Raw genomic sequence first — 51,295 nt, 5'->3', positions numbered from 1 at the left:
TCTTATGGTTCAATCTTTTTTTGTTTGTTGCAATTAATTATACAATCGGCCATATTAATATAAATATATTAAGTGTTATTCAAAACAAAATATATTATCGATATGCATAAATGTATATCTAAAGAATTTAAGGGGTGAGGATTCATGTTCAAAAAAGTGCTGATTACAATTCTTGTTATTTTACTGGGTTTGAGCAATATTTTCCTTTATACCACAAGAGATAAAATGGATTATGACATTATAATCGGAACACCCGGAACGGAAGGGACGGATTTATCCGTGCCTATATCGGATAAGAATGAAGCCAGTATGCTGATTTTCTCTCTCATGAACAGTGAATCTATAGCCCAGCCTGAGATTACGGAAGATAAGCCTGATTCCATAATATGGATCAATGACAGTAAAGAAGGTTTTTCCTATACAACCGTCAGTTTATGGATTGACGGATCCGGGATTATTCTCGGAACCAATGTAGATACAGATTATCCTCTGTATAAAGAACTGTCAAGTGGGAGAGCAGCTGATATGATACAGATAATCAGAAAATATCAGACCAAATCCTGAACCTGTGCATCGCTTAATTCTATATAATATCATTTGATATGCCAGTACTAGAATAATCTGCGGGAGAGACACCATCAGAATAAATGAGAAAAAATACGATATAAAGAGATTTTCTTATGAAAACCTCTTTGTATCGTAATTTTTTTCTGATGATCATAAAACAGGTTTATGAAAGTTATTTGAGACCAGTGCTTCCATAGCCGCCGCCGCGGTCTGTTCCGATTGAGGAGACATCTTCCGTCTCAATGAATTCCGCATGTATGATTTCATTGATGACGATCTGAGCGATCTTCGTTCCTTTATCAATATACAAGGTTCCGTAAGGATTGTTGTGTTTATCCAGAACAAGAAAAGGTACGAGATTCAGTGTTTCAGCAGTTTCATTTTTCTTGTCTCTGAAAGATGTGAAAACTTCCTTGCTGTTCTGGGGAAATAGAATTTTATAGTCTTTCTGGATCCTGTCTCTAAGCTCATCGTCATACAGTATTTCATAGGGGAGACTGGAAATGTTATAGGTATTCTGCGCGATGACACCTACAGGGTTTCTGTAACCAGCATCGACAGTCCCCGGACTGTTGGGGATGCTCAGCGATGTTTTAAGCGAAAGCCCGCTTCTTGGCCTTACCTGCATTTCGAGATGATCAGGAAGTGCCACTTTAAAGTTCAGCGGAATGATCACCTTTTCCATGGGTCTGATGACAATGTCCTCTGCTGCAAATACATCCGCACCTGCGTCATTAAAGTTTGCGTACACAGGAATCTTACCGCCATCCATAATCTCTATATAGATATTTTCTTTTTTCATTTATTCCCCTCCTAGAGTTATGCCTGCAAAAAATACGATATAATAATGGTAACTTTATTATCATTATAGAACAAATATTTCTTTCGCGAAATAGAAGAAACCGTAAGAGATGTGGTTTAAGGAGAGGAGTGAATCAGATGGATAAGAAACTGCTGCTGTCTCTGCCGCTCTTTGAGAGAGCACTGACACTGGCTTCAGTTAAGCATGCCGGACAGAAGGACAAGGGGAATGATCCGTACGTGATGCATGTCATAAGGGTCATGATGAACGTCGAAACAGAGAGCGATAAAATCGTCGCGCTGCTCCACGATCTGCTGGAAGATACGGATATCACTAAGTCAGATCTCTTGGCGTTCGGTTTTGATGAGGAAACAGTAAAAAAGTTGGATCTTTTAAGCAGAAAGGATACAGAAGACTACATGGACTACATTAAGCGCCTGTCGGCTGATCCTGCTGCAGTGAGGGTGAAACTCAGCGATTTAAGAGATAATCTGAACAGGACAAGACTTAAGGATAAACTCACAGATAAGGACTTTGAAAGGCTCAAAAAATACCACAGGGCTGAAGTGTATCTGCTGGAAGTTCAGAATGAAGAGAATCGGAAACGGTAAGAATTTGGAGGAATGGTTATGAGTAAGATTACTTTTGGAATTATAGGATGTGGAGATGTCACCGAAATCAAAAGCGGACCCGCATTTCAGAAACTGCCTGGGACAAGACTGAAGTGGGTAATGAGAAGAAACAGGGAAAAGCTGGAGGATTATGCCAGAAGGCATCAGGTGGAGCATTTCACGACCGATTATATGGACATCCTGACGGACGCGGAAGTGGACGCAGTTTACATTGCAACCCCGCCGCATATGCACAAGTTCTATACGCTTGAAGCTGCTCGGCACAAAAAAGATGTCTATGTGGAAAAACCCATGGCACTCTCTGTGGAAGATGCGAGAGAAATGATGAAGGTCTGCAAAGAAGAAGGGGTCAGACTCTTTGTTGCCTATTACAGAAGAGGACAGCAGAAATTCAGAAAGATCCAGGAACTTCTGAATAAAAAAGAAATCGGTGAGATCCGTTCTTTCAGTTACCAGTATACAAGTCCTGTTCCTGCACTTAATCCTGACCGCCCATGGCTGTTCAAAAAGGAATTTGCAGGCGGTGGGAAGCTTTATGATGTAGGCTCCCATATGATCGATCTGATTCTCTTTCTATTTGGAGAAGTGCAGTATGCAGCAGGTGTCTCCTCCAATCAGTCTGGGCTCCTTGAAGTGGAGGACAACACCTCAGGGATGATTGTGTTCAGAAATGGGATCAAGGGCACACTGCAGATGACATTCAATGGAAATTATGACGAAGATATGCTCACTGTTGTCGGCAGCAGAGGGACCATAAGATTTGCCATCATGAACACAAAGCCTGTGGAGATGATCAGAGACGGAAAGATGACTGTCTTTGAGTTTCCGGATCTTCAGCATGTGCAGATGCCGCTTATCTCACTGGTTTCCGATACCATAAACGGAAGAGGGGAACTTGATTCCACAGGACTTTATGGGCTAAGGACGCAGCAGGTGCTGGAAGCGTTCAGAGATAATGGTACTATCGGACATTTATAGGAATTTCGGGCAAAAATAAAGACTTCTGCAAATAATTGCAGAAGTCAGTCCATTCTTTTAAAGCAATTTGAGGATTTCCTCTGGATTCCTTTTGTCCCGTATTGTTTCATCAAAAGTTCAGTGAGAAAATACTGAACTTCCTTCTTTAGTATATCAAAGTTTTTGTCAATAGAACAGTAGATTTTATAAAAAACTTTAGTTTCCCTGATAAATCCATAAATCGGGATGGATTTTCAGCTCGTCGATGAGAAAGTAGTTTTTCGATGCGGTTTTGCTGATATGGGTAAATAGCATATCGGACATGATCTGAGACTTTTTCGATTTCTGGTCCATAAAATACCTGGACGCATGAATCTTATCTCCATCATAATGGATATCAATAACATACTGACTTTTTGTCAGATCATATATTACGATAATGATGGAATCATCTCTTTTTGCATCGACATTCTGAATGAATATATCGAAACGTTCACCATTCTCGCTGTTTGTACCATCGAGAACGATATATCCCTGGTTTAGTGCTTCTTCCCGAGAGTAGTATTCTTCCTTTGCTGTACATCCGGTGATCATGAGCAGAAGCAGCAGTATAGCAATGGGGTAACTCATTTTTCTCATGGGACTTCTCCTATTATGATTAAAGTAATTCCAGGATATCCTTTTCTATGGAAAGAGGATTGGTTGTCGGTGCATATCTTCTGATCACGTGACCTTCTTTATCCACAAGAAATTTTGTGAAATTCCATTTGACGGCATCGCCCAGAAGACCTTTTGTTTCTTTCCTCAGGTGGACGAAAAGTTCATGAGCATTTTTTCCGTTGACCTCGACTTTGGAAAACATCGGAAAAGATACACCATAGTTCAGTTCACAGAAATTTTTGATTCCCGCTTCATCTTCCGGTTCCTGACTGCTGAACTGGTTGCAGGGAAATCCAAGAATCAGAAAATTATTGTCTTTATGTTTCTGGTAAAGTTCTTCAAGACCCTGATATTGTGGAGTGAATCCGCATTTGCTGGCTGTGTTCACAATCAGCATCACGTTGCCTTTGTACTGGCTCATGTCCTGATTATTTCCGTCTATATCTGTAGCAGTATATGAAAATATGCTCAATCATTACACCTCTTGTATTTATAATTTGGTTACATTCAGAATATGATAAAAATTAACTATTGTCAAATATTATTGCATGCAAGTTAATTTTTTAAGAACATTTTCTGCTCATTTATATTCTTCACTTATTTTTTTCGCGAAGGAGGAAAAGCAATGGAGTACAAAGAGTTTCTGGAAAGGCTATCAAATCCCGCAAGACGGGCTTTAGATTTCGAAGGTATCGACAGCTTCGAAAAGCTGGCGTCGTTGTCCGCGAAGGAGCTGCTTTCTTTCCATGGTATAGGGCCAAAATCTCTGCCGATCGTTCTGGAATGTCTGAAGAGTCAAGGGAAGAAACTGAGAGACGATTGAGAAGAAGAAACCGAAATCAAAAAAAGGGCCATTTTGGCCCTTTTGATATATATTCGTTATAGAAGTTCTTTGATATCTTTTTCGATATCCATAGGATCTGTCTGAGGTGCATATCTTCTGATGACCTTACCATCTCTCCCTACGAGGAATTTTGTGAAGTTCCATTTCACAGAATCACCAAGGAGACCTTTTGTTTCCTTTCTGAGATACTTAAAGAGATCATGAGCGTTTTCACCGTTGACGTCAATCTTTGAGAACATGGGGAAAGTCACACCGTAGTTCAGTTCGCAGAATTTCCTGATTCCTGCCTCGTCTTCAGGTTCCTGATTCTTGAACTGATTGCTTGGGAACCCAAGAACAGTGAATCCCTGATCTTTCATGTTTTCATAGAGCTTTTCAAGTCCTTGAAACTGAGGAGCAAATCCGCATTTGCTGGCTGTGTTAACGATGAGCAGGACATCACCTTCATACTGTTTGAGTTCCTGTTCCTGTCCATCAATGTCCACTGCTTTGTAATCATATACACTCATTTTACATTTCTCCTTAAGATTATTCGTTTCTTATATTCAGAATACAGAAAAATAAAAGTTTTGTCAAATTAAATTGTGCTAAATTCATTCAGTTTCAGATAAAAAAAGAGCCTCCAATGGAGACTCCCGATTTACAGTATCTATTTATTCAGGAACTGCTTTGTTACCTCTACAATTCTCTTGGCCTGATGTCTTACCGCACCTTCTACATCATTCTTGATTTCTCCGTCTATGATGGAAGCTGATGTTCCATAAGGGTTACCACCTGCAGCATAGATGCTTGGATCGGTATAGCCAGGAGCGACAATTATTGCACCAAAATGCATTGCTGAAGTGTAGATGGATCTGATGGTTTCTTCGACTCCGCCGTTTATGTTCATGGCTGAGGACATGGCTGTTACCATCTTATTGACCAGTAATCCCTGTGACCATACGCCGCCGAGCAGATCAAGGTACTGCTTGAACTGAGAAGATACATTTCCGTAACGGGTAGGCGTAGAGAAAATGACGGCATCTGCATCGACGAAGTCCTGTGGAGTGGCTACAGGAATAAGATCCTTTGTTTCGTCGTAATGCTTTCTCCAGAGCGGATTGGCATCAATAGCCTGATCCGGTGCAAGTTCGTTCACTCTGAATACCTTGACGTCTGCGCCGGCCTTTATGGCCTCGTCCTTTGCCCATTGTACCATCTGGTAGTTTCCGCCAGTTGAGCTGTAGTAGATGATTGCTAATTTAACTTTTTCCATTTTATTATCTTTCCTTTCATTGGTGTAATTAGGTTTTTTTAACTCTGTATTAGTTATAACATTAGATTGTGTACAACGTGTTAAAGAATTGTGTCTTTCGAGTTAAGAATGTACTAATTAGTGTTATTTACATTTTAGACATAAAATGCAGGGGTGATGGAATTTTCTTGACTTGTCATATTTAGAGTGATATTATTTATAAGTCATGTAGATGTGGCCCCTTGGTCAAGCGGTCAAGACGCTAGCCTCTCACGCTGGAATCAGGGGTTCGATTCCCCTAGGGGTCACCATTATAAAGCACACCACTTGCTGGTTTAAGGATAGTCATTATGACTTCCCGCTGAACCTTCCAGGTGGTGTGCTTTTACGTCTGATTTAAAAACTGTATTTAGAAGGCCATGAAACAGATCAATCTGTCTCATGGCCTTTAAAGTTCTTCTAGATTACAATTTCCTGATTATATTGTTCTGTATTTTCGTCTTCATTCATATACCGCAGGTCTTTTGAGAAAATGAGTTTTGCTTCTGTTAGCGCCTGAATCTCGTCCACTGTGTATTCCGGATTGATTTCTGTTACGAGAAGTCCTTCTGCTGTAATTTTGAATACACCCATCTCAGTGATGATGAGATCGACCTGGTTCTTTGCGGTGAGCGGAAGGGTACACTCTTTGAGTATTTTCGGGCAACCTTTAGCAGTGTGTTCCATTGCGACAATCACTTTTTTGGCACCGGATATAAGATCCATCGCACCGCCCATTCCAGGAACCATTTTACCGGGAATCATGTAGTTGGCGATACTGCCGTTTTCATCTACCTGCAGAGCGCCAAGGACTGTGAGATCCACATGACCTCCCCTGATGATTCCGAATGATAGAGAGCTGTCAAAAAATGCGCCGCCTGGAAGAATGGTCACAGGCATTCCACCGGCGTTTGTGATATAGGGATCATATCCCTCATCCGTGGGTGCTGGACCAAGTCCGACAAAGCCGTTTTCAGACTGGAACACGATATTTTTGCCATGAGGTAGAAAGTTTGCAACAAGTGTCGGCAGTCCAATACCCAGATTGATCACATCATTATCCTTCAGTTCCTTGGCCACTCTGCGCGCAATATAATTCTGTATTTCTTTTTTGTCCATCATGATAAAACACCTCCATCTACAATATGGTCAATAAAGATTCCTGGAGTGTGGATGTGATCCGGATCCAGTTCGCCCACTTCTACAAGCTGTGCAGCTTCCACGATGGTGACATCAGCAGCGGTTGCCATGATCTGGTTGAAGTTCCTTGTGGCACCGTGAAAACTCATGTTTCCGAAACGATCCACCGTGTTGGCAAAAAGAATGGCAACATTTGCTCTAAGGGGTTTTTCAAGAAGATATTCCTCGCCGTCCACCAGGACTTTCTGCTTTCCTTTTTCCACTTCAGTACCAAGACCAGTCCTGGTCAAGGCTCCACCAAGACCGAATCCGGCACAGCGGATCTGTTCGATGAGCGTACCCTGAGGTGTCAGAATCACTTCTGTTTCTCCGGACAGCATCTGACGACCTGTTTCCTTGTTGGTACCGATATGCGAAGCGATAATCCTTGAGAACTGCTTATTGACCACAAGTTTTCCAGGTCCTTTATCGACGAAACCCGAATCGTTGCAGATCAGGGTGAGATTTTTTTTGCCTGAACTGCATAATGCGTCGATGATTCTTTCAGGGCATCCGACCCCAAGGAATCCTCCGATCATGATCACATCTCCGTCCTTTATAAGATCTGCAGCTTCTTCCACTGAAATGATTTTACTCATATATACAACCTCCACATTTCTCGTTAACTCCTGAGTATACGTTTACACAATAATTCTAGTGTAACTTCACATGTCTGTCTAATGACAATACTTCATGATTTCTATAACCGAAAGTTATGAATTCTGATATAATCAAGTAAATACTTACTTATCGGAGGTTCAAATGGAAATCAGTCACCTGAAGTATTTCATTGCAATCGTAGAGAATAATCTCAATCTGTCCGATGCCTCAAGAAAACTGCATATTTCTCAGCCTGCACTGAGCAAGTATATCATTAAGTTTGAGGAAGAGGAAAATCTGAAGCTTTTCGAAAGAAGTCACGGAAGACTGACGGGGCTTACTCCGGCAGGTGAAAATTTCTATGCCAACGCCATGGTGGTCATCGAAAAACATGACAATCTCATGAATGAATTCAGGGAACACGGAAGCCTTATTAAAGGTATGATAAGAATAGGGATTCCGCCTCTCATTCTGACTGTTCTTTTCACGGAAATCATGGCAGATATCATCCGTCTCAATCCGAAAATAAAATTTACGATCATTGAAAGAGGAGCATTTGAACTGAGAAAGATGCTTCTCCTTGAGGAACTTGACCTGGCGGTGCTTCTTGATCCGACAAACCTTTCTGATCTTCTTTTTAAAGAAGAGGTCATAAGGGAGGATGAGCTCACTGCATTCATGAGCAGAGACAATCCTCTAGCTGAAGGAGATAAAATCGAATGGTCCGATCTTAAAGGAAAAGACCTGGCCATATTCAATGAAAGCTTTATGATCCATCACCAGCTCTTGGCGAAATTCCGTTCCCTTAAAATGGAACCGAGAATATCCCTTATGTCCGGATCCTGGGATTTTCTTCTTGAAGTGACAAGAACCTCGAATTTCATTACTGTTCTGCCTGCGCCGATAAGGGATCATTTCTATTTCAGAGATGTTAAAGAAATGCCGATTTCGAAACCCATTTCCTGGCAGGTTGTGATGACTTATCCTGTAAAATCCAGATATTCAAGGATTGAGAAATATACCATCGATTCCATCAGAGAATATTTTATTGAGGGGAAGAAAGTTCTGCCCTTATCCCATGACAATGATCATTGATTTGGAAATCAGTGAATCGGAGCGATATAATGAGCAAGAAAAATCTGCTTCGGTGAAAATCACCGAGGCAGATTTTGTTTAACCTGAGAATCCGTTTTTACGTGAAGAAATGAGCATTACTTCAGGCTTTCTTTCATGGAAATCATATCTTCCATGACATGAAGAATGTCATCGTAGACTTCTCTTCTGCTGGTCTCATTGAGCATCTCATGTCGCCCGCTGTCATAGAGCATGAGGGTTACATCCTTCACACCGGCTTCAATGAGTTTTGCAGAAGTTTCCTGAACACCTTTGCCGTAGTTACCTACAGGGTCCTGTTTTCCTGAGAGAAGATGGAAGGGGACCTCCTTCGGCACCCTCTCTGCCCATTTATCACCGGTCACTTCCTTCATCACTGTGAGGAATCCTTTAAATCCGTTCATGGTGAAGATGAAATTGCATTTGGGATCCTTATGATATGCCGCCACGACGTTTTTATCCGTTGAAAGCCAGGAGAACCTGTCATGTTCTTCCTGGAAATTCTTATTGAAGCCGTTAAAAAAGACCTTATTGAACAGAGTGCTGCGATGCTTCTCGCCCCGCACAGCGGAAATGGATTTTGCCAGCTGGATTCCTGAAGCAACTGCAGGATTTTCTCCTCCGGTACCGCTAAGGATGACACCGGAGAGACTTCTTCCGAACTGCATGAGATATTTTCTTAACATGAATGACCCCATACTGTGCCCGAGGATAAAATGGGGAAGATCCGGATAACGGTCTGAGAGAAGGTCCGTCATGGTTTTAAGGTCCTTGACCAGAGTCAGATCATAAGGATCGTCCGAGAAATAACCCAGATCATCAAGGGTGCGTATGCTTCTGCCGTGACCGGCATGATCATGACCTGCAACAAGCACGCCCTGCCTGCTAATGAACTTGATGAATCCCTCGTATCTTTCAATGTATTCGCACATGCCGTGAGTGATCTGTAGAAGGTAACGGACGGGTTTCTTTGGTGTGTAGATGTAGTAGCTTATATTATAGAGGCCGTTACTGCTGGGGAAAGTCTCCATTGTTTTGCTGTAGCTCAAAATAATCACACTCCATTTCTATTCTTGATACCATTATAGAGATATCGGGCAGCTAAAAGCAAATATAGAACCCAATAAAAGCTAGTACTTTAGCATGGTTATGATAAAATCAAATTATGCAAACATATCCTTTGCAGTAAGGGGGAAATATTATGAAGAAAAGTGTCATCATTACATCTGTTCTGGCCTTATCGTTAATACTGTCAGCCTGTAACAAACAGGTGGCAGAGAATCCGGAAGATCCGGGCAGCAATCCGCCTGTTGAAGAACCGGTGGAAACTCCTTACGAGAAACCGCTGCCGGAAGAACCTGCTGTCGAAGAAAAACATCGATACGATGAACCTCTAGAAGGTCTGTCACCACTGACGGGAATGCCCTACGAGGGGGATGGCAAGGTGATCATGGTTCAGATGGAAAACACCGCAAAAGCCCGTCCGCACAGTGGGCTTAAGCAGGCGGAACTGATTTACGAAATGGAAGTCGAAAGCACGATCACAAGATTAACCACATTCTTTCTGGGTAACTACCCTGAAAAAGCGGGACCGGTAAGAAGTGCAAGGAAACAGCATATACAGCTCTGGAAGGAATGGAATTATCTTTATGTTTTCTTTGGCGGTTCAAACTTCAAGCCTGGTCAGGATATCTATGAATGGATAGAGGATCTTGGCATTACAGCCAAAAGAATCGATGGTACAAGGAGTACTACAGGGTTTTCAAGATCTGCCGATCGTGTAGCACCTCATAATGCTTATACCAATCTTAAGGTGGTGATGGAGAAAGCCTATGATTTTCAGCCTGAAGCAAGAACCCTCTACTTTGATGAAAATTTAGAGCTTAGCGGAGAAAGTGCGAAAAAGATTTCACTGTCCTACAGAAGTGACAACAGAATCACCTATGAGTTTTCTGAAGAAAAAGGGACTTACCTTCGTTTCATCAATGATGAGCCTATGATGGACAAAGAAACCGATGAGCAGATCGACGTGAGGAACGTCATCGTTCAGCATGCCAACCACTATGCCGTGACAGATACGGTGTACACCAATATCGATCTCATCGGAACTGGCGCTGCTGAATACTTTACCGACGGCGTCATGAGAAAGGGTACCTGGGAAAGAAAAGATGCCGATTCCTTTACCATCTATTACGATGAGGCGGGTAATGAGATTCCCTTTAAACCGGGTAAGTCGTTTATTCAGATTATGAGAAATGATTCTGAAGTGATATTCGAGTAGACAGAATTAAAAGCGAATAAACTGAAAAACAGAAGGCTCAAACACACATCGCTGTTTGGGTCTTCTGCTATGAAATGTATTATGAAATTAAGATTGTCTTCAAGGCTTCCTAGAGATCGTTCGTGTTGAAAGTGTCCCCATGCTGTAGATCGCCATACTCGAAGCCTCTTCTGAACCATCTCATTCTCTGCTCCGATGTACCGTGGGTAAAGGAATCAGGAACCACGTAGCCCTGAGACTGCTTCTGAAGTCTGTCATCACCGATGGCGTTGGCGGCATTGATCGCTTCTTCCAGATCCCCTTCTTCAAGGTAGCCTTCACCATGAACATAATTCGCGAACACTCCGGCGAGGTAGTCAGCCTGAAGCTCAAGTCTTACAAGATAGGTATTGAATTCAGCTTCGCTGAGCTGTCCGCGCAGGTCCTGCACCTGCTGAGAAATCCCAAGTAGTGTCTGGACATGATGACCGACCTCGTGAGCGACAACATAAGCCATGGCGAAATCTCCAGGTGCGCCGAACCGCTGACCCAGTTCACGATAGAAACTGAGATCGATGTAGATCTTCTGATCTGCAGGGCAGTAGAATGGACCAGTAGATGAACCGGCTACACCGCAGGCGGATTCCACTCGGTCATTGAAGAGTACAAGTTCAGGCTCCTCATAGGTTCTGTTGTTCTCTCTGAAGATCTGCGCCCATACGTCCTCCGTATCGGCAAGCACAACGGAAACGAACTGAGCCAGTTCATCGTCTTCAGCAGTTCTTTCATAGGGTGCTTCCGTACCCGGATTAACGATACCCGGATTGAGCATGGAGCCGATGTCGCCGCCAAGGAAGGCGATGATGAGGAAAATAATAAGGCCGAGACCTCCACCCATCATACCTTTCCCGCCTATACCTCCGATTCCTCCGGAACCGGATCGTCCCATACCTCTTCGGTCTTCAACATTTGAGCTCGTTCTTCTATTTTTCCATTTCATAATTAATCTCTCCTATGCTATGATTTGAACACAGACATTTTTAATGATAACGATTCTTAATACGATTATACCATTTTTTATATCAGGTAGCAGTTTGTACAGGCGGATATAGGTGGTGTTTGTGGTTAAGAATGTATTAACATGCTGTGCCTGTTATTCATGATTGAGCACTTTTAATGTATCTTACCTCTCTGGTAAAGAAACCATATCTAAATTCAGATAGATATATGATAAAGATGGTAATTATTCATTTGTCAGATAGTATAGCAAATTTAATGAACTGTTAAATCGAATCGGCAGTGTTGACATTGAATAAATCTTGGTATTTAAGTTATCCACAGAGAATGTGTATAAGAGTTGAAAAATGTGGATAACTTTATGTTGATTCTGTAGGATTTCGTAGCTCAAGGAACATTATCCACAGTTATGTGGATAAAATGAGCAGGTCAATGTGGATAACATTATTTCGTCAATATTTAAACTGTGCAAAACTTTCAAGGAGAAAATATTATGAAATTCATAAAAGATACGGTTCAGGCGACCTTTATCAAGAGAGAAAACCGCTTCCAGGGATATGTGGAATATGACGGAGAAATCATCATGACCCATGTACCTAATACGGGGCGTGTTTCTGAGATTCTCATTCCCGGCTGCACGGTGATCCTCAGGAAGGAAGACAATCCCCTTAGAAAGACAGCTTTCAGTCTGATTGCAGCTTATAAAGGGGATGCGCTCATCAACATCGATTCGCAGATTCCTAATAAAGTAGTTGAAGAAGCGCTGATCAGTGGCTCCATTCCTTCTCTTAGAAGATTTACACATGTAAGAAGAGAAAAGTTCTACAAGAAAAGCAGATTTGACTTTCTCCTGGAAAGTCCGGAAGGAGAAAAGTATTTTCTGGAAGTCAAGGGCGTAACCCTCGAAGATAACGGACAGGCAAGCTTTCCCGATGCACCTACATTAAGAGGGACAAAACATATAGAAGAACTTATGGAAGCCAAGGAAGAAGGATATGGGGCAGGGGTACTCTTTGTCCTTCAGATGGAGAACATGAAGGAATTCTCACCGGCATATGAGAAAGACCCGCTTTTTTCCTCTACGCTCTACAAAGCGAAAGAATACGGTATAGATGTCATGGCCTATGAATGCAGAGTTACAGAGTCTTCACTTGATCTGACCGATCCGGTACCGGTTGTTTTTGCTGAAGACAGAATGGTCTAGCTTCAGAGAATCTTAAATAGGAAACCTCATTTTTAATGATATAATAAATCAAAAATGTAACGAAAGCATGGTGAATATATTGGAAAAGAAAACAGCACCGGTCATTACGACAAACCTGAGAGATCATCTTGTTGAAGTTCCGGAGGTCATAAGACGGGCAAGCGGACTGATTATCCTCGGAAAGAGGATCAAATCGCTGATCTTCTCAACAGATGTTGCAGTGATCAAGAACACCAATGCAGATGCTGTAATGAGTGTTTATCCCTTTACACCTCAGCCCATCATCACTCAGTCTCTGATCAATGCATCAGATGTTCCGGTTTTCTGCGGAGTGGGAGGCGGAACAACCACCGGAAAAAGGGTGATCAATCTCGCGCTTGATGCGGAATTCAAAGGAGCCATCGGAGTGGTTCTGAACAGTCCGACTAAAAACGATATCCTGAAGGGTGTCCGAGATACCATAGACATTCCCATCGTCATCACAGTCATTTCGGAGATGGACGACTTTAAAGGAAGGATTGATGCCGGAGCGACCATTTTCAATGTATCAGGAGCTAAGGATACGGCAAAGATTGTAAGAAGAATCAGGGCGCTCTATCCGGAGATGCCGATCATTGCAACGGGAGGACCAACTGATGAGAGCATACTGGAAACCATTGAAGCCGGTGCCAATGCAATCACTTATACACCTCCTTCGAACACGGAAATCATGAAGGAACTGATGGATAAATATAGGGGGCAGAATTATTGAGTAATGGTGTACTGGCAGAAAACTGCAAACATTGTCCGGAATATCGAAACAGCTGTGAAGGAAATGATCCCGGGTGTCTATGCTGCCGATGTCCAAGAAATCTGGGTCAATGCATTACAGTTAAGTACTGCAGAGAAACAGAATCTGTTCTGGAACTGGCTGGTGTTATAGACATGGATAGAGAATATATGATAGAAAAGTATTATAAGACAAAAAATATGGAATAGATTGGAGTGAAGGTATTGGAAAACTACAAAGATGGGTTCAAGCGTTTTCTTGAGATTCAGGAAGAAATGAAAAACATCGGTGATGCGCAGGGTGTGCTTTACTGGGATATGGTAACAATCATGCCCCCAAAAGGCGTAGAGAGAAGATCCGATGTCATCGGATATCTCAGCCAGCTTATGTATAAGCTGGAGACCGGTGAAGAGTACAACAGTCTTGTGTACAGTCTTCATGAACACTTTGAGGAAATGAACGACAAAGAAAAGGCTATGATCAAAGCGGCCAAGAAATCTCTGGACTTCATGAAAAAGATTCCTGAAGAGGAATATCTTGAGTACAGTAAGCTTGTAGCATCAGGCGAAACTTACTGGGCACAGGCTAGAGAAAAGAATGACTATGAATCCTTTAAGCCGATTCTTGAAAAGATTGTATTCTTCAACAAAAAGATTGCAGGATACATGGGTTATGAGGAAACACCTTATGACGCTCTGCTTGATCTTTATGAGCCAGGGGCTACAGTGAAGGAGCTGGATAATGTATTCAGTGAACTAAGAGAAGGTCTTCTCAAGCTTCTTAATAAGATCAATGCAAGTGATGTGAAGATCGACAGCAGTATCTTAAAAGGCGAGTATTCCAATGAAGCTCAGAAAAAATACAATACTGAGCTTGCCAAGAGACTGGGCTATGACTTCGAACGTGGTGCAATAGCTGAAAGCGCTCATCCGTTCTCCACAAACTTCGGAAACAAGGATGTCCGAATCACTACTGCCTACAGCAAGGAAGACCCTATTATCGCCATGTATTCAACCATACATGAGACAGGGCATGCCATCTATGAGCAGAACATTCCCGATGATATTACAAAAACCAATATCGGTGGAGGAGTATCCATGGGTATCCATGAATCTCAGTCCAGATACTATGAGAATATTCTTGGACGTGACGAGAAATTCGTCGAAGCCGAGTATCCCAACATGGTGGAAGCTTTTGAAGGTCTTAAGGAATTTGCACCGGTTGATGTATTCAGAGCAATCAACAAAGTTGAACCATCACTCATCAGAATCGATGCGGATGAGCTGACCTACAGCCTGCATATCATCATAAGATACGAGCTGGAAAAAATGATGATCAACGGAGAAGTCAGTTTCGATGAGCTTCCTGAGCTCTGGGCCAATAAATACGAGGAGTATCTTGGGGTAAGACCAGAAACCTTCGCAGCAGGTGTCCTTCAGGATGTCCACTGGTCCGGCGGAATGATCGGATACTTCCCAAGCTATGCACTGGGCAATCTTTATGGTGCACAGATGCTCTATAAGGGTATACTAAGAGATCTTCCAGATTACTATGACCTGATCAAAGAGGGCAAAATCAGTGAAATCACAAAGTGGCTTGCAGAGAATGTGCATAGCCATGGCGGAACCTATGAACCAAAGGTTCTCATTGAAAAGATCACAGGTGAGCCGCTGAATGCCAAGTACTTCCTTCAGTATCTCAATGAGAAGTACAGCAAAATCTATAATCTGAAATAAAGTGAAAGACCCAGAGATGAGAAGATTAAATCTTCTGTCTCTGGGTCTTTAATATCTTCACTGCAAATTTCAAAGCTAGAGTTTTTCGATGATATACAGAATGATGGCTACCGTATTGTCCACAGCAAGATCCTTGAATTTCTCGTAGTCCATGCTGGCTCCAGTGTTTGCGTTATCTGAGATCGCTCTGATGACCGTAAAAGGAATCTGGTTTAGATATGCAACCTGAGCAATGGCTGCACCCTCCATTTCGCAGGCGGATGCATCAAAAACAAGTGAAAGATCTCTGATTTTGTCCTTGCTTGAGATGAACTGATCTCCGCTTACGATGATGCCCTCATAGGTGCCATATGCCTTGTTTCTCTGTGAGCCTTCAATGGCGAGTTTTGTAAGTGTCGCATCTGTTCTGAAGACAGAGTCATCAAATCTCGGAATTTCGCCTCTCTTCAGGCCGAAAGCCGTAACATCCATGTCATGCTGGATCAGTGAGGTTGCGATGACCACATCTAAAGGAACAATATAATCCTTCACTCCACCGGCAACACCGACGTTTATGAGGTGAGAGACCTCATAGTCATCTGCCAGGATCTGTGCACAGACTGCCGCATTCACCTTACCGATTCCCGATACAACCATAACTACAGAAAGTCCGTTGATGTTTCCACTGATGAATTCCATTCTTGCTTTGATTCTGCTCTCGCCTACAGACATGATTTTCTTCAGGGGTGCGAGCTCTTCTTCCATGGCACATATGATGCCCAGTTTTTTATTCATTCTTTTTTCCTCATACCTTCATAATTATTCGCATTTTTATTTCATTATAGTGGAAGATATTTATGCTGTCCATGGAGGAAGTTGACGGCTTATGCCACTTAATGATTATGCTGGGAAATACATGGGGCTTCCCACTTTGTGTTTTTCAGCATAAACATCAGATTTCAGAACAAATTGATGTTGAAAATCATAGCATTCTATATTATATTGAAGAATGTAAAAATGAAAGGAATGAACTTATGCAACATGAATTAAGAAGAACACAGATGCTTATAGGTGAAGAAAATCTCAATAAACTGCATAAAGCGAAGGTTGTTCTTCTGGGTCTTGGCGGAGTGGGAGGAACCTGTTTTGAAACGCTTGTAAGGGGTGGTGTCGGATTCATCAGTGTGGTGGATAACGATATCTTCACCCTATCCAATCTCAACAGACAGCTTTTGTCTTCCTATGATAATCTGGGACAGTACAAGGTGGATGCTGCACTTGAAAGAGCGTCAAAAATCAACAGATACTGTCAGGTTACAGGCTTCAAAGAGTTTATCGGACTGGATAACATAGAGAGAATCATACCCAAGGATACGGACTATGTCATCGATGCCATCGATACAGTCACAAGCAAACTTGAAGTCATCGCTTACTGCAGGGATAACGGCATTCCGATGATCAGTTCCATGGGAACCGGCAACAAGCTGGATCCGACGAAACTGGTTGTGACAGATATCACAAAAACAACAATGTGCCCACTGGCCAAAGTCATGAGAAAAGAGCTGAAAAGAAGAGGGATAGGATCCCTTAAGGTGGTTTATTCAACAGAAAAGCCGCTTGTACCGCTGGATCTTGGTGAGGAAAATCAGGATGGTCCTGTGAGCAGGCTGAAAAAAAGAAGTACTCCTGGAAGTACTTCATTTGTGCCCCCGACAGCGGGCATCATACTTGCTGGTGAAGTGATCAACAGCCTTATAGGTAGTTAGATTACGGCATTCTGAACTGGTTGATTTCTCCGATATACTCATAACCGAATTCACCCAGTTTTGCCATGAGTTCTGACTGGTTGAGATCGTATCTCTCACAAAGTGCTGGGAGAGAGGAAAAATCATTTCTCAATTTTGTGTTGATTGTACTGAGCAGAATGAATGGATCCATTTCCATGATCAGATCCTGATTGAAATTTGTTTCGATTGACATTTGTTTTCCTCCTTATAAAATCAAAAACTCATATGTTATTTATATTGTAAAGGATATCATAGCAGAATTGTAAGATGTTAACAACATTTTTAATATTATTATACCTTTGTTAATTAATTGACTATTTAATTAAGATATCAACAATAAATCGAGGATAATATCAGAGTCCACAGACTGGTTATGGGAATGCCGGCTTGTGGACTTTATGCATGTTTAAAGGTAAAATTGAAAGTAGCATATTTTTGATTAGATGAGGAAGAGGAGTTGAAGGAAGCTGTTTTTACAGCCAGGATATGAAGACATTTAGTGAATACAAAATCGGGAATCTGGTCCTTAAAAATAGGGTGGTTATGCCCCCTATGTGCATGAATATGGCTGAAGACGGTCATCCTACAGACTTTCATTTTATACACTACGGAAATGCCGCACTTGGTGAAATCGGGCTGATCATCGTGGAAGCCACCGGAGTCACGCCAGAGGGGAGAATACTTGAAAGAGATCTCGGAATCTGGAGAGATGATCAGATTGAAGGTCATAGAAAGATCGTCGAGCTTTCAAAAAAATATGGTTCAAGTATCGGTATCCAGCTGGGTCACGCCGGAAGAAAGTGCGGAATAGAATCATTGACACCACTGGCACCAACAGAAGAAAGGTTCAGCGAATCCTATGCTGTGCCGAAGGAAATGACAAGAGAAGATATTGAAGGAATAAAAAGAGCGTTCAAGGATGCTGCAGTGAGAAGTCTTGAAGCAGGCTATGAACTTATTGAGCTTCATGGTGCCCACGGGTATCTTATTCACCAGTTCCTAAGTCCTCTTTCCAATAAGAGAACGGATGAATATGGAGGTTCAAGAGAAAACAGAGTGAGGTTTCTAAGGGAAGTGACAGAAGAAGTCAAATCCGTACTTCCGAAAGACTTTCCACTGATCCTTAGGGTGTCCGCATCCGACTATGTCGAAGGAGGCATCGATATCGAGGAAATGGTGGAAATCATCAATCTTGTAAGAGAAGATTTTGACATGATCCATGTCAGTTCAGGTGGCCTCGATGTACGTCAGGAGATCGGGCTGTATCCCGGTTATCAGGTTAAATTCTCTGAAACCATCAGAAACAGATGCCAGATTCCGACCATCACAGTAGGGCTCATTACAGAAATCAGCCAGGTGGAGGAGATTCTCCAGAATGAACGGGCGGATCTAGTTGCACTGGGCAGAGTCCTTCTGCGGGATCCATTTGTAATCATAAAGCAGGGTCATGGACTGATTTCACCGCTTTTTGCCTATAAGAGAGGATTCGATTCAGGCTGGATGGAAAGAAGACGAAAATAGAGCTTCTTCATTAGAGCATAGGAAGCAGTTTAATCTGAATCAGACTTTAGGAGATGATAATTTGAACAGTTCAGATCAGATCTCTTTTGAAATGATTGCAAAAAATGGAGCGGCCAGGTCTCTTTTTATGGAGGCCGTACAGGCAGCCAAAATCGGAAACACTCCAGAAGCTATTCGTCTTATGGAAGATGGAGAAGCCATGCTCATCGAAGGTCATATGATTCATGCAGAACTGGTTACAGAATATGCACGTGGGGAGAAAATTCCGATGGATCTTCTTCTCGTGCATGCAGAAGATCAGCTCATGGCTGCTGAGATGTTCAAGCTGATGGCCAAGGAACTCATCGAGATTTATGGAAGACTGAATCAGAGTGAAGAATACAGGTAGCGATACCTGACTCATTGTGAGGATAGAAAAACGGTATTTAAGTGAAAAGCAGAAAGGGATTCAAACTTATCAATTTGAATCCCTTTTGTGTTTCATTTCAATATTCAATTGACATCCAGACATGCCAAGAAGTTCCATATGCCTCGTTTCATAAACAGTGTCGGTGGAGGATACCCTTTTTGTGAGTTTAAGATGATATTTTTAAAGGGCAACGAAAAGAAAGATGACTTCCTTTTCACTCACAAGAATACCCAATTTCTCGAAACCGCTTTCCCTTTCGAGTATCCAGTATTTATAGCCTTCGTAGGAATCGATATTCTTTTCTAAACCAGAGCCATCTGAAAAGGTAGTGAAAAACTCTACAGGATAAGGTGGTGAATAATTCTGGTCACCTTGATCTCCTTCGGATACAATGAGATTCTTCTGTTCGTCAATATAGTGTTCAACTTTGTTTATCAGTTTTTCATCGGAAGAGAAGATGATGTAATCCGCATAATCATTTCCGAAAGCGCGCTCAGATATGAATTTAAGAGACTCATCAGCTTCAGGGTAATCAATCTGCCAGTCCGCAAAATGAGTTTTTTCAAAAAAAGTTTCCTTATTCCATCGAATATAAAGGCTCATCAGAGTGATGGCTATAATGGATGCTGCGGCTATACGGAATATTTTCTTATTCATTTCTTCCCTCGGCTTTCATCCTTCTGTATTCCGACAGGAGGTTAGTGAGAAACAGAGCAATGGTAGATCCTAAGATCAGGAATGCCCACATCCCTATTCTGCTGTTTCTGGAATAATAGGAAAGGTAAAGGAGCATGAACATCAGGGCGATGATGAAAGAGAGTGAGAGGATTCTCAGGGATTTCGGTGTTTTCCTGGAGTTCGAGAATATTGCAGTACCATCAATCATAAAAGTCAGAAACAGTTCCACTAAAACTTCCATATAACAGTCTCCTTTTCATAACCGGTTTTTCTCCTGATATATATATCAATTATACGGAATTTTCAGACAGTATACCAGCTCAGCCAAAGAGATTAAGATAAATTTAATGAGATGCTCCTGGTCATCAGCCAGTGCATCTCTTTAAATTTATATTGAATTGCTCATGAAGTCCCGAACATTACCTAATGTAATTTTCTGAGATTCCAGTGAGGCTTTTATTGAAGGTGAAGTGAGAATCACCAGTTCCTTTACCCTATGGATATTGTAGCTGCTTCTCTGATAGATGATGTCATCAAGGTAAGCTGGATGACACATGATTTCCAGAACAGAGTCTTCAGGATAATTGTGGTCTTTTCTGAAATCTGTAAAATACTCGAAAGTGACAGAGTCTTTATAGAAGTCTGTCAGACCGGTAAACATCTTTACTGGAGATTCATCAATAAGCTTCTTTTCCTTATCTGTATGATAGAAGGGCAGATATCTCATGGGCAGCTGATATTTCTCTGCAATCATCAGTGTAGTCTCCAGAAGGTCGGGATGCAGATGCATATGATGATGTCCATCAATATGGGTAGGAGAAACACCATGACCTATGAGCTTGTCGATCTGAGCCGACCATTCTCTGAAGAGTTCATTCTGATCGATCCTGACGGGCTGATCCTCCCTGTATTTCCTGAAGTTCCCTTCTGAATCGACAAGTGACGGGATTTCATCAGGAGGAAGTATAGGGGTTCCACAGTCCATGATGAGATGCACGCCGATGCCCAGATTTTCATAGGGAGCAGCAAGTGCCAGGGCTTCCTCCAGATACTCTCCGTTTGCCATAGCGGTGGTTGAAGTGAGGATTCCTATCTCGTGTGCTTTAATGATCCCCAGATTCTGTCCCGGTGAGTATCCGAAATCATCTCCATTGACGATGAGCTTCATGATCTTTCCCTCAGACCTTTAATCACATCTTCAAATTGTGGAAGATATGCCTCATGGGCAAGAAGCAGCTCATCAAGGACAAGTCTTCCGACTTTCTCGCTCTGTACCAGGGGATTGGAGACCATGGCTACATAAGCATCCTCGTATTTTCCGCTGAGTGCCGCTATGCAGGTCAGTCTTTCAAAGGACTTCAGCTGCTGTACGATTCCTTCTGCAGCAACAGGCAGGTAACCGGTGGAAAGGGGTACCGGACCGTTTTTTGTAATGACTGAAGAGACTTCCACCGCACAGTCATGGGGAAGTGAGGATATTGCGCCTCTGTTTCTGGTGTTGACGACCTGGATATCGCCTTTATTGTTCGCGATGGATGAAATCAGATTACAGGCTGTATCACTGTAATACGCTCCTCCACGCTGCTCGAGTTCCTGAGGCTTTTCATCCAGAGAAAGGTCCCTGTATTTCTCGAAGAGCGAATGCTCCACATCCATGACTTCTGTAGCTCTTGATCTTCCATGTGAAAACTCTTCGAGCATATGAGAGAGCATTTCCTCTTTCTGGAAGTAGTATCTATGATATGCACAGGGAATTGCACCGAGCCCTTTCAGGAACTCAGGGGACCAGGGAAGGTCCATGATGTTCTTCATGCCGATCTCACCTGAACGGGTGACCATTTTCTCAAGCACTTCATCTTTTACAGACTCGCCATCAAGGTATACATCCAGTCCGAAAACCATGTGGTTGAGTCCTGCCATCTGTATTCGGACTCTGTCTTTCTCCACTTCAAGGATTTTTGACACGCCCATCTCCATACCGTAAGGCAGGTTGCAGACACCGATGAATTTCTCCCATCCGCTGTGATTAAGGACCGCTTCAGTGACAAGCCCTGCAGGATTTGTGAAATTGACGATCCAGGCGTTCGGGCAGAGTTCCTTACAGTCTTCTATGATGCCGAAGATGACCGGTATGGTACGCAGTGCTTTAAACATGCCACCGGCACCGTTGGTCTCCTGACCGATGAGGCCGTGGCTGAGGGGGATGGATTCATCAAGAGCTCTTGCGGCAAGTCCTCCGACTCTCAGCTGAGTGGTGACAAAATCAGCATCTTTCAGCGCTTCTCTTCTATTAAGAGTCGAATGGATTTTCATGGGGATACCCGCTTTTGATACCATTCTTTCTGCAAGAGCTGTTATGGTTTCCAGTTTTTCTTTTCCTTCTTCCACATCCACAAGCCAGAGTTCACGAACAGGCAGTTCATCATATCTTTTGATGAAGCCTTCTATCAGTTCGGGGGTATAACTTGAACCCCCACCTATGGTGACAATTTTATAGGTTTTCATTTTTCGTCCTCCATTTGTTCCAGATTTGTTATTGTTTTCATTATACTAAATTATTGGTACAAATTGTAGTGGTACGAACAATTAATTTGCGTTCCAGTCGCTTTATCCCTCATACCAGATTTATTGATAAATTTTTAATAAATGAACTTAAATAAATGATTATTGGGTATATATTGAGCTTCAAGCGTTGTATTATTCAGCATCTGATAATTGTTAATATTTTTGCCGGAAGTTATTTACAATTTGATTTTAGTTGGTTATAATCAAATCAAGAAGTTGTACCAATGAATTTATTGGTATTTATTTTTACAGCAATTCTGTAATCGTTTAATAATTTAGGAGGGAATCATGAAAATATTATTAGTATGTTCTGCAGGAATGTCCACCAGTCTTCTGGTGACAAAAATGAAAAAAGCTGCTGATGAAAAGGGAATCGATGTGGAAATCTTCGCACTTAGTGCTGGAGAAGGAAAGAAGATTCTAAAAGATGTAGATCTTGTACTTCTGGGGCCACAGGTCAGGTTCATGAAAAACGAATTCCTTAAACTGGCGACAGTTCCGGTGGATGTCATTGATATGCTGTCCTATGGAAGGATGGAGGGTGACAAGGTCCTCAATCATGCACTCACACTGCTCGAACAGAAACAGTAATGGTCTTGATCCTGATTCATGAGACGTCAATGGATTAGGGAAGATATATATTTATAGTTTAGAAGGAGGTCAAAATGAATCGTTTTATTAGCTTTCTCGAAGAAAAGTTCGTACCAGTAGCTGCAAAAATCGGTGGACAGAAACATCTGGTTGCCATCAGAGATTCCTTTGCAAGTTTAATGCCGCTGATCCTGGTTGGTGCTTTCGCAGTCCTGTTAAATAACGTATTTTTTGTTCCATGGTCATTACTCGCCAAGTATATCGGTGAGGAAAGCGCATTCATTGTTTGGACAAACACAAATCTTGCTCCACTGTTCTCCCTTATGGAAGGTGGAACCTTTGGTATCATCGCACTAGGCCTTGCATTCTCAATGGGTTACAACAGAGCGGTCAATGAAGATAAGGATGCTCTTTCAACAGGTCTTATTTCAGTAGCATCATTTATACTTCTTGGCGCACTGACAAGAAACAACGAAGCTGTTGCTTCATGGGTCACTAACTTCCTTGGTGCACAAGGTATCTTCATCGCACTTCTTGTAGGACTCGTTACACCGGAAATCTATTTTGCCATCGTAAGGAAAGACTGGGTCATCAAAATGCCTGACACTGTTCCTCCAGCCGTTGCAAAAGGATTCTCAGCTGTTATTCCTGGATTTATCGCAGTATTTTTCTGGGCAATAATCGCATACTTCTTCAATGTCGGTGCAGGAATGAACATTTTCAACTGGTTTGAAACCAACATCGCTGCAGGACTATCTGTCCTTGGACAGAACATTTTCTCCATCCTTGTGATTTCCACACTGATTCCACTCCTCTGGTTCTTCGGACTTCATGGAGCAAATATGCTGGAAGCCATCATGAGCCCAGTTTATGGAACAATGGGAATCGAAAACATCTCCAAGTTCTCCAACGGTATCAGAGCTCTGGGAACTGGAGCGGATGAACTTGCTGTATGGGTTAGAGGTTCATGGGATGCTTATGTATTCATGGGCGGCTCAGGAGCAACACTTCCACTCATCGTTGCAATCCTTGTATTCTCAAAGGTCAAGCAGCAGAAAGAAGTGGCAAAGCTTGGTCTGCCACCTGGAATATTCATGATCAACGAACCTGTACTGTTTGGTATGCCAATCGTTCTGAATCCTGTTTACTTCATACCATTTATCCTGGTACAGCCTGTACTTACACTTGTCGCATTCTATGCAACTAAAATCGGATTTGCCGGTCCTATCGTCAACAGTGTTCCTTGGACCACACCACCGATTCTTAATGCCTTCCTTGCTACAAACGGATCCTTTGGTGCAGTCGTTGTTTCTGTTGTGAATCTTGTTCTCGCATTCCTGATCTATATGCCATTTGTAATGATTGCGAACAGATATGAAGAACAGAGAGTTAAGGAAGAAGACGCAGCTTAAACATTAATTATATTGAAGTTAAATAGTCCCGGGATAAAAACTGGGACTTTTTCTTAAGAAGAGGGGGTGATTTCAGTGGTGAATAAAGAGATTCTGATCCATAAAAATATAGATGAAGTTTATGACGCGGTGGAAAAAACACTGAAACAGACATTTAAAGCAAAAGGACCTCTGCTTGGCGCAGAATTTATCCATAAAATGTCAACCGTAAAAGGTGAAGTCAAAATCAGACAGGTCGTTTCCCAAAACGATAAAAACAAAGTGCTTTCATTCGATTCTTACTGGGGAAGAGATAAAGTCATAACAACCTATTCCTTCCGTGAGGACGGACCGGATTTTACGGTCGTTCAGCTTAAAGAAGAAGCCTACAGCTCATCAACTCTCAGAAATTATAATTATATGTTTATGAGTCTGCCGATATTAAGGTCGGGATCCATGAAAAAACTGGATAAACAGCTGGTTAATCTAAAACACATGTTAGAAGGTGAAAACTAATGATAATCATAAATATGCCATTAAAAAGAGAATACATCAGAGAGCTTCTGGATCAGAAGACTTATGATGGGATAGAGTATCGATTTGTAAAACAGGAAAGTATGAAAATGTATTTTGAGGCTAGTGAAGAGTCAGAAAGAGCCGCTTCTGTCGCTAAAGCCGTCATCAAAAAATCAGAGCTGGGACCAGCCCTGTTTTTCATGGTGGAATATGTCAGATAGATTTAAGGAGAATTTCCTTTTCGGTAGTGCATCCGCGGCATATCAGGTGGAGGGTGCATACCAGGAAGACGGTAAAGGAATTTCCATATGGGATAACTGGGTAAAGATTGATGGAAAGACTTTCCGCGGAACCAATGGTGAGGTGGCAGCTGACCACTATCACAGGTTTAAAGAAGATGTCATGCTCATGAAAGAGATGGGGCTTAAAGCCTACAGATTTTCGGTTTCATGGACAAGAATTCTTCCAGACGGAAAAGGTGGAATCGAAAAGAAAGGACTGGATTTCTATGAGGAGCTCATTGATGAGCTGATCAGAAATGATATTGAACCAGTTCTCACAATATATCACTGGGACTTGCCCCAGAAACTGCAGGATGAATATGAAGGCTGGGAATCAAGACAGATCATAGATGATTTTGCAGCTTATGCCAAAGTGCTGTTCGAAGCATTTTCAGGAAAAGTGAAATACTGGATCATCAACAATGAACCCAACATCTTTACTCAGCTTGGGTATCTGATGGAGCTTCATCCGCCGGGAAAAAAAGATATGGCGACATATCTTAAGACCTATCATCATACTGCCCTTGCTCATGCGAAGGTTGTGAAAATCTTCAAGGAAGGCGGATACAGCGGATTTATCGGATCATCCATCGCTTACACACCAGGATATTCTGCTTCAGATAGCGAAGAGGATAAGGAAGCACTAAGAAGATATTATGAAACCGTCAACTGGTGGATTATGGACATCTACTATAAGGGCGAGTATCCGAAATGGGGATTTAAGGAATTCACGAGAAGAGGCATTGCGCCGGAAGTGACTGAAGAAGATATGGTTCTGCTTAAAGAAGCTGCAAGTCTGGCAGATTTCATCGGCATAAACTATTATCAGAGCGCAACCCTTGCAAATAATCCGGTAGATGGCGTTAGCCTTGGTGAATTCAATGTCACCGGAGAGAAAGGCAACTTCAAGGAATCCGGCGTGCCGGGTCTTTACAGGCAGGTCTATAACCCGAACCTTGAATACACAGACTGGGACTGGGCGATCGATCCTGACGGATTGAGACATGCACTTGTGGAAATCACTGAAAGATACCATAAACCGATACTCATATCGGAGAACGGAATCGGTGCTTTTGATGAGATTGAAGATGAGAAAATCCATGATGACTACAGGATAGAATACATCAGATCTCATATCAGAGCCTGCCATGATGCCATCGAGGAAGGCGTTGATCTGTGGGGATACTGCACATGGTCATTTACAGATCTTCTCAGCTGGCTCAACGGTTATCAGAAGAGGTATGGTTTTGTTTTCATCGATTTTGAAAAGAATGACCTGCCAAGAATAAAGAAGGATTCTTTTGAATTCTACAAGGAAGTCATCAGAACTCGAGGACAAAACTGCATGAATGAGGAGAATTTATAATGGAAGGACTTGAACTGATCTGTTTTGAAATGATTGCTGCAAATGGTTCAGCAAGATCATATTTTATGGAGGCGATCTACGCCGCCAAAGCCGGTGAATTTGAAGAGAGCAGAAGACTCATGGAAGAAGGAGAAAAAATGCTTGCGGAAGGGCATCATGCCCACGGAAACCTTCTGACACAGGAGGCAAGCGGAGACAAGGTGAAGGTTGATCTTCTCCTTATTCATGCTGAAGATCAGATGATGTCGGCAGAAACGTTCAAAATCATGGCGATGGAATTTGTTGAGATCTACAGCCGTATGAATAACCTGTAAAGAGAAGAAGAGTTTTAAAGACAGATACTTGTAACCTCTCTCCAATCAGTTATAATTTAAGAGGGGAATCGTCTGAGAATGAGGAATATAAAGGGGGGATACTTGTTGGAGGTAAAATATAAAGTCATATGCGATGATATCGCGAAAAACATTCAGGAAGGCAGTTATACGGGCAATAAAAAGCTACCTACAGAAGAAGAGCTTATTGAAATATATCAGGTTTCCAGAAATACCATCAGAAAAGCCATTGATCTGCTTACCCGCAAAGGTCTCGTCATTCCCATTCAAGGAAGCGGAGTCTTTCTTCGTAGTGTGTCCACCAACGGAGCAATCAACCTTGAAGATTTTAATGGACTTACCGAAGGGTTCGGCGTAGAGAAGGTAACAACGAAAGTGAACAGCTTTAAGCTGATTGAAGCCGATGAGAAACTCGCTGCCACAATGCAGTGCGAAACGGGCACACCGGTATATTTCATTGAAAGACTGAGAAGCATCGGTGGGAAACCGTATGTTGTAGAATATTCCTATTACAATAAGGATTATATTCCTTATCTGAGTGAAGAGATTGTTCAAGGTTCGATTTATAAATATATCCGAGAAGAGCTGAAAAAACAGATCGGATTCGTTGACCGAGTGATCACGGCAGGGATACTTAATGAGCATGATGCAAGAGAGCTGGGGCTTACACCTGGTGAACCTTCACTCATTTCAACAAACCGTGCGTTTCTGAAAAATGGAGTCATCTTTGACTACTCCATAGACATCCATAACTATAAGGAAACGAAATTCCTGAAACTCTCGAATTATCTTTAAAAAACGAATATCTGATAGAACAAGCAGCCCGGATGATCGCGAATAGTCGCAATCATCCGGGCTGCTTTAATCGTAGACTGTTTGTCTGTAAAGTCAGTTGTCCTCTGAATGATAGTTCTTTGAAATTTCTTTGTATGTTTTCAGGAGCTCATCTGAAGTGGCTGCGGTTTTGCCATCATCATAGGAAAATACAAATGAGTGCATATCTCTGTCTATGAGTATCCAAGGGTCAAACCTAGACGTACCAGGTGATGTGATGGACTGCATAAGAACATCATGATCATCCGACCATTTGAGGAAGCTCACTGGTGTATGTTCCGAAAAGTTTTCCATCTTGAACATTCCGCTGAAACGCTGCCTGGATGACAGCAGATACCTTGAGATTGTACCCTTAATGATCACTGCTGAGTCATAGAGATATTCATCACCTTCATAAATCCTGACGGGTATATTTTCGCTTACCTCAGTTCTGATTGCTGTCTGTGAGAGAAAGGAATATCCGATAACGGTTATGATGATCAGAATAAAGATGTATCCGATTTTCTTACTCATGAAACCTCCTGGTTTTGATGATGTTATCTACAGTGAGAGTGTATTGTAGGTCTCAAACCCTCACGAAAACTCACTTTCTAGCGGGTTATACTCATTCGGGAAAATCAAGTGTTTGAAAAATGTATCAGATCAAGCTCGAAACTGTTTCGCTTAAACCCTTTTTCTTCTATGTGTGTCTGTTTTAACCCGATCTTCCTTAATACCGCTACACTAGCTGGGTTTACTGTTACCGCTTCAGCCTTAATAATTGCATCTGGGAATTTATTCAAGACATAGTGCATTATTGCATTCGCTGCCTCGCTTGCATAACCATAACCCCAGTACGCTCCTGATATCTGATAATAAAGTCCAAAAATCATATTTTCTTTATCCATGCAGATGCAGCCAGCCATACCAATAGCTTTCTGATTTAATATAATAACAAACCGGTCCATAAAATTCTTGTCTGTCCGGTTGATCTGATGCTCAATTAAGTTTATACATTCATCAATTGTGGTCATTAAAGGTGTATATGTATATTTTACTGTTTCAAAATCGCTCCACAATTCAAAAAGATCATTTGCGTATTGAACATCAAAACCGACCAGTTCAAGCCTCTCTGTCTTTAACATACTCCACCACCTTAAAAAATAATTGGTACTACGCAATAAACTACGATTTGAAATAATTCCTTTAATCCACTTTCTTCTCTTTAATCTTTAGTATGTTTGAGCCGCTACTCCTCTTTTTCAAAAACAAGATAAACTTCTTTGATCTGGCCGTAACTGCCAGATTTCAAAGGGATTGCTGCAATGAAGCGCCAGCCTTCCTGACTGTACTGATCGATGACCGTTCTATGCTCAGTCTCTGTAAACAGGCCTCCTGCTTTCACTTTAATATACATGTATTTATAGATCCTCCTCACATCCTTTCATAGACATCTGATTTATGAAACTGATGTCTATATTTCCATATCTCTTCTGCTGTATAAAAGATAGGCAATGCTGCCCAGAATTCCGGTCAGGAGAATGCTGATCAGAAGGTACAAAAGAGACAGTTCATTCTTCTCCACAAGATCCACCAGAGGAAAGTAGCGGAAAGGCGTGAAGATTCTGAGAAGCTGTGGGCTTTCCATCAGATCATAGAAAATGGATAGGAGGAAAGTGGCGAATACTGCAGATAAGGTCACCGCTCCTGAGATCTTCGCCTTTTTAAAGAATGATGCTGATGCCAGCCCAGATGCGAAGAACAGAAGCATAATGAGAAAGAGCGATACGGTTTCCTTAAAGAGCGGACCCGTCAGGCTGAATTCTTCTTCGATGATCATAAAGCTCAGTAGAGAGTAGATATAGGTCAGGATATTGAAGAAGGCGATGAGCGTGATACCTGCGAGGGCTTTTGATGTCAGTATGCTTTTTCTAGTTCTTGGCCTTGTCAGCAGAAATTCGCTGGTCTTCATGATCTCCTCTTTTGAAATCATCCTTGTGCCAAGCATGGCGGAGTAGATGACACCGGCAAGAAGAACATAGAAGAACAGGGTTCCGTGATAGCCAAGAGCGGTACCCATATCCAGATCGCTCATTCCGAAAATGATCATGAGTGTTCTGGGCATGGAATCCATAAAGTTTGTGATGTCCACGCCGGAATCTGTCATCATGGGAAAGGCAATCATGCTGAGTACAAGCATAAGGCCGATACCGGAGGTCCAGTAGAAGATGGATTTTGATTCACTTTGTAATTCTCTCTTATAGATGTTCATGATAAACTCCAATCTCCATCATACATGGATTTCCTTCTTCTTCAGAATGATGTAGGATGATCCCAGCGAAATGACGGTTACGGCTGCAGATACAGCGATATATTTCAGTGCAAAGCCTCGATTCAGAATAATGTAGTTAAAATCAAAGTATCGGAAAGGACTCAGGTAAAAGAGATATTCCTTTTTGACCACCTGACTGACCATGGCTAAAATATAGAAGCTGAAGACAAAACTTAAGGATAATGAAGTGATGTAGCGGATCCTTTTTCTGGAAATACCCACAAGGATTCCCAGGGCATAGAAGATGATCTGTACGATATATCCGCCAAGAATAATAAGGAGCGTAACACCCATGTCGCTGTCTTCAACACCCAGAACAAGGGTCATCGCCCATATGCAAAGACCAAGGATGAGGTTGGTCATAGTGATCAGGGTGATTCCGGCTAAGACTTTTTCGCTCAGAAGCTTTTCTCTTGAAATGGGACGGGTCATGAGAAAATCGGCTGTTTTTCGTGAGACCTCTTTTCCTAATGCGGAAAGGCCAAGATTCATGGCCAGCACACCAAGGGCAATGAGCATATAGGTGTAGGTATAACCAAGAAAACCGTTGAAGCTCATGAAGGTATCGAAACTGATGGAAAACGCTTCAAGAAGCCCTGGCGGGAGGGATGCAAGAATTGCCTCATATGATGCTTTCTCCGACATGACAGCAGGATAGACGAAAAGCATGAGAATCAGTGTGAGCGAGAGAGAAACATTCCAGATGAGGACGGTTTTCCGATGGAACCTCAGTTCCTGAAAAAACACATTCATGACTACTCCTCCTTCTCATAATAGTGAAGGAAGATCTCCTCCAGAGTAGGTTCTTCGATGAGAATATCTTTGAGATCTGTTTTTCCCAGAATCCTTGTGATCGGATTGACATCCCCTTTATAGATGAAGCTGTAAGTGCGGTCATGATGCGTGAGATCGGATATCCCGGAAACCTCTCCCAGAGGAAGTGTCACATCCTCGGTAGTCTCCAGTGTGAACCTTTTATAAGTCTCTTCCTTGAGACTAGCCATATCCTGAACCTTGATGATTGCGCCGTCTTTTATGATGGCAACTCTGTGGCAGAGCTTCTGGACTTCACTCAGAATATGAGAGGAGAAAAAGATGGTCTTTCCTCTTCGGTTCTCTTCCTGGAGAAGATGGAAAAATTTCTGCTGCATGAGAGGATCCAGTCCGCTGGTGGGTTCATCGAGTATGATGAGCTTGGGATCATGGAGAAGACCCTGAACGATGCCGACCTTCTTTCTGTTACCGTAAGACAGATCCTCTATTTTGCGGTTGAGGTCCAGTTCAAGAAGGGTGGAGAGCTCACGGATTCTCTTAGTGCAGTCCTTCTTGTAGAAAGAAGCGGAATACTTAAGCAGATCGCTGACGCTCATATCGTCGTAATAGAATACTTCAGAAGGAAGGTATCCGATGTCTCTGGCGATCGCTTCGGAATCTTTTCGGGAGTCCTTGCCGAAAATCCTGATTTCTCCATTTGTGGGGAAGATGAGGTTGAGCATTGTTCTTATGGTGGTCGATTTTCCCGCGCCGTTGGGGCCGATAAACCCGAAGATTTCGCCTTCCCGGACATCGAGATGAATATCTTCGACACCTCTGTTCTTACCGTAATATTTAGTCAGACCTCTGATTTCTATTGTATTCATTTAATATCCCCCTAGTGCATCATTAATGTTTATCCAGATATCTTAACACTATGATTTACATCCAGAATACGCCAATCACAGTGGGATTACAAGATAAAGGAGGTTACAGAAATAATAAAAGCAGAGCACGAGGCTCTGCAGTATTATTCAGGAATATAGGGTCCGCTCTGACTGTATGTGTCCTTGAGCTGGAAGAGAATGGTATGCAGTGATTTTTTGTTTTTGTTCTTCATGACAAGATTCATGATGGTGTCGTTTGCAAGTGCTGTCTGACCATAGATGTACAGCTTTTCCACCATCTGGGTGAGGTGCTCGTAATCTTTCCTGCCGCTGATTCTTGAGGCGGTGTCTTCAATATATTCGGCCAGAAGTTTAGATGCTTCCTGATTGTATTCGGGGCTTAAAAAATCGTAATGTTCCGATATGAGTTCAGGGTTATCCATAATGTAGAGAAGGATTCTTCTTTTATCCTTTTCTTCGAGAATGATACGTTTATAGACACCCTTGGTATTCTTTCTGACCTCCTCATCATCCACCAGTTTCTCATAGACACCCGTCCACTCTTTGGGGCTGATGCATCTTTTCAGATCAAGATAAGCCCGATATTCTCCAAGAGTGATCAGTTTCTGTGTGACATCGATGAATTTGTCCTGACTCTGAAGAATCTTATAGATGCTCGATTCCATGTACAGCCAGCGGATGAGTTCATCCCAGTTGCGATCGGCACGCTCGATTCCATCCTTTACGATGATGAGCGCATCATAGAGCTTACCTCGTCCGAGATGTGACTCGGCTTCCATGAATCTGAACTCCGGAACATAGGGGTTTTCCCGTCTCAGCTGCGAAGCTTCCTCGGCTTTTCCGATCATCATTAGGAGCTCGTACTCAAGATAAAGGAGATTGTTTTTGTCATAAGGAAGAACTGTATCCTTTTCATAGACATACAGGAGAATGTCATAGTAATTGTCATAATCCTTTTCTGTGGTGATGAAGTTCTTCATGATTCTAAGGAGCGTCGTGATCTGACTGAGATCCTTAAGGCTTGTGCAGATGAGCTTCAGATAGTCAAAAATCATCTGAGATTCTCTCACCGTATACTTCTTGTCGGCCAGAGGAAGCAGTGCTTCCTGATAGACTTTGATGTAATGACTGTCAAAAAGATAATGCTCCATACCTACACTTGGAAGGCTCACCATTTCAAAGAGCAGAAGATAAAGAAGTGTCGAACGCAGATAGTTTCGTTCCTTGGATTCCGCTCTTGCCCGCTCATGCACGGACAGCATCAGGTTGAAGTGTTTTGTATAGACTTCCTTGTTACTTGTGGCTTTCAGGGTGTTATGGGACTCCATGAGCTCGTCGCGGTTTTCCCTTAGAAATTCCTCGTCAGTGGAGCTGATGAAGCTTTTTCTGATGATTACGGGAATATCCTTATAGTAGCTTCTCAGAGAAAGGATGAATTCTATGAGCTCTTCCTTGTCTGCGGAGTCTAAAATCTCTTTCAGGTTGCTTTTTGTGTTTTTCATGGATGCCTTGGGTTTCTTCTCCACTTCACCTAAAGTTTCTCTGACTCTCTCCTCTCTTTTCAGAAGAAGGGCAAGAATATGGGGACAGAGGAGCCCGTCGCTGTTACAGCTGCAGGTGTAGCCTGAGATGTCTCCCTGCTCGATTTCTATTTTCTGGCTATAGTCCTGACCCTCATGCACAACAGAGCGCAGGACGCCCTTTGCATAGGATATCTTGATCAGACTGTTTTCCTTGAGGATTCTTTTCGCTTTGATTTTTGTGATTTCAGATGCGCTGCCGATAAGTTCCTGAACGTTCAAATAGGTCCACCTCCCTGGTGATCGGTCATAGAATCGAGTATAGGTTAAATGGGGTGAAATCAGACAGATACCTGAGAATCAGGATATAGATGATCCCGATGATGATCAGGTTGAATACTGCCATGACCAGAAATTTTTCCTTGTTTCTGTCTGTATAGAGACCATGCAGATAAAGACCATCCTCCAGGGCTAGTGTGAAAAGCAGAAGGTAGATCATATAATAGGTCCTGAAATAGGTGGAACCGATAAACGGAACAAGAATCCAGGGCATAAGGTAGGAAAGATAAAATCTGTTGAAAAGCCTGATCCCGTTCGGTTCTTTCTGATAGATCCTGTTGAGTCTGTACGGCAGCTTTGAGCCGATATGCATGGCGCCAAGAAAAAGGATGACGATGAGGGTGAGAAAAAGACCGATATTATACACCATCATAAGAGATCATCCATTCCGTCAGATAAACCGTAGGTATACTGATCCAGAAAGTATCGGAAAGCAGGATAGATTCCGAATTCACTAATGAGCTGATCTGCATTTTCCTTTGATGCCTCATTGGGCGAATCTTTTCGGTATGCACGGATCATGAGATTCTTGGGTGTCTCCAGAGGAGAAATATATTCTACAATAGAGACATCGTAGCCATGCTCTTCCAGCATCAGGCCTCTTAAACCGTCTGTCAGGGTATCCGCAAGGCGCGCCTTAAGGATTCCGTGCTTCATGATGCCTTCAAAAGGCTTGTAGGAATAGGTCTTCAGCATTTCCTTATGACAGCAGGGGACAGCGACGATGAAATCCGCTTCCTTATATACACCGAAAGCAAGCGCCATATCCGTTGCGGTATCGCAGGCATGGAGTGAGAGAACCACATCGATTTTTCGCTCGTCCTTGAAATCCTTCACGTCCATGGCATGGAATTCCATGTTTCTGTAGCCCAGTTCCTTCTGAATCTGTCTTGAGGATTCAATGACCTGCGGAGAAATATCGATACCGATGAAATGACACTTCATTCTCTTCACTTCGGTCAGGTAATAGTTGAGGACAAAGCTCAGATAGCTTTTTCCGCAGCCAACATCCACGATATAGAGTGTACCCTGCTTTTTCATGGATTCGAAATTCTTCTCAAGAAGCTCCACATAGTGATCGATCTGATTATATTTACGGATCTTGTCGTTTCGGATCTTACCGTCTTTGCTCATGATGCCTATGGCTTTCAGAAGCTTTCCGGCATCTTTTGCCTTGATGAGGTAGTCCCTGTTTAAAAGTGTGGATGTGTCTTTCTGGTCTTCTTTTGTTTCGAATTTGAGCTCTTCCGTATTCATGGTGACGCCTTTTTTTGTGGCGCTGATGATAAGCTTTGTGCCCCTCTCTTTGTAGCTCAGCTGAAGCTCCTCATAGTTTGAGGCTTCTTTAAGGACATCTTCAAGAACCTTGCTGAAGGGAAGAAGCCTTGTTGCACCGTTGAAATTATAGGAAATGGTTTCGGCTTCATTAAGAATGCCGATTCCTTTGAAGGTCTTGAGTCCTGCCTTGAACTGGATTTCTATGGACTCAAAAACATCCCTGTTTTCGCTGAACCGGTTCTCCAGTCCCATAAAGAAAAAGGACAGTTTATCTACTGATGATTTATTCATTGATTACACCTCTAGCTTTCAATTTGAAAAAGTCCAGGATCTTTGTGCGCGTTCATGGTTCATGATTCTTGAAAAGGACACCTGGACTATAGACTACGCGACTCACTCTATGGTGAAAATAATTTCCCATGTCACTTCTATTATATTATATCCCAATGGCTTATAATAATGTATATATTATTCGGAGAAATCCGGCTGCAATGGGCAGCAAAGGAGAAGTGATAAGACAGAATGCAGAACAGTAAAAGCAACAGATTTGGCGTTATCATCATATTTACACTGATGTTTTTATCCCCTTTTATTGAAAATACAAGGGGTATATTTATTCCGATATTTAAAGAAGATTTTTCCGTGACCAATACGGCAGTCTCCTCCATGATCACCATAGTCTCTCTCGCGGGAATGTCTGTGACCTTACTAGGTGGAGCAGTCATTGAACGTATCGGACAGAAAAAAACCATAATCATCGGAATCCTATGTTTAATCACAGGTATTCTCATCCAGTCCCAGGCAGCCAGTTTCCCTATGTTCTTCATCGGATTCATACCGATCATCGCGGGAATCAACATCTATGGTGTGGCGGCCAATACAGTGGTACCGATTCTATTTGCCGGAACCTCCACACTGGCCATGAATCTTCTGCATTTTATGTATGGGGCAGGTTCAACCGTATCTCAGAACTCCATCGGTCTTCTTCTTGAGAGAAACATCTCATGGAGAACCATGTATGTCTTCATCGCACTGTTCTACTTTATCGTGCTCATCGGTATCCGGTTTGCAAAAATCCCGGATGAACCCCAGGTGAGGAGAGAAAAAGGTCAGAACAGCATTCTCAAAAATCCTCTTCTTTATGTATTCGGACTGGCGATGGGATTCTATGCCTTTGCAGAGCAGGGGATGTCTCTATGGCTCACCAATTATCTCAAAGATGGTTTCGGATTCAGGGAAAGTGTAGGCGCAAGATATCTTGGCATATTCTTCTTTGTTTTTGCCTTTGGCAGACTTGTGGGCGGTTTCATCGTTCAGAAGACAGGAGTTCTGAGGACAGTAATGGCCTCTCAGGTCATTTCTCTGATCCTCATGGGTTTAGGATTCCTGCTTGGTGTAGATTATATCATCATAATCAGCATATCAGGTCTCTTTTTCGCCATTGTATTTCCGTCACTCATGTCACTGGTGTCGCTGGTATTTAAGGAACGTCCGGGTTTTGCTACAGGATTCATCATGACGATGGTGGCGCTGGTACTTAATCTCATGAACCTTCTTATGGGTATCCTCACCGATGCAGCAGGACCAAAAACCTCTATTTATCTTCTTCCCCTGTCCATGCTCATTTCTATCGGATTTGTAGCCTATATCAGAATCAGAGCGGGAAAGGATATCGAAAAAGTGAAACAGATACAAGATGGAAGAGAGGGGATAGCGTAACAGATGGAACAGATAAAAGTGTTTATGGAAGAAATCAAGGAAACAGATGAAAAAGAATTCATCATAAGAGACGGCAGCCGGATCACCATCGGCCGATTCTCCATTGTGGAAAAGAACGCAGCACATAAAAACGTGCTGATCAGACTGAGATTCTACAGGGAAGAGGACAGAAATCTGCTTCGCGAATCCCTGAAAGTCATGACTAGAGGGTTTCTAAGAGACGGCACCTTCTTCAAGGTCAATATCATTGTTTCAGATGAAATCTCCACAGTGCCTTTCACTGAACTCGGATATACACTGGAAGGGATTCTCGTCAACAACAGCTATCAGGATTCCGTCATCAGGAATGAGTATCTTTTCGGTACAGACAATACAAGGTTCAATCAGTACCGGGAGTTCAAGCTTCTGGCGATGGATGGGGAAAAGGTGGAACTGAAACTGTCGTCTCCGGAAAATGCCGAAGAATATCTGGCTTATTATCTGGAAAACCGGGAGTATTTAAAGCCGTTTGAGCCGCATCGGGATCAGGATTTCTTCACCCTGAAAGGACAGCAGAAATCCCTTGATGAGAACTACAAACATTACCTGAACGGACTGGCCATCAATTTCGGGGTCTATTTAGGCGGAAAGCTCATCGGAAAAGTTCAGATTTCGAATCTCGTCTACGGCGGATTCAGAAGTGCAAATCTCGGGTATGCGCTCCACAAGGACTTTGAAGGAAGAGGCCTTATGCAGGATGCGCTGAAGACAGCCATCGACTATGCTTTTGAGGAGCTGATGCTGCACAGGCTTGAAGCATCGACCCTTCTTGACAATAAAAAGTCCCAGAATGTACTGAAAAGACTGGGGTTCAAAGAAGTGGGGATCAATGAAAAATATCTTTATATCAACGGGAAATGGCAGGATCACTATACGTTCTCACTGATTAAGGAATCATAATATACTGTTATGGGAGGTTTAATATGACAAAAGAGGAAAAAAGCTGGATCCTTCAGGATTTCGGCAATTCCGCCTACTCGATTACCATAACCACCGCAATATTACCTTTATTTTTCAAAAGCGTAGCGGCAAGTCATCTTGCCGATGCCACTTCCACCGCCTACTGGGGTTATGCGAATTCACTGGCAACCCTTCTTATCGCGCTTCTGGCTCCTATTCTAGGGACCATAGCCGATTTCAAAGGCGTCAAGAAGAAACTGTTTGCCGCATTCACCCTTATTGCAATCATCTCATCCGCACTTCTTTCCACAGTGGGAGAGGGACAGTGGGTTTATGCGCTGGTCATCTATGTGGTTACAGCCGTAGCGTTCAACGGATCGAACATCTACTACGATTCGTTCCTCACCGATGTCACAACCAATGAACGGATGGATGACATCTCCTCAAGAGGATTCGGTTTCGGATATCTCGGCGGGACCATTCCCTTCATCATTTCTCTTGGCATCATCTTAAGTGCAGAAAGGCTTGGCATCACCGTGACCTTAGCCACGCAGATGGCATTTCTCATCACAGCAGTCTGGTGGATGATCTTTACCATCCCGATGCTGAAGAATGTGAAGCAGAAATATTATATCGAAGGAAAACCGTCAAAAATCAGAGAAAGCTTCAGAGCTCTTGCAGAAACTGCAAGGGATATCGTGAAGAACAAGATGGTGCTTTACTTCATGATCGCCTACTTCTTCTATATCGATGGTGTGCATACGGTCATCACCATGGCCACAGCCTATGGCGTGGATGTGGGTGTGGATTCGGACAGGCTGCTCATCATCCTTGTGGTCATTCAGCTCGTCGCATTCCCCTTTGCTCTTATCTATGGAAAGCTTGCAAAGATTTTCGGGGCGAGAAAAATGATCATGGCCGGGATCCTTACCTATACGTTTATTTCGATCTACGGATTCTTCCTGAAGACCGAACTTGATTTCTGGATCCTTGCTATGCTTGTAGCGAGTGCTCAGGGCGGTATCCAGGCCTTATCAAGATCCTACTTCGGAAAACTTATACCGAAAAACAAGTCCGCGGAGTATTTCTCCATTTTCAACATTTTCGGAAAGGTATCTTCGATATTCGGCCCTCTGCTCATGGGCATTGTCATCAGCATCACAGGGGAAACGAGATACGGCATACTCAGTCTCATCGTGCTGTTTATTCTGGGTGCATATTACTTCCTGAAAATTAAGGATGAAAAACAGACAGTATCCTAGACGGTTGAATCGGACTTGAAATCTTCATGCTTTCTCTATATACTAAGTTAGGAATTTGACTTTTAGGTGCAGATAAAACGTAATAGGATAGACTGTCCAGCTGATTGCTCTTCTTTTAAAGAGGCAAAACAGGATGAGAGGCAGAAATATTTGGAGGTAAATATGAATTACAACGGAATCATTATTTTTGGTGAAATGGGGTCAGGAAAAGACGCTCTGGCTGATTTTATCATCGAACTTGAATCAAAGACAAAGAAATATGGTCTGGGGGATATCATAAGAGGAATGAAACCCATCGTATCCATTTCTCCTGAGTGGCAGGGAAATGAAAGAGGTTTCTTCCAGCTGGTCGCAGATAAGCTGAGAGAAATCGATATGAACATCCTCAATAAGTATGCGCTGTCCAAAATGATCACTGAGAATGCACAGCTTCATAGTGTCGGTCAGGAGACCAAATGGGAGGACATCTACGAGAATCTCAGAAGAGTCAACGAAAACATCCTGCCGATGATCGTGGGTGGAAGAACCAAGGATGATTTTGATTTCTGGAAGAAAGCCGGATTCCTTATTGTAGGCATCACAGCAACAAAGGAAAACAGATATCAGAGACTGGTGACGAGAGACGGCGAAGAAGTTGCCAAAAACAGCAATCCGAATCATAACACCGAAAAAGAAGTGGCTATGCTTGTAGAGAAAGCGGATTTCATCGCGAACAATGATGGAAGTCTTGAAGATCTTAAAGTAAAAGCTGAGGAAATCCTCGAGTTTTTCAGAAACGGAAGAGCTCAGGAAAACATATAGCAGAAAGACAGAAAACCCATGAAGGAATCCCATCTTACGATGTGGAGACTTTCATGGGTCTTTTCATGTCAGGAGTTCATTTTTTTAGCCTGATCAGAAATACAGAGGAGAAGTCTCAGGCTGGATCTTGCCCTGTTTCAGATGCTCGTAGAGCTCAGCAATGGTGGCATATCTGTAGGTCGTTACAAGCGGCGCGAGAAGACCTAAAGAGAGGAAGGTCAGAAGATACCAGCCGATGAAGGAAAGCTCCAGAACAAAGATATCCATTTTGTGGCCTTTGGTCATTTCAGAGCTCAGCGCAAGAGCATCCTTGTAACTGATGGACGGATCATCAGCAAGGATCCATGGGACCATATAATATGCGAAGATCTTGATGATTCCCGGGATGATGAGCAGGAGAAAATGAAGGAAGATGAAAAGGGTCTGCATGAAGGTCACAACGACCACATTCATATAGTAACCTGATCTGAAAGGGAAGAACAGGTTAAGAGGGGTATTCTCTCCTTTATTCCTTCTGTTCGTCAGAAAATACTTTGACATGCCCATATTAAGCGGCATAGAGATGAAAATCGACCACAGGATCGATACAAGACCTGCCAGTGCACCAAAGAGCACCATAAATGCCGTAAGGGGCAGTGCGACAATTTCCTGAAGAGAATCTGTATCAAAATTGTATCCGAAAATACCGGTACCCACTTCCATTTCTCTTGTTGCGTCCTCACCGAGTTTAAGGGTCAGATTGCTGTTTTCTCCACCGGTCAGAATGAGAAACAGAATCACAACCAGAACGCTGATCCAGAATGTACCTTTCAGAGCCTGTTTTGCGCGGCTTTTGAGCTCACTACGTGTCCACATATCATATCCTCCATTAAAACGATTTTAATCTAATGAAATTATATCGATACTGGATTAAAATGCAATAAAAATATCATAACTCGAACATTATGCCTGAACCGAATCAGAAAAGGACAAAAAAAGAAGCCGAAGCTTCTTTAGAATATGGATAGCTGTGCATCCCTGTCTTCTCTTGTGATAATCAGTTTTTCCGGATAGCTTTTCATGATTCTTCTTACTTCCTCAAGGGAGGAGCCGGGATTCATGAAGGACCTGAGATCCTCTTTTTTAATGATGAGTGGCGTTCTTGGATGGATGGAGGCCATCTCATTCTCGGAAGCTTCTGTGATAATGGAAAATCTTTCTTCCACCGTACCGTCTTTGGCTGCGTATTTTTCCAGAACACCGCCGAGATACATGATGGAATCAGGTGTTCTGACCATATGCTTTATTTTCTCCTTACCCTGCCATTCATAGAAGAGATTTGCAGGGACAAGGCATCTGTTTTCTGATGCTGCCTTTCTGAACATGGGTTTTTCGAAGATGCTTTCGCTCCTTGCATTGAAGACAAGTTTTTTATCCAGAGGGAAACCCCATATGGGCTTTTTCAGGCCTTCATTTGTCAGAACAACTGCCTGGCTTCCTGGGAAAATATCCCTCTTTTCATGGGTATACTCCGTAAGATCCTCATCCTGATACTTTTCTCTGACTTCATCCAGAACATCGATGATGTTCAGAATGTCATCCAGGCTGAGTTCAAGCTGATAACGTCCGCACATATGATCATCTCCTCATTTCGTCAGTATTGTCTTATAGATGACAGTCAGATTTTCACGGGAAACCTTCTCGGGGTGGTTTTTGAGTTTTTTCTCATTGGAAAGAATTCCATCCACATAGTTTTTGATTTCCTCGGAAGACAGAGTAGGGTTCTGAAAATCAAGGATTTCCCGAAAGATATCCGTCAGCTCATCCACGGATTCCACTTGGACAAGGTATAACAGTCTTTCCAGTTTTTCCGTGTTTCTGAATATTTTCAGATACCCGGGGTATAGCATAGCTGTTGCAATTCCATGGGGAATGAGTTTTTCTGCAGTCAGAACATAACCCATATTGTGGGGAAGGCTTGTTCCTGTCTGGGAGATCACCATACCTCCGATGGAAGAGGCAAGGAGGAGCTTTTCTCTGATTTCGATACTACAGTCCTGATTTCTCAATGGCTGCAGGCATTCACCAAAAAGTCTCAGACCTTTTTCGGCTAGAGTGTCAGTGAGAAAATTGGCTCTCGCGTTGAGATAGCCTTCCGCCAGATGGGAAAAGGCATCCACCGCTGCGCAGGAAGTGAGGGGAAAAGACATATTGAGTGTGTACCTGGCATCCAGAAATGCCAGAGCAGGGAAAATTTTCTGACCGATGTTTCTGCTGATTCCTTTTTCGGGCTGGGTCAGAACGGCATATGGCGTAGTTTCTGCGCCGGTTCCTGCTGTGGTGGGTACCGCAATCAGTGGGATGCCCGTAAGATGCTTCTTGGACAGAAGATCCCTTGCGGAAATATCATTTCTGAAGAGCACAGAGATCGCTTTCCCGGCTTCTATGGCGGATCCTCCTCCTACCGCAAGGATAAATTCGATATCAATGTCTTTGTATTCGAGATAAGCCGTATCAATGATATCGAAAGAGGGGTTTTCCGAAATCTTGTCAAAAATACTGTATTTTATGTTTTCATTCTCAAGTGAAGTGATGCAGTCTTCCAGGGAACCATTCAGCTTTGATGATCTCTGTCCGGTTACTATGAGGCACTTATGCCCGAAGTCGCGTAATTTACTGCTGTTTTTCACCAGGCAGTTCCTTCCTACGATTAGTGAAGTGGGCATACTGTAATTAAATTCAAACAATTTTACAATCCTCCTCGATTATTATTGGCTTGGTTATCAGTAACTTTGGCAATTTATGTCAATCTTTCTGAAAAAATTGCGTCATTTTTCTTGACATCGCACGCCTGGATAAGTATAATAATCTTTGTCAGTTAATCTGGTTGATTAGCTCAGCTGGTAGAGCATGCGACTCTTAATCGTAGGGCCCAGGGTTCGAACCCCTGATCGACCACCATTTAATCCGGTTTAAACACCGGATTTTTTTATTGCCTGATTTATCCTTCCGCTCAGGCTCAGATTTAAATGAGAGAGCCTGCAGCTGAACTTCCGATAAATTTATTCTTGACAACAGGATAAAGGATGCGTATAATCAATTTTGTTGTTTAATTATGGTTGATTAGCTCAGCTGGTAGAGCATGCGACTCTTAATCGTAGGGCCCAGGGTTCGAACCCCTGATCGACCACCATTTTAATCCGGTTTAAATACCGGATTTTTTTATTGCCTTTTTTCCATAAGAATATTATAATCGAGAACTTTGAACTTAATCTTAACGTTTTCTTCTTTCTGAAGAATTTTGACTTCTCCGTAAACTTAAAAGCAATTTTTTGAAAATCTGTCCGGAACCTGTTTTAACCATGAACGCGAGTGTTATAATGGATTAACAATAAAAGGCAAGGAGATAGATTGATGAAAGATATTAGACTTGAGAAACTGGCCAGACTGCTTGTTCAATACTCCACGGAGATTAAGAAAGGGGACTTTGTCTATATCAGAGCGGACGAAGTGGCTACCCCCTGGGCGAAGGCTGTTGCGAGAGAAGCCGTCAGAGCGGGCGGGCATGTGGAAGTGGTTTTGACATCAGATGAAATCAGCGAGGTTATCCTGAAAGAGTCCACAGAAGAACAGCTGAAAGAGGGAAGCCTCATAAACGAGACACTTCTTGCCAGAGCGGATGTGTGGCTTACTGCCTGGGGATCTCGGAACGTCAAGTATGCAAGCAACATAGACCCTGAAAAAATAAGGAATTCATCCATCGGCGCAAAAGAGTGGCGTAAGCTCTATTCAGACAGGATGGGCGACGGAACCCTAAGATGGTGCGGTACTCAGTTCCCGGCCTTCGGTGATGCACAGGAAGCGGGAATGAGCCTTGAGGAGTATGAGGACTTTGTCTACGGAGCGGGACTGCTGGACAAGGAAGATCCGGTTGCCGAATGGAAGAAGATCTCAAAAGAGCAGGACAGGTGGATCGCCTATCTCAATACAAAGAAAACCATCAGAATCGTATCCGGTGAAACAGATGTCACTGCGAGTGTCGATGGCAGAAAGTGGATCAACTGTGATGGTAAGGTGAATTTTCCGGATGGAGAGATCTTCACCTCCCCCGTAGAAGATTCGGTGGAGGGTCACGTGTTCTTTGAACTTCCGCTCATCTATGCGGGCAAGGAAATCCAGGGCATCAGGCTGAAGATCGAAAAAGGCAGAATCGTGGAAGCCTCTGCTGAAAAGGGCGAGGAACTTCTCTCAACGATTCTGGATACCGATGAAGGAGCGAGAACCTTTGGTGAGCTTGCCATCGGAACAAATTACGGGATAAAGAACGGTACAAAAAACATCCTTTTCGATGAAAAGATCGGAGGTACATTCCATATGGCGATCGGAGATGCTTTTCCTGAGGCAGGAGGAAAAAACAGCAGTGTCATTCATTGGGATATGATCGGTGAACTGAGAATGGAAGGTAAAATCTATGCTGATGGCGAACTATTCCATGAAAAAGGCCAGTTCAAAGATGAAGTGCTGGAAGCATTTGAAAATAAACAGTAGGAACTTATGCCTCGGAAATGGAAAGTGAACAAGAAATGGAGGTATTGAATGTGATCAAGGAATTAAACTACAGAGAAGCTAAGGGATCAGTGAATATCCCTTCTTCCAAATCCTATGCGCATCGTGCACTGATTGCTCTGTCGCTCTCTAAAGGTAAAGGTACAGTCTACAATGTCGATCTCTCCGCAGATATCATGGCAACGCTCAAGTGCCTCGAAGATCTGGGGGTTGATTTCTTCGTCAAAGAAAAAGACGTCATCATAGATGCCACATGTTTCGGTCAGAGAAGAGACCGTGTTCTGAAACCGGATGAATCAGGGTCCACATTAAGGTTCTTTATTCCCATTACGCTTCTATTTGATGAAGTATATGAGATAAGAGGCAGCACAAGTCTTCTTCAGCGTCCGCTCACGGTTTATGAGGAAATGTTCAAAGATCTCGATATCATGATCTACAGGGACAGCCTCGAGAGTATTGTGCTGAAAGGAAAGCTTGAACCTGGAAGTTTTACACTTAGAGGCGACATCAGCTCTCAGTTTGTGTCCGGAATGCTATTTGTCCTCCCTCTGTTAAACGGAGACAGTACACTGACGGTCACAGGAGATTTCCAGAGTCAGAGCTATGTGGAGATGACGGTTAAAGTCATGGAGGACTTCGGGGTCAGTGTGAGCCGTGAGGGAAATACATACTTTGTCAGCGGGAATCAGGTTTATGTGCCTAGAGACTATGCTGTCGAAGGCGATTATTCCCAGGCAGCCTTCTTTTTTGCAGCAGGAGCCATTGCAGGACACACAGAGGTCACAGGGCTTAACCATGCCTCAATTCAGGGAGATATGGAAATTCTGAAAATCCTTGAAAAAATGGGGGCTAAAGTTCAGATGACCGAAAACGGCTATGAAGTGGAGCGTTCGGAAATCAGAGCACTGGATATCGATATTTCAAACACACCCGATCTTGCGCCAATCCTTGGCGTTCTTCTGTCACTTTCAGATGGGACAGGTAAACTTCTGAACTGCGACAGGCTGAAATTCAAGGAGTCAGACCGTGTCCAGTCGACCATAGAGCTCATAAGGAGTCTCGGTGGTGAAGCAAGGGAAGAAGGAGACGCCATCGTAATTGATGGCAGAGAAAGCCTTCGAGGAGGTTATGTACACGCTTATAATGATCACAGGATCGTAATGGCCGCGGCAGTCGCTTCCCTAAGGTGCACTGAACCGGTGAAGATTGAAGGGTTTGAAGCGGTCAAAAAATCCTATCCTGAATTCTTCAGTGACTTCGAGAAAATCGTCAGATAGCGTAAGACTACCCAATGAGAAAAGTTCCGGATTTTTGCAAGATTATTCTTGATGTCCACAATCCCATATGTTATACTTCGTAGGAAGAAATCTTTAATGCGGTCCAGAGAGGCTGAGAAGATATTAAGCAGAAATAAAGAGCTTATTATACCTCTTGTCTCAACGGCAAGAGGTTTTTTATATTATTAAGCGGGTACAGCGATACCCTATAAGGAGGAAATTATGGCAGCAATCACAGCAAAGAAAAAAATGGAGGTAGAGAACAGGTTTCTCACCATCACTTCAGGGAAGGACATCCTTCTTGCCCTGCAGCACCTCATTGCCATGTTCGGTGCAACAGTTCTTGTCCCAATGCTTACAGGCTTAAACCCTTCAGTGGCGCTTTTCTCGGCAGGTGCCGGAACACTGATCTTTCATCTTGTCACCGGGGGAACAGTTCCGGTATTCTTAGGATCATCTTTCGCATTTATCGCAGTGATCAATATTGTAAAAGAAGCAAACGGCGGAGATCTTGCCTATGCACAAGGCGGAATATTTGTAGCAGGTATGCTCTATGTACTGGCATCATTACTGGTCAAAAAGGTGAAATATGAGACCATCAAGAAATTTCTTCCTTCCTATGTAGTAGGACCCATGATTATCGTCATCGGGCTTACACTTGTCCCAACAGCCTATGGAATGGCACAGGGAAATCTTATCCTGGCCTCGGTAACACTCCTTACAGCACTGGGCATCAACCTTTTCGGTAAGGGGATGCTGAAGCAGATGTCCATCATCACAGCAGTCGCAGTAGGATACATACTTTCACTGATTCTAGGACAGGTGGATACAACAATCATAACAAGTGCGGCACTTCTGGAGATGCCTGCTTTCACACTGCCGAAGTTTAATCTTAACGCAGTGCTTACCATAGCTCCGGTTGTCCTTGCGGTGTTCATGGAACATGTCGGCGATATTACAACAAACGGACAGGTCGTCGGAAAAGATTTCATCAAGACCCCAGGTCTTCACAGAACGCTCCTTGGTGACGGACTTGCAACAGCGTTTGCAGCTCTTGTCGGCGGACCTGCCAATACAACATATGGCGAAAACACAGGAGTACTTGCAATCACGAAGAACTATAATCCACAGCTGTTGAGACTTGCAGCAGCCTTCGCAGTAGTACTGGCATTCGTCGGAAAGCTCGGTGGAACACTGAGAAGTATTCCTACACCGGTAATGGGTGGAATCAGTATCATCCTTTTCTCCATGATCGCGCTCATCGGTGGAAAGACACTGAAGAAAGCCTATGAAGACAAGGAAGTCAAAGTGGAAGCGAAAACTGTGATTACAGGTCTTGCAATACTTGTCATCGGACTTGCACCAACCTATCTTCCTGCTGACATCGCATCATTCTTTACCATAAAGATCACTGATGCCATATCCTTAAGCGGACTGAGTCTTGCAGCAATAGCCGGAATAATTCTGAACTCCGTGTTCAGCATGTTCGGAAAGAAGCAGAAATAATATAGACAGAAATTCAACTCGGCATTCTCAGTTTTCTGGGATGCCGGGTTTTGATTTTTTCCTGAAATTCACAGTGAAGAACAAATCATATTCAGGAAGACTCTGCTATAATAAAAGGAATAAGAAAAGAGGGTGAAGAGATGAAATTAACGGAACTGATTGAGGGACTGTCCTCATCGGAAATCAGAGGAACAATAAATGAGGAGCTGGAAATCGGTTCTGTAACCAATGATTCCAGAAAAATTGAAGATGGAAGTCTTTTTGTGGCGATTAAAGGCTATCTTGCAGATGGACATCACTATATGGCTGAGGCGAAGAAGAGGGGAGCGGCTGCTTTCATTGTCACTGAATTTCAGGATGGTGAGGATATGCTCCAGATCCGAGTGGAAAATGCCAGAGAGGCTCTATCCTTTCTTTCGGCGAAACTGAATGACCACCCCACAAGAAAACTGAGGATGGTCGGCATCACTGCGACCAACGGAAAAACAACCACTAGCTACATCCTTGACCATATCTATACTTCAGCCGGCTACAAGACCGGACTCATCGGCAGCGTCATGATTAAGGTGGGGGAGAGGTTTGTTCATTCGGAACTGACCACTCCGGAAAGTTCGGATCTTCAGATCATCTTTAAAGAGATGGTAAAAGAACATGTGGATAAGGCGGTCATGGAAGTATCCTCATCGGCTCTTGAACTTTACAGAGTGAACGATGTGGATTTTGATATCGTCGCTTTCAATAATTTCAGCAGAGAACACATCGACCAGCACGGAAGCCTTGAGAAGTATTATGAAGCCAAGTCCTCCCTTGTAAGAAATGCAAAGGTCGGATCCTTTGCTATCCTCAATATGGATGATGAAGTGACTTATGGCCTGAGGGGAGAGACAAAAGCTAAGGTCATCACCTTCTCCACAAAGGATGAAAATGCGGATCTTTTCTGCAGCGATCTTGATCTTTCCACTGGAAGGGCCAGATTCATCCTGAAGATCAGACAGGATATCGTCGGGCTTGACGGAATGATTGAGAAGGGTGAATATCCTGTACACCTCAGAGTTCCCGGTTTTCATTCTGTTGTGAACTCCCTGTCTGCGATGGCCATGGCTCTTGTCGACGGTGTAAGGATTTACGATGTCATCCGAGGAGCTGAAACATTCACGGGAGTGGAACGTCGGTTCCAGTATATTTATGATGACGAGTATGTGATTATTGATGATCATTTCGCCAACATGAGTAATATCGATATGACTCTTGAGAGTCTTGTGAAATTAAATTATAATAAGCTTCATCTTGTTTATGCCATACGTGGAAATCGAGGACCTACTGTCAACAGAGAAAACATCATTACACTTCTGAAATGGAGAGACAGGCTCCATATGGATGAAATCATCGGAACGAAGAGTGTTGAGTTTGTCACCACAAAGGATAAAGTCACTGAAGAGGAGATGACCGTTTTCCATGAAGAACTTGAGAAATCAGATCTTACGGTTACAGTCATTGAGGATCTTAAATCATCCATCAGGTATGCCATAGATAAGGCCGAACCTGGGGATGTGATTTTACTTGCAGGATCTCAGGGAATGGATCATGGTGCGAGAATTGCGCTGGAATATATTTACAGCCAGAACCCGGACAAAGATAAGGAAAAACTCTTTGCACCTCTTGTGGGTAGAGTATCCGATATGGCTTAACCTCATTTAAAGGAGTTGAAAAGAAGAGCTTAACGGCTTTTTGTGTCTATGAAAGAGAAAATATTGGGAATCATCGGTGGGATGGGGCCAGAAGCTTCAGCCCAGCTATATATGAAGATGATCAAAGCCACAAAAGTGAAAAAAGATCAGGAGCACTTCCGGATCATTATCGACAGTAATCCTAAGATACCGGATCGCACAAGAGCGATTCTTGGACTTGGTGAGAATCCGGCACCATATATCGTGGAAACCGCAAACAACCTTAAAAAAGCAGGCGTAGACCTTGCATGCATTCCCTGCATCACGTCACATTATTTTTATGATGAGATTACTGCGGGGACAGATCTTCCGATCATTCATGCTCTTCAGGAGCTGAATACCTATATTCATGCTGCATATCCTGGAATCCGAAGAATCGGTGTTCTGGCAACAACTGGAACGAAGAATACAAAAATCTTTGACAAATTCCTGAAGGATGTCTCCATTATTTATCCTGATGACAATATTCAGGAAGAATATGTCATGGAGGCGATTTATGGTGAAGGAACTGGGATCAAGTCAGGTGTGACGGAGGGGAAACCTGTAGAACTACTTAAAACTGCAGGAGAACATCTCATCGGGAAAGGTGCTGAAGTTGTCATACTCGGCTGTACAGAGATCGGTCTTGTTCTGACAAAAGACTCACTGAGTAGACCCGCAATCGATCCTATGGATGTCATGGCTGAGGTCATGATCAGAAAAGGAAGAGAATAAGAAGAAGCAAATAACTGCCGTTGACGGTGTCTTAGCTATTCTCAAGCAGGGAGTGATATGGTGAAATACGAATTTGACAGCGAAATCAGAAAGCTTGAAGGGAAAATCAGGTGGAGCGTAATCTATTTTCCATATTCAGCAGAGGAGAAGTTCGGGGTAAAAGGGAATATTCCTGTTCTCATCACAGTTGATGGACACAGCTACAATCACACCTTACTGCCCTCAAGAAACGGACATTATCTCGTATATAATGAATTCATAAGACAGGCCGTCGGCAAAAACATTGGCGACACGGTACATGTTACCCTGGAAAAGGATACAAAAGAACGTATATATACCGTTTTGCCATATATAGAAAACGCGCTCAGAGACAGTGGTGTACTTGAGCGATATCTGAAACAGCCGGAATACTTGAAGCGGGAGCAGGCGAATTATATTGAGGTTGCGAAAAAAGAAGATACAAAGCAGAACAGACTGAACAAGCTCATTGCCATGCTTAGTGAGCTGAAGTAGTTTACAGCGTTCTTTTATAAGAAGGAATGTATAAAGACTGCACTAAAGGATTAAACGTCCTTCGGTGCAGTCTTCATTTTGAGACGATATTTGAAGAGGGTCTGTCAAAACTGACTGATTTTATATTTCTATAAGTTGAGCGCTTTATTTATGACAGTTTTTATCTTGCTGACGCTGGTAAAAGCTATTTACCGCTTTCCCAGGGAATGGTTTCTATTTCCTCTCCTCCAAGTTCCTGATTAAGGAATCTTGCAAGGGTGAAGAGATAATCCGACAGTCTGTTCAGGAACTTATAGCAGTGAGGGAAAGGATCTACATTCTCTTCAAGAAGAAAACGTACAAACTGTCTTTCACATCTTCTGGAAACTGAGCGTACCACATGCGTGTATGTCGCTTCTTTCTTTCCTGAGAATATGATGAATTTGGTCTGTGGCGGCATCGCATTTGTCATCTCATCAATCTTCTCTTCAAGAAGCAGAGCATGACTTTCGTCGAAACGTACTATGGTAAATCCTGAGGAAATCTCTGTACCGAGATTATAAAGTCCGTTCTGTATATATCTCAGGAATTCCATGATCTCGTTTTTCTTCGGAAAATCGCTTCCTTCTTCTATAAGAGAATTGAGATAGCCTAGAGAAGCATTCACTTCGTCTATCTGGCCGTTCAGTTCAATTAAAGAGGATGACTTAAGCATTCTCTGTCCGCCTAAGGTTCCTGTTGTTCCTTTATCGCCTGTTTTTGTTACTATACCCATTTTTACCTCCACGTGTTTTGATTACTTCTATTATAAGGAAGAATACATGACTTGTGTTCTAAAGATTGTAAATTAAGTGAGAATTATCATGAGCTGTGCTGAAGAGGTATCCATTTCCTGTATGAGCAGGGTGATTGAAATTGGAATTCCAGAGAATTATAATAAGAAGTACACCGAATCTGATGCGTTTATCTGGTCTAAAGATCTGCTGGGAAATACCGTCAGATTATAGCTGGAAAATAATGGTGAAGATAGAGTGTTTAGATCCTGTATGTTTCAGAAGGATTGAGAATGCTGATATTTGGCGATTTCAGCCGTATACGGAGGATGTTCGGCTCTGAATTATGATTTTTAATTTTTTATTATCCGTTTTAATATGAGATTCAATCAGTTTTGGGGCTACAGAATGGTTGCCGGAAAATAATATGGAAAATAATCGAGAAAAGCTGTTGACACTGATAATCCAAAATGCTAATATATAGAAGTCGCCTGACAAGAGCGACAAACAATCAAAACAAGTTCTTTGAAAATTAAACAGAATATAGGTAAAAAACAAAGTGAACTTC

At 42.7% G+C, this 51,295-nt stretch carries 58 protein-coding genes and 3 tRNA genes; 33 read left to right on the top strand and 28 right to left on the bottom strand.

The window, feature by feature from the left end; genetic code table 11:
- Nucleotides 1-144 precede the first annotated feature (144 nt).
- On the top strand, nucleotides 145-564 hold the full coding sequence (locus tag RTX25_RS11100) for a hypothetical protein (RefSeq protein ID WP_312653653.1): 420 nt from the start codon (nucleotides 145-147) through the stop codon (nucleotides 562-564).
- A 175-nt stretch (nucleotides 565-739) separates the two neighbouring features.
- Here RTX25_RS11100 and RTX25_RS11095 read toward each other — a convergent pair whose 3' ends face one another.
- Entirely contained in the window at nucleotides 740-1,369 is a 630-nt protein-coding gene (locus tag RTX25_RS11095) for an aminotransferase (protein WP_312653652.1), read from the bottom strand.
- Between the two features lie 137 nt (nucleotides 1,370-1,506).
- Here RTX25_RS11095 and RTX25_RS11090 point away from each other — a divergent pair, with 137 nt between their 5' ends.
- Together RTX25_RS11090 and RTX25_RS11085 are read left to right on the top strand one after the other, a co-directional pair.
- Nucleotides 1,507-1,980, top strand: a complete 474-nt coding sequence (locus RTX25_RS11090; protein ID WP_312653651.1) for a GTP pyrophosphokinase — start codon at nucleotides 1,507-1,509, stop codon at nucleotides 1,978-1,980.
- A gap of 18 nt (nucleotides 1,981-1,998) precedes the next feature.
- The gene (locus RTX25_RS11085) at nucleotides 1,999-2,979 is read left to right on the top strand and encodes a Gfo/Idh/MocA family oxidoreductase (protein WP_312653649.1); all 981 of its coding nucleotides are present in this window, start codon (nucleotides 1,999-2,001) and stop codon (nucleotides 2,977-2,979) included.
- A 195-nt stretch (nucleotides 2,980-3,174) separates the two neighbouring features.
- Here RTX25_RS11085 and RTX25_RS11080 read toward each other — a convergent pair whose 3' ends face one another.
- Both RTX25_RS11080 and RTX25_RS11075 read right to left on the bottom strand, forming a co-directional pair.
- Nucleotides 3,175-3,597 (bottom strand): hypothetical protein, encoded by a 423-nt coding sequence (locus RTX25_RS11080; protein WP_312653648.1) that lies wholly within the window; start codon nucleotides 3,595-3,597, stop codon nucleotides 3,175-3,177.
- Nucleotides 3,598-3,616: 19 nt separating this feature from the next.
- Nucleotides 3,617-4,090 carry a glutathione peroxidase gene (locus RTX25_RS11075; protein ID WP_312653646.1) on the bottom strand — a complete coding sequence of 158 codons (474 nt, stop codon included), beginning with the start codon at nucleotides 4,088-4,090 and terminating at the stop codon, nucleotides 3,617-3,619.
- Between the two features lie 153 nt (nucleotides 4,091-4,243).
- Between RTX25_RS11075 and RTX25_RS11070 the strand changes: the two genes are divergently transcribed.
- Complete coding sequence (locus tag RTX25_RS11070; RefSeq protein ID WP_312653644.1) at nucleotides 4,244-4,441, top strand: hypothetical protein; 198 nt, start codon at nucleotides 4,244-4,246, stop codon at nucleotides 4,439-4,441.
- Between the two features lie 56 nt (nucleotides 4,442-4,497).
- Here the strand turns inward: RTX25_RS11070 and RTX25_RS11065 are convergent, their stop codons facing one another.
- A complete protein-coding gene (locus tag RTX25_RS11065; RefSeq protein WP_312653642.1) occupies nucleotides 4,498-4,971 on the bottom strand; it encodes a glutathione peroxidase in 474 nt (157 codons plus the stop codon).
- A gap of 140 nt (nucleotides 4,972-5,111) precedes the next feature.
- Nucleotides 5,112-5,717 (bottom strand): NAD(P)H-dependent oxidoreductase, encoded by a 606-nt coding sequence (locus RTX25_RS11060; RefSeq protein WP_312653640.1) that lies wholly within the window; start codon nucleotides 5,715-5,717, stop codon nucleotides 5,112-5,114.
- A gap of 215 nt (nucleotides 5,718-5,932) precedes the next feature.
- Here RTX25_RS11060 and RTX25_RS11055 point away from each other — a divergent pair.
- Nucleotides 5,933-6,007 (top strand) — tRNA-Glu (locus RTX25_RS11055).
- Nucleotides 6,008-6,155: 148 nt separating this feature from the next.
- Here the strand turns inward: RTX25_RS11055 and RTX25_RS11050 are convergent.
- Nucleotides 6,156-6,854: a 3-oxoacid CoA-transferase subunit B gene (locus RTX25_RS11050; RefSeq protein WP_312653659.1), complete on the bottom strand. Its 699-nt coding sequence runs from the start codon at nucleotides 6,852-6,854 to the stop codon at nucleotides 6,156-6,158.
- A complete protein-coding gene (locus tag RTX25_RS11045; RefSeq protein ID WP_312653638.1) occupies nucleotides 6,854-7,513 on the bottom strand; it encodes a CoA transferase subunit A in 660 nt (219 codons plus the stop codon). The genes RTX25_RS11050 and RTX25_RS11045 overlap by 1 nt, the downstream gene beginning before the upstream one ends.
- Before the next feature lie 163 nt (nucleotides 7,514-7,676).
- Between RTX25_RS11045 and RTX25_RS11040 the strand changes: the two genes are divergently transcribed.
- Nucleotides 7,677-8,609 carry a LysR family transcriptional regulator gene (locus RTX25_RS11040; protein ID WP_312653636.1) on the top strand — a complete coding sequence of 311 codons (933 nt, stop codon included), beginning with the start codon at nucleotides 7,677-7,679 and terminating at the stop codon, nucleotides 8,607-8,609.
- 116 nt (nucleotides 8,610-8,725) lie between these two features.
- Here RTX25_RS11040 and RTX25_RS11035 read toward each other — a convergent pair whose 3' ends face one another.
- A complete protein-coding gene (locus RTX25_RS11035) occupies nucleotides 8,726-9,676 on the bottom strand; it encodes an alpha/beta fold hydrolase (RefSeq protein WP_312653635.1) in 951 nt (316 codons plus the stop codon).
- A 152-nt stretch (nucleotides 9,677-9,828) separates the two neighbouring features.
- On the opposite strand from RTX25_RS11035, the gene RTX25_RS11030 reads away from it, so the two are divergent.
- Nucleotides 9,829-10,908: a DUF3048 domain-containing protein gene (locus RTX25_RS11030; RefSeq protein ID WP_312653633.1), complete on the top strand. Its 1,080-nt coding sequence runs from the start codon at nucleotides 9,829-9,831 to the stop codon at nucleotides 10,906-10,908.
- Nucleotides 10,909-11,017: 109 nt separating this feature from the next.
- Here the strand turns inward: RTX25_RS11030 and RTX25_RS11025 are convergent, their stop codons facing one another.
- Nucleotides 11,018-11,887: a neutral zinc metallopeptidase gene (locus RTX25_RS11025; RefSeq protein ID WP_312653631.1), complete on the bottom strand. Its 870-nt coding sequence runs from the start codon at nucleotides 11,885-11,887 to the stop codon at nucleotides 11,018-11,020.
- A gap of 510 nt (nucleotides 11,888-12,397) precedes the next feature.
- Here RTX25_RS11025 and sfsA point away from each other — a divergent pair.
- From sfsA to RTX25_RS11005, 4 genes are all read left to right on the top strand, one after another.
- Nucleotides 12,398-13,108, top strand: coding sequence for a DNA/RNA nuclease SfsA (gene sfsA, locus RTX25_RS11020; protein ID WP_312653629.1), 711 nt, complete (start codon nucleotides 12,398-12,400; stop codon nucleotides 13,106-13,108).
- Between the two features lie 67 nt (nucleotides 13,109-13,175).
- Nucleotides 13,176-13,859 (top strand): hydrolase, encoded by a 684-nt coding sequence (locus tag RTX25_RS11015; protein ID WP_312653627.1) that lies wholly within the window; start codon nucleotides 13,176-13,178, stop codon nucleotides 13,857-13,859.
- Nucleotides 13,856-14,086 (top strand): hypothetical protein, encoded by a 231-nt coding sequence (locus tag RTX25_RS11010; RefSeq protein ID WP_312653625.1) that lies wholly within the window; start codon nucleotides 13,856-13,858, stop codon nucleotides 14,084-14,086. The genes RTX25_RS11015 and RTX25_RS11010 overlap by 4 nt, the downstream gene beginning before the upstream one ends.
- 6 nt (nucleotides 14,087-14,092) lie before the next feature.
- A complete protein-coding gene (locus RTX25_RS11005) occupies nucleotides 14,093-15,613 on the top strand; it encodes a carboxypeptidase M32 (protein WP_397428550.1) in 1,521 nt (506 codons plus the stop codon).
- Nucleotides 15,614-15,688: 75 nt separating this feature from the next.
- On the opposite strand, the gene RTX25_RS11000 is transcribed toward RTX25_RS11005, so the two are convergent.
- Nucleotides 15,689-16,387 (bottom strand): 5'-methylthioadenosine/adenosylhomocysteine nucleosidase, encoded by a 699-nt coding sequence (locus tag RTX25_RS11000; protein WP_312653621.1) that lies wholly within the window; start codon nucleotides 16,385-16,387, stop codon nucleotides 15,689-15,691.
- Between the two features lie 239 nt (nucleotides 16,388-16,626).
- Here RTX25_RS11000 and RTX25_RS10995 point away from each other — a divergent pair, with 239 nt between their 5' ends.
- Nucleotides 16,627-17,358 (top strand): tRNA threonylcarbamoyladenosine dehydratase, encoded by a 732-nt coding sequence (locus RTX25_RS10995; RefSeq protein ID WP_312653619.1) that lies wholly within the window; start codon nucleotides 16,627-16,629, stop codon nucleotides 17,356-17,358.
- A gap of 1 nt (nucleotide 17,359) precedes the next feature.
- On the opposite strand, the gene RTX25_RS10990 is transcribed toward RTX25_RS10995, so the two are convergent.
- The gene (locus RTX25_RS10990) at nucleotides 17,360-17,572 is read right to left on the bottom strand and encodes a DUF4250 domain-containing protein (RefSeq protein ID WP_312653617.1); all 213 of its coding nucleotides are present in this window, start codon (nucleotides 17,570-17,572) and stop codon (nucleotides 17,360-17,362) included.
- A 293-nt stretch (nucleotides 17,573-17,865) separates the two neighbouring features.
- Between RTX25_RS10990 and RTX25_RS10985 the strand changes: the two genes are divergently transcribed.
- Nucleotides 17,866-18,900: an NADH:flavin oxidoreductase/NADH oxidase gene (locus RTX25_RS10985; RefSeq protein WP_312653615.1), complete on the top strand. Its 1,035-nt coding sequence runs from the start codon at nucleotides 17,866-17,868 to the stop codon at nucleotides 18,898-18,900.
- Between the two features lie 61 nt (nucleotides 18,901-18,961).
- Nucleotides 18,962-19,288, top strand: a complete 327-nt coding sequence (locus RTX25_RS10980; protein ID WP_312653613.1) for a PTS lactose/cellobiose transporter subunit IIA — start codon at nucleotides 18,962-18,964, stop codon at nucleotides 19,286-19,288.
- A 201-nt stretch (nucleotides 19,289-19,489) separates the two neighbouring features.
- On the opposite strand, the gene RTX25_RS10975 is transcribed toward RTX25_RS10980, so the two are convergent.
- From RTX25_RS10975 to RTX25_RS10960, 4 genes are all read right to left on the bottom strand, one after another.
- Nucleotides 19,490-19,966, bottom strand: a complete 477-nt coding sequence (locus RTX25_RS10975) for a hypothetical protein (protein WP_312653611.1) — start codon at nucleotides 19,964-19,966, stop codon at nucleotides 19,490-19,492.
- A complete protein-coding gene (locus RTX25_RS10970; RefSeq protein WP_312653609.1) occupies nucleotides 19,959-20,228 on the bottom strand; it encodes a hypothetical protein in 270 nt (89 codons plus the stop codon). The genes RTX25_RS10975 and RTX25_RS10970 overlap by 8 nt, the downstream gene beginning before the upstream one ends.
- 147 nt (nucleotides 20,229-20,375) lie before the next feature.
- Complete coding sequence (gene chbG, locus RTX25_RS10965; RefSeq protein WP_312653607.1) at nucleotides 20,376-21,155, bottom strand: chitin disaccharide deacetylase; 780 nt, start codon at nucleotides 21,153-21,155, stop codon at nucleotides 20,376-20,378.
- On the bottom strand, nucleotides 21,152-22,492 hold the full coding sequence (locus tag RTX25_RS10960; RefSeq protein WP_312653605.1) for a 6-phospho-beta-glucosidase: 1,341 nt from the start codon (nucleotides 22,490-22,492) through the stop codon (nucleotides 21,152-21,154). The genes chbG and RTX25_RS10960 overlap by 4 nt, the downstream gene beginning before the upstream one ends.
- Nucleotides 22,493-22,837: 345 nt before the next feature.
- On the opposite strand from RTX25_RS10960, the gene RTX25_RS10955 reads away from it, so the two are divergent.
- From RTX25_RS10955 to RTX25_RS10925, 7 genes are all read left to right on the top strand, one after another.
- The gene (locus tag RTX25_RS10955) at nucleotides 22,838-23,143 is read left to right on the top strand and encodes a PTS sugar transporter subunit IIB (protein WP_312653657.1); all 306 of its coding nucleotides are present in this window, start codon (nucleotides 22,838-22,840) and stop codon (nucleotides 23,141-23,143) included.
- A 74-nt stretch (nucleotides 23,144-23,217) separates the two neighbouring features.
- Entirely contained in the window at nucleotides 23,218-24,555 is a 1,338-nt protein-coding gene (locus RTX25_RS10950) for a PTS transporter subunit EIIC (protein ID WP_312653603.1), read from the top strand.
- 75 nt (nucleotides 24,556-24,630) lie between these two features.
- Nucleotides 24,631-25,050, top strand: coding sequence for a hypothetical protein (locus RTX25_RS10945; protein ID WP_312653601.1), 420 nt, complete (start codon nucleotides 24,631-24,633; stop codon nucleotides 25,048-25,050).
- Nucleotides 25,050-25,271 carry a hypothetical protein gene (locus RTX25_RS10940; RefSeq protein ID WP_312653599.1) on the top strand — a complete coding sequence of 74 codons (222 nt, stop codon included), beginning with the start codon at nucleotides 25,050-25,052 and terminating at the stop codon, nucleotides 25,269-25,271. Before RTX25_RS10945 ends, RTX25_RS10940 begins: the two co-directional genes overlap by 1 nt.
- A complete protein-coding gene (locus RTX25_RS10935; protein WP_312653597.1) occupies nucleotides 25,261-26,697 on the top strand; it encodes a glycoside hydrolase family 1 protein in 1,437 nt (478 codons plus the stop codon). Before RTX25_RS10940 ends, RTX25_RS10935 begins: the two co-directional genes overlap by 11 nt.
- Nucleotides 26,697-27,011 carry a PTS lactose/cellobiose transporter subunit IIA gene (locus RTX25_RS10930; protein WP_312653595.1) on the top strand — a complete coding sequence of 105 codons (315 nt, stop codon included), beginning with the start codon at nucleotides 26,697-26,699 and terminating at the stop codon, nucleotides 27,009-27,011. Before RTX25_RS10935 ends, RTX25_RS10930 begins: the two co-directional genes overlap by 1 nt.
- A gap of 105 nt (nucleotides 27,012-27,116) precedes the next feature.
- Nucleotides 27,117-27,824: a GntR family transcriptional regulator gene (locus RTX25_RS10925; protein ID WP_312653593.1), complete on the top strand. Its 708-nt coding sequence runs from the start codon at nucleotides 27,117-27,119 to the stop codon at nucleotides 27,822-27,824.
- A gap of 93 nt (nucleotides 27,825-27,917) precedes the next feature.
- Here the strand turns inward: RTX25_RS10925 and RTX25_RS10920 are convergent, their stop codons facing one another.
- From RTX25_RS10920 to RTX25_RS10880, 9 genes are all read right to left on the bottom strand, one after another.
- On the bottom strand, nucleotides 27,918-28,376 hold the full coding sequence (locus RTX25_RS10920) for a hypothetical protein (protein WP_312653591.1): 459 nt from the start codon (nucleotides 28,374-28,376) through the stop codon (nucleotides 27,918-27,920).
- 104 nt (nucleotides 28,377-28,480) lie between these two features.
- Nucleotides 28,481-28,987 (bottom strand): GNAT family N-acetyltransferase, encoded by a 507-nt coding sequence (locus tag RTX25_RS10915; RefSeq protein WP_312653589.1) that lies wholly within the window; start codon nucleotides 28,985-28,987, stop codon nucleotides 28,481-28,483.
- Nucleotides 28,988-29,091: 104 nt separating this feature from the next.
- Entirely contained in the window at nucleotides 29,092-29,259 is a 168-nt protein-coding gene (locus RTX25_RS10910) for a DUF4177 domain-containing protein (RefSeq protein WP_312653587.1), read from the bottom strand.
- 57 nt (nucleotides 29,260-29,316) lie between these two features.
- Nucleotides 29,317-30,114 carry an ABC transporter permease subunit gene (locus RTX25_RS10905; RefSeq protein ID WP_312653585.1) on the bottom strand — a complete coding sequence of 266 codons (798 nt, stop codon included), beginning with the start codon at nucleotides 30,112-30,114 and terminating at the stop codon, nucleotides 29,317-29,319.
- An 18-nt stretch (nucleotides 30,115-30,132) separates the two neighbouring features.
- A complete protein-coding gene (locus RTX25_RS10900) occupies nucleotides 30,133-30,927 on the bottom strand; it encodes an ABC transporter permease subunit (protein WP_312653583.1) in 795 nt (264 codons plus the stop codon).
- A 2-nt stretch (nucleotides 30,928-30,929) separates the two neighbouring features.
- Nucleotides 30,930-31,814: an ABC transporter ATP-binding protein gene (locus RTX25_RS10895; RefSeq protein ID WP_312653581.1), complete on the bottom strand. Its 885-nt coding sequence runs from the start codon at nucleotides 31,812-31,814 to the stop codon at nucleotides 30,930-30,932.
- Between the two features lie 143 nt (nucleotides 31,815-31,957).
- Nucleotides 31,958-33,637, bottom strand: coding sequence for an SWIM zinc finger family protein (locus tag RTX25_RS10890; protein ID WP_312653579.1), 1,680 nt, complete (start codon nucleotides 33,635-33,637; stop codon nucleotides 31,958-31,960).
- 25 nt (nucleotides 33,638-33,662) lie between these two features.
- The gene (locus RTX25_RS10885) at nucleotides 33,663-34,067 is read right to left on the bottom strand and encodes a hypothetical protein (protein WP_312653577.1); all 405 of its coding nucleotides are present in this window, start codon (nucleotides 34,065-34,067) and stop codon (nucleotides 33,663-33,665) included.
- Complete coding sequence (locus RTX25_RS10880; protein WP_312653575.1) at nucleotides 34,064-35,263, bottom strand: SAM-dependent methyltransferase; 1,200 nt, start codon at nucleotides 35,261-35,263, stop codon at nucleotides 34,064-34,066. The genes RTX25_RS10885 and RTX25_RS10880 overlap by 4 nt, the downstream gene beginning before the upstream one ends.
- Nucleotides 35,264-35,494: 231 nt before the next feature.
- Between RTX25_RS10880 and RTX25_RS10875 the strand changes: the two genes are divergently transcribed.
- The 4 genes from RTX25_RS10875 (at nucleotide 35,495) to RTX25_RS10860 (ending at nucleotide 39,693) form a co-directional block, all read left to right on the top strand.
- Nucleotides 35,495-36,691 carry an MFS transporter gene (locus tag RTX25_RS10875; protein ID WP_312653573.1) on the top strand — a complete coding sequence of 399 codons (1,197 nt, stop codon included), beginning with the start codon at nucleotides 35,495-35,497 and terminating at the stop codon, nucleotides 36,689-36,691.
- Between the two features lie 3 nt (nucleotides 36,692-36,694).
- Nucleotides 36,695-37,630, top strand: coding sequence for a GNAT family N-acetyltransferase (locus tag RTX25_RS10870; RefSeq protein ID WP_312653571.1), 936 nt, complete (start codon nucleotides 36,695-36,697; stop codon nucleotides 37,628-37,630).
- A gap of 23 nt (nucleotides 37,631-37,653) precedes the next feature.
- The gene (locus RTX25_RS10865; protein ID WP_312653569.1) at nucleotides 37,654-38,892 is read left to right on the top strand and encodes an MFS transporter; all 1,239 of its coding nucleotides are present in this window, start codon (nucleotides 37,654-37,656) and stop codon (nucleotides 38,890-38,892) included.
- 162 nt (nucleotides 38,893-39,054) lie between these two features.
- A complete protein-coding gene (locus tag RTX25_RS10860; protein WP_312653567.1) occupies nucleotides 39,055-39,693 on the top strand; it encodes a hypothetical protein in 639 nt (212 codons plus the stop codon).
- Between the two features lie 93 nt (nucleotides 39,694-39,786).
- On the opposite strand, the gene RTX25_RS10855 is transcribed toward RTX25_RS10860, so the two are convergent.
- From RTX25_RS10855 to RTX25_RS10845, 3 genes are all read right to left on the bottom strand, one after another.
- Nucleotides 39,787-40,548, bottom strand: a complete 762-nt coding sequence (locus tag RTX25_RS10855) for a DUF975 family protein (protein ID WP_312653565.1) — start codon at nucleotides 40,546-40,548, stop codon at nucleotides 39,787-39,789.
- Nucleotides 40,549-40,685: 137 nt separating this feature from the next.
- Nucleotides 40,686-41,306, bottom strand: a complete 621-nt coding sequence (locus RTX25_RS10850) for an SOS response-associated peptidase (protein ID WP_312653563.1) — start codon at nucleotides 41,304-41,306, stop codon at nucleotides 40,686-40,688.
- Nucleotides 41,307-41,318: 12 nt separating this feature from the next.
- Nucleotides 41,319-42,419 carry an iron-containing alcohol dehydrogenase gene (locus tag RTX25_RS10845; RefSeq protein ID WP_312653561.1) on the bottom strand — a complete coding sequence of 367 codons (1,101 nt, stop codon included), beginning with the start codon at nucleotides 42,417-42,419 and terminating at the stop codon, nucleotides 41,319-41,321.
- Between the two features lie 138 nt (nucleotides 42,420-42,557).
- On the opposite strand from RTX25_RS10845, the gene RTX25_RS10840 reads away from it, so the two are divergent.
- From RTX25_RS10840 to RTX25_RS10805, 8 genes are all read left to right on the top strand, one after another.
- Nucleotides 42,558-42,633: transfer RNA gene (locus tag RTX25_RS10840), tRNA-Lys, on the top strand.
- Between the two features lie 156 nt (nucleotides 42,634-42,789).
- Nucleotides 42,790-42,865 (top strand) — tRNA-Lys (locus RTX25_RS10835).
- 221 nt (nucleotides 42,866-43,086) lie between these two features.
- On the top strand, nucleotides 43,087-44,220 hold the full coding sequence (locus RTX25_RS10830) for an aminopeptidase (RefSeq protein ID WP_312653559.1): 1,134 nt from the start codon (nucleotides 43,087-43,089) through the stop codon (nucleotides 44,218-44,220).
- Between the two features lie 50 nt (nucleotides 44,221-44,270).
- Entirely contained in the window at nucleotides 44,271-45,515 is a 1,245-nt protein-coding gene (gene aroA / locus RTX25_RS10825; RefSeq protein WP_312653557.1) for a 3-phosphoshikimate 1-carboxyvinyltransferase, read from the top strand.
- 222 nt (nucleotides 45,516-45,737) lie between these two features.
- Entirely contained in the window at nucleotides 45,738-47,021 is a 1,284-nt protein-coding gene (locus RTX25_RS10820) for a uracil-xanthine permease family protein (RefSeq protein WP_397428549.1), read from the top strand.
- Between the two features lie 140 nt (nucleotides 47,022-47,161).
- Nucleotides 47,162-48,709: a UDP-N-acetylmuramyl-tripeptide synthetase gene (locus RTX25_RS10815; protein WP_312653555.1), complete on the top strand. Its 1,548-nt coding sequence runs from the start codon at nucleotides 47,162-47,164 to the stop codon at nucleotides 48,707-48,709.
- A gap of 63 nt (nucleotides 48,710-48,772) precedes the next feature.
- The gene (locus RTX25_RS10810; RefSeq protein WP_312653553.1) at nucleotides 48,773-49,462 is read left to right on the top strand and encodes an amino acid racemase; all 690 of its coding nucleotides are present in this window, start codon (nucleotides 48,773-48,775) and stop codon (nucleotides 49,460-49,462) included.
- 57 nt (nucleotides 49,463-49,519) lie between these two features.
- Nucleotides 49,520-49,975 (top strand): YdeI/OmpD-associated family protein, encoded by a 456-nt coding sequence (locus RTX25_RS10805; protein ID WP_312653551.1) that lies wholly within the window; start codon nucleotides 49,520-49,522, stop codon nucleotides 49,973-49,975.
- 184 nt (nucleotides 49,976-50,159) lie between these two features.
- Here the strand turns inward: RTX25_RS10805 and RTX25_RS10800 are convergent, their stop codons facing one another.
- Nucleotides 50,160-50,729, bottom strand: coding sequence for a cob(I)yrinic acid a,c-diamide adenosyltransferase (locus RTX25_RS10800; protein ID WP_312653549.1), 570 nt, complete (start codon nucleotides 50,727-50,729; stop codon nucleotides 50,160-50,162).
- Nucleotides 50,730-51,295: the final 566 nt, after the last annotated feature.

Origin of the sequence: Proteiniclasticum sp. (assembly GCF_032054185.1) — a bacterium.
Classification (GTDB): domain Bacteria; phylum Bacillota; class Clostridia; order Clostridiales; family Clostridiaceae; genus Proteiniclasticum.
The sequence above is the reverse complement of the archived record's forward strand: the minus strand, read 5'-3'. Positions and strand labels throughout refer to the sequence as shown.

What these genes read in the sequence shown, in the direction of transcription:
- RTX25_RS10935 (WP_312653597.1), top strand. Translation starts at nt 25,261, where the DNA reads ATGTCAGATAGATTTAAGGAGAATTTCCTTTTCGGTAGTGCATCCGCG.
- RTX25_RS10960 (WP_312653605.1), bottom strand. Translation starts at nt 22,492, where the DNA reads ATGAAAACCTATAAAATTGTCACCATAGGTGGGGGTTCAAGTTATACC.
- RTX25_RS11080 (WP_312653648.1), bottom strand. Translation starts at nt 3,597, where the DNA reads ATGAGAAAAATGAGTTACCCCATTGCTATACTGCTGCTTCTGCTCATG.
- RTX25_RS10820 (WP_397428549.1), top strand. Translation starts at nt 45,738, where the DNA reads ATGGCAGCAATCACAGCAAAGAAAAAAATGGAGGTAGAGAACAGGTTT.
- RTX25_RS10990 (WP_312653617.1), bottom strand. Translation starts at nt 17,572, where the DNA reads ATGTCAATCGAAACAAATTTCAATCAGGATCTGATCATGGAAATGGAT.
- sfsA (WP_312653629.1), top strand. Translation starts at nt 12,398, where the DNA reads ATGAAATTCATAAAAGATACGGTTCAGGCGACCTTTATCAAGAGAGAA.
- RTX25_RS11065 (WP_312653642.1), bottom strand. Translation starts at nt 4,971, where the DNA reads ATGAGTGTATATGATTACAAAGCAGTGGACATTGATGGACAGGAACAG.
- RTX25_RS10850 (WP_312653563.1), bottom strand. Translation starts at nt 41,306, where the DNA reads ATGTGCGGACGTTATCAGCTTGAACTCAGCCTGGATGACATTCTGAAC.
- RTX25_RS11085 (WP_312653649.1), top strand. Translation starts at nt 1,999, where the DNA reads ATGAGTAAGATTACTTTTGGAATTATAGGATGTGGAGATGTCACCGAA.
- RTX25_RS10915 (WP_312653589.1), bottom strand. Translation starts at nt 28,987, where the DNA reads ATGTTAAAGACAGAGAGGCTTGAACTGGTCGGTTTTGATGTTCAATAC.
- RTX25_RS10970 (WP_312653609.1), bottom strand. Translation starts at nt 20,228, where the DNA reads ATGGAAGTTTTAGTGGAACTGTTTCTGACTTTTATGATTGATGGTACT.
- RTX25_RS10860 (WP_312653567.1), top strand. Translation starts at nt 39,055, where the DNA reads ATGAATTACAACGGAATCATTATTTTTGGTGAAATGGGGTCAGGAAAA.
- RTX25_RS11030 (WP_312653633.1), top strand. Translation starts at nt 9,829, where the DNA reads ATGAAGAAAAGTGTCATCATTACATCTGTTCTGGCCTTATCGTTAATA.
- RTX25_RS10995 (WP_312653619.1), top strand. Translation starts at nt 16,627, where the DNA reads ATGCAACATGAATTAAGAAGAACACAGATGCTTATAGGTGAAGAAAAT.
- RTX25_RS10855 (WP_312653565.1), bottom strand. Translation starts at nt 40,548, where the DNA reads ATGTGGACACGTAGTGAGCTCAAAAGCCGCGCAAAACAGGCTCTGAAA.
- RTX25_RS11090 (WP_312653651.1), top strand. Translation starts at nt 1,507, where the DNA reads ATGGATAAGAAACTGCTGCTGTCTCTGCCGCTCTTTGAGAGAGCACTG.
- RTX25_RS10885 (WP_312653577.1), bottom strand. Translation starts at nt 34,067, where the DNA reads ATGATGGTGTATAATATCGGTCTTTTTCTCACCCTCATCGTCATCCTT.
- RTX25_RS10920 (WP_312653591.1), bottom strand. Translation starts at nt 28,376, where the DNA reads ATGAGTAAGAAAATCGGATACATCTTTATTCTGATCATCATAACCGTT.
- RTX25_RS10870 (WP_312653571.1), top strand. Translation starts at nt 36,695, where the DNA reads ATGGAACAGATAAAAGTGTTTATGGAAGAAATCAAGGAAACAGATGAA.
- RTX25_RS10815 (WP_312653555.1), top strand. Translation starts at nt 47,162, where the DNA reads ATGAAATTAACGGAACTGATTGAGGGACTGTCCTCATCGGAAATCAGA.
- RTX25_RS11025 (WP_312653631.1), bottom strand. Translation starts at nt 11,887, where the DNA reads ATGAAATGGAAAAATAGAAGAACGAGCTCAAATGTTGAAGACCGAAGA.
- RTX25_RS10975 (WP_312653611.1), bottom strand. Translation starts at nt 19,966, where the DNA reads ATGAATAAGAAAATATTCCGTATAGCCGCAGCATCCATTATAGCCATC.
- RTX25_RS10875 (WP_312653573.1), top strand. Translation starts at nt 35,495, where the DNA reads ATGCAGAACAGTAAAAGCAACAGATTTGGCGTTATCATCATATTTACA.
- RTX25_RS11000 (WP_312653621.1), bottom strand. Translation starts at nt 16,387, where the DNA reads ATGAATAAAAAACTGGGCATCATATGTGCCATGGAAGAAGAGCTCGCA.
- RTX25_RS10950 (WP_312653603.1), top strand. Translation starts at nt 23,218, where the DNA reads ATGAATCGTTTTATTAGCTTTCTCGAAGAAAAGTTCGTACCAGTAGCT.
- RTX25_RS10830 (WP_312653559.1), top strand. Translation starts at nt 43,087, where the DNA reads ATGAAAGATATTAGACTTGAGAAACTGGCCAGACTGCTTGTTCAATAC.
- RTX25_RS11050 (WP_312653659.1), bottom strand. Translation starts at nt 6,854, where the DNA reads ATGGACAAAAAAGAAATACAGAATTATATTGCGCGCAGAGTGGCCAAG.
- RTX25_RS11060 (WP_312653640.1), bottom strand. Translation starts at nt 5,717, where the DNA reads ATGGAAAAAGTTAAATTAGCAATCATCTACTACAGCTCAACTGGCGGA.
- RTX25_RS10905 (WP_312653585.1), bottom strand. Translation starts at nt 30,114, where the DNA reads ATGAACATCTATAAGAGAGAATTACAAAGTGAATCAAAATCCATCTTC.
- RTX25_RS10910 (WP_312653587.1), bottom strand. Translation starts at nt 29,259, where the DNA reads ATGTATATTAAAGTGAAAGCAGGAGGCCTGTTTACAGAGACTGAGCAT.
- RTX25_RS10895 (WP_312653581.1), bottom strand. Translation starts at nt 31,814, where the DNA reads ATGAATACAATAGAAATCAGAGGTCTGACTAAATATTACGGTAAGAAC.
- RTX25_RS10800 (WP_312653549.1), bottom strand. Translation starts at nt 50,729, where the DNA reads ATGGGTATAGTAACAAAAACAGGCGATAAAGGAACAACAGGAACCTTA.
- RTX25_RS11100 (WP_312653653.1), top strand. Translation starts at nt 145, where the DNA reads ATGTTCAAAAAAGTGCTGATTACAATTCTTGTTATTTTACTGGGTTTG.
- chbG (WP_312653607.1), bottom strand. Translation starts at nt 21,155, where the DNA reads ATGAAGCTCATCGTCAATGGAGATGATTTCGGATACTCACCGGGACAG.
- RTX25_RS11015 (WP_312653627.1), top strand. Translation starts at nt 13,176, where the DNA reads ATGGTGAATATATTGGAAAAGAAAACAGCACCGGTCATTACGACAAAC.
- RTX25_RS10900 (WP_312653583.1), bottom strand. Translation starts at nt 30,927, where the DNA reads ATGAATGTGTTTTTTCAGGAACTGAGGTTCCATCGGAAAACCGTCCTC.
- RTX25_RS10805 (WP_312653551.1), top strand. Translation starts at nt 49,520, where the DNA reads ATGGTGAAATACGAATTTGACAGCGAAATCAGAAAGCTTGAAGGGAAA.
- RTX25_RS11095 (WP_312653652.1), bottom strand. Translation starts at nt 1,369, where the DNA reads ATGAAAAAAGAAAATATCTATATAGAGATTATGGATGGCGGTAAGATT.
- RTX25_RS11040 (WP_312653636.1), top strand. Translation starts at nt 7,677, where the DNA reads ATGGAAATCAGTCACCTGAAGTATTTCATTGCAATCGTAGAGAATAAT.
- RTX25_RS10880 (WP_312653575.1), bottom strand. Translation starts at nt 35,263, where the DNA reads ATGAATAAATCATCAGTAGATAAACTGTCCTTTTTCTTTATGGGACTG.
- RTX25_RS10865 (WP_312653569.1), top strand. Translation starts at nt 37,654, where the DNA reads ATGACAAAAGAGGAAAAAAGCTGGATCCTTCAGGATTTCGGCAATTCC.
- RTX25_RS10930 (WP_312653595.1), top strand. Translation starts at nt 26,697, where the DNA reads ATGGAAGGACTTGAACTGATCTGTTTTGAAATGATTGCTGCAAATGGT.
- RTX25_RS10985 (WP_312653615.1), top strand. Translation starts at nt 17,866, where the DNA reads ATGAAGACATTTAGTGAATACAAAATCGGGAATCTGGTCCTTAAAAAT.
- RTX25_RS11070 (WP_312653644.1), top strand. Translation starts at nt 4,244, where the DNA reads ATGGAGTACAAAGAGTTTCTGGAAAGGCTATCAAATCCCGCAAGACGG.
- RTX25_RS10940 (WP_312653599.1), top strand. Translation starts at nt 25,050, where the DNA reads ATGATAATCATAAATATGCCATTAAAAAGAGAATACATCAGAGAGCTT.
- RTX25_RS11045 (WP_312653638.1), bottom strand. Translation starts at nt 7,513, where the DNA reads ATGAGTAAAATCATTTCAGTGGAAGAAGCTGCAGATCTTATAAAGGAC.